Raw genomic sequence first — 54,658 nt, 5'->3', positions numbered from 1 at the left:
CGGAAGAAGGCCCGGCGCTCTTCGCGCTGAGCCTTCTCCCGCTCTGCGGAGCGGGTACTACCGGGTGCTGCCGGGTCCTGCCCGCCGGGTCCTAGCGGACGACGGCCGGGAGCTCCTCGTTCTGCGGCAGCGCGGCGGCCGGGGCCTCCGCGAGGGACTTCGCCGCGGCCGGGGCCGGCGGCACCGGGGTGGCGTGCGGGCCGCACTTGACGTCCTGGGCGTCGACCTTGCCGGTGAGCAGGTAGGCGTCCACGCGGGTGTTGATGCAGGGGTTCACCAGGCTGGTGACGCCGTGCGAGCCGGCGTTCTGCTCGGTGATCAGGCGCGAGCCCGCCAGGCGGCGGTGCAGCTCGACGGCGCCCGCGTACGGGGTGGCCGCGTCACGCTCGGACTGGACGATCAGGACCGGGGCGATGCCGCGCTTGGCGCCGACCTCGATCGGGGTGCTCTGCTTGGACTTCCAGGTCGCGCAGGGCAGGTTCATCCACGCGTTCGACCAGGTCAGGAACGGGTACTTCTTGTGCAGCTCGGTGTTGTCCCGGTCCCACTTGGCCCAGCTGGTGGGCCACTTGGCGTCGGCGCACTCCACCGCGGTGTAGACGGCGTTGCTGTTCTCCGAAGCGGCGTTGCCCTTGGTGTCGGACATGTCCGGGGCGATGGCCTCGATCAGCGGCTTCTCGTCACCGGCGGCCCAGGCGCTGAACGCCTGCGCGACCGGGACCCACGAGGAGTCGTAGTACGGGGCGCCCTGGAAGAAGCCGATCAGCTCGGCCGGACCGACGACCCCGCCGAGCGGGTTGGCCTTGGCCTTGGCGCGGAGCTCCTGGTACTTCGCCTCGACCTTGGCGCGGGTGTCGCCGAGGTGGAAGACCGCGTCGTTCTTGGCGACCCAGTCCTGCCAGTCGTTCCAGCGCATCTGGAAGGCGACGTCCTGCTCCAGGTTGGCCTGGTACCAGATGTTGTCCGTGGCCGGGTTGACCACGCTGTCGACGATCATGCGGCGCACGTGGGTCGGGAAGAGGGTCGCGTAGACCCCGCCCAGGTAGGTGCCGTAGGAGACGCCGAGGTAGTTCAGCTTCTGCTCGCCGAGGGCGGCCCGGATGACGTCCAGGTCGCGCGCGGTGTTCGGCGTGGTCATGTGCGGCAGCATCTCGCCGCTGCGCTCCTTGCAGCCGTCCGCGTACTCGGCGGCGAGCTTGCGCTGGGCGCGCTTGTCGGCCTCGCTGGAGGGGACCGGGTCGGCCTTGGGGGCCTTCACGAACTCCTGCGGGTCGATGCAGGAGATCGGCGCGGAGTGGCCGACGCCGCGGGGGTCGAAGCCCACGAAGTCGTACGCCTTGGAGGTGTTGACCCACAGCGGGCTCTTGGTGGTGACCCGGCGCGGGAAGCGCATGCCGGAACCGCCGGGACCGCCGGGGTTGTAGACGAGGGCGCCCTGGCGCTCCTCCTTGGTGCCCGTGCTGACGGCACGGTCGACGGCGAGCTCGATGGTCTTGCCGAAGGGCTTGGTGTAGTCGAGCGGGACCTTCACCCAGCCGCACTGGATCGGCTTCTCGAAGCCCCAGTCGGCAGGACAGTCCTTCCAGTCGATCCCGGCGCGGGCGGCGCGGGCGGCGGCGATCTGGACGCCGATCGCCTCGGCACCGCCGTTGTCCCGGCCGGCCGGAGCGGCCGAGGCCGACGGCGCGAGCAGCAGGCCCGCGGCCAGCGCACCGGTGATGAGAGTGGCGGCGCTCCCCAGCGTCGCGTTGCGTATCACGTGGTTGATCCCCCTGGTCATGTGCCGCCCGGAGCGGCGGGTTTGGGTCAGGGGGATCCTTTCGTCTGACCGGTACCCGGCAACAGAGCGCGGTCGAGTTCTTTGCCAACCCGATAACCGGAAACGGGTGTACCGCTGAGCGGTGTCCCATTGCCCCGCTTCTGTCCCCCCGTCACCAGCCGTACGTGTGCAGCGCCCCGTCGAGCAGCTCGCGCAGCCGCAGCGCGTCGGGGGCGAGCGCCGTGACGAGCACGGCGGGGCCGGCCAGCGGGGTGGCCGCCGCGAACTCCCCCAGTACGGCGGCCCGGGGCGGGTCCTGCTCGAAGCGCGGGTCGACCACCAGGAGCTGGCCGAGGGCGCGGTGGCCCGCCGTGACCGCCGGGCCGTCCCAGCCGCCCGGCGCGCCGGGGCCGCAGGACAGCTCCTGGTCCAGCAGGGGCCGGCCGTCCCGGGTGACCGTGAGCCGGCTGCGCAGCAGACCGGGGGCCTCCGCGCTGCGCCCCAGCACCTGCTCCTCGCGCAGCAGGAGGCGGGCGGTGGGGGCCAGTTCGGCGCGGGTGCCGGCGCGCAGGTCGCTGCCGCGCACGGAGACGAGGGGCTCCGGCAGCCAGCGCACCGCCGCCCCGTCGGCCACCGTGAGCCGTACGTCGTACCGCGCGGGCTCGCCGGTCCGGCCGGGCAGCGCCAGGGTGGCGGCCGCCGAGCGCACGGCGAGGCGGGCACCGGGTCCCGCCTCGGCCTCGACCGTGAGGTGGTCGCCGCCGAGGGGGGCGCTCATCGCGCCGACCAGCATCACCCCCGCCTCGGCGCCCTCGCCCCGGGTGCGGCGCAGGGCGAGCGGCCCCTCCCCGGCCAGCAGGGGCAGGGCGGTGCCGCCGCGCCCGTCGGCGGCGGCGCGGATGCGGGCGGTGGCGCGCAGGGCGGCCGGGTGCAGGGGCGCGGGGGGCGCGGGGGTCACCGTACGGCCCAGGCGGCGATCCGCTCGCGGACCCAGGCGGCCACCGGGGCGACTCCCTCGGTGCCGCGCAGGGACTGGAAGGCGACGGGCAGATCGCCGCGCTGTTCGGCGGCGTCGCGGGCCATGCGGTCCAGGTCGGAGCCGACGTGGGGGGCGAGGTCGGTCTTGTTGACGATGAGGAGGTCGGCGGTGGTGACGCCGGGGCCGCCCTTGCGGGGGATGTCGTCGCCGCCGGCCACGTCGATGACGAAGATCTGGGCGTCGACCAGGCCCCGGGAGAAGGTGGCGGTCAGGTTGTCGCCGCCGGACTCGACGAGGATCAGGTCGAGCGGGGCGCTGTCCCGGAAGGCCTCCTCCAGTTCCTCCACGGCTTCCAGGTTGGCGGAGATGTCGTCGCGGATGGCGGTGTGCGGGCAGGCCCCGGTCTCCACGGCGCTGATCCGCTCGGGGGGCAGGACGGCCTCGCGGAGCAGGAACTCGGCGTCCTCGCGGGTGTAGATGTCGTTGGTGACGACGGCCATGGACAGTTCGGCGCGCAGCGCCCGGCAGAGGGCGGCGACGGTGGCGGTCTTGCCGGAGCCGACGGGTCCGCCGAGGCCCACGCGCAGGGCGCGGCGGGTTCCGTCGGCGCGCAGCGGGGCGGCGGCGTGGGTGTGGCGGTGCGGGTAGGTCACGTCGTGGTCGAGGTGCACGGCAGGTCTCCTTGGGGGTGGCGGTCGGGACGGTCAGGAGGCGAAGAGGCGTACCGCCCAGTCGGCATGTGCCTCCGCCGCGATCTCCAGCAGGGGCGAGGAGGCCGCGGGCAGGGCCTCCGTCCCCTCGGTGCGGGCGAGCAGGGCCGCCTCGGCCGCCCGGGCGGCGACGGCGTCCAGGTCGGGGGTGAGGCGGGCGAGGACGGCGCTCGCCTCGAAGGGGTCGAGGCCCAGCAGCCGTACCGTCGCCGTGGCCGGCCCGCTGACGCTCTCGTACGCGGCCACGTGCGCGGCGTCCGGCGCCCCGAGCCCGGCGGCGCGGGCGACGAGGCCGAGCACCACGGGCTGGTGCGCCCCGCGCGGGAAGGCGGCGGCCAGCGCGTCCAGTTCGGTGGCGGGCCAGGTGGCGCGGGCGGCCCGCAGCAGCTGCCGGCCGAGCCGTCGCGCGGCGGCGCGCAGCGCGGGCGAGGGGGTGCGGGCGTCGGCGGCGGCGTCGAGCGCGGCCGGGTCGAGCCCGAGGGCGGCGGCCGCGGCGAGCCCGGCGGCGGTCAGCCCGGCGGTGTGGAGCCGGCCGCGGCAGAACCGTTCCAGGGTGGCGGCGTCGTGGATGCGGCCCGCCTTGCAGGCGGCCTCCGCCCCGCCGGAGTGGGCGTGCCCTCCGGCGGGGAAGCGGCCGTCCGCGAGCACGAGCAGCGCGGCGAGGCTCATCGGTGGGGCCCCATCAGAAGAGGAAGTATCTCTGCGCCATGGGGAGTTCGGCCGCGGGTGCCGGCTCCACCGCCTCGCCGTCGATGGTGACGGTGAAGGTGTCGGGGTCGACCTCCACCCTGGGCATGGCGTCGTTGTTGCGCATGTCGGACTTGCCCAGCTTGCGGGTGTTCTCGATGGCGGTGAACCGCTTGCCCAGGCCGAGGCGTTCGGGCAGGCCGTCGTCGAGGGCCGCCTGTGAGGTGAAGTTGAAGGAGTTGAGGGCGGGCGCGCGGCCGATGGCGCCGTACATGGGCCGGGGCAGGACCGGCTGCGGGGTGGGGATGGAGGCGTTGGCGTCGCCCATCTGCGCGTACGCGATCTGGCCGCCCTTGACGACGAGCTCGGGCTTGACGCCGAAGAAGGCGGGGGTCCACAACACGAGGTCGGCGAGCTTGCCCACCTCGACGGAGCCGATCTCCTTGGCGAGGCCCTGGGCCACGGCGGGGTTGATCGTGTACTTGGCCACGTAGCGGCGGGCCCGGTGGTTGTCGGCCGGACCGTCGCCGGGCAGGAAGCCGCGCCGCTGCTTCATCACGTGGGCGGTCTGCCAGGTGCGCAGCACGACCTCGCCGACCCGGCCCATGGCCTGGGAGTCGGAGGAGATGATGGAGATGGCCCCGAGGTCGTGCAGGACGTCCTCGGCGGCGATGGTGGAGGGGCGGATCCGGGACTCGGCGAAGGCCAGGTCCTCGGGGACGGCCGGGTTGAGGTGGTGGCAGACCATCAGCATGTCGAGGTGTTCCTCGACGGTGTTGAGGGTGTGCGGGCGGGTGGGGTTGGTGGAGCTGGGCAGGACGTTGGGCTCGGAGACCACGGTGATGATGTCGGGTGCGTGGCCGCCGCCCGCGCCCTCGGTGTGGTACGAGTGGATGGTCCGCCCGGCGATGGCCGCCAGGGTGTCGGCGACGAAGCCCGCCTCGTTGAGGGTGTCGGTGTGGATGGCGACCTGGGCGCCGGTCTCGTCGGCGACGCTCAGACAGGCGTCGATGGCCGCGGGGGTCGCGCCCCAGTCCTCGTGGATCTTGAACCCGAGTGCTCCGCCCCGCAGCTGGGAGAGCATGCCCTCGCGGGACATGGTGTTGCCCTTGCCGAGCAGGCCGATGTTGACGGGGTAGGCCTCCAGCGCGGCGAACATCCGGGCCAGGTGCCAGGGGCCGGGGGTGACGGTGGTGGCCTTGGAGCCCTCGGCGGGGCCGGTGCCGCCGCCGACGAGGGTGGTGATGCCGGAGGCGAGGGCCTCGTCGACCACCGTCGGGGAGATGAAGTGGACGTGGGCGTCGATGGCACCGGCCGTGACGATCTTCCCGTTGCCCGCGATGATCTCGGTTTCAGGGCCGATGACGAGTGCGGGGTCGACCCCGTCCATGGTGTCGGGGTTGCCGGCCTTGCCGATGCCGCAGATCCGGCCGCCCGCGATGCCGATGTCGGCCTTGACCACGCCCCAGTGGTCGAGGACGACCACGCCGGTGATCACCGTGTCGGGGGCGCCCTCGGCGCGGGTGGTGCGGGCCTGTCCCATGGACTCGCGGATGACCTTGCCGCCGCCGAAGACGGCCTCGTCGCCGGAGTTGCCGGGTCCGCCGCTGAGGTCCCGTTCGATCTCGACGAAGAGGGCGGTGTCGGCGAGCCGGATCCGGTCACCGGTGGTCGGCCCGAAAAGGTCGGTGTAGGCCTGGCGGGAGAGTTCAGCCATCGAGCGGCCCTCCGGTCTCGCCGCGGAGTCCGGGCACCGTGCGCAGTCCGCCGATCGGTACGAGTTCCACGGCGACGGGGATGCCGGGCTCGAAGCGGACGGCGGTGCCGGCGGCGATGTTCAGGCGTCGGCCGTGCGCGGCCCGCCGGTCGAAGTCGAGGCCGGGGTTGGCCTCGGCGAAGTGGTAGTGGGAGCCGACCTGGACGGGCCGGTCGGCTGCGTTGAGCACGGTGAGGCGGGTGACGGGGCGGCCTTCGTTGAGGCGCACCGGGCCGTCCCCGTGGACGATCTCTCCGGGGATCATGGTGCGGCCCCCTCAGACGATCGGGTCGTGGACGGTGACGAGCTTGGTCCCGTCGGGGAAGGTCGCCTCGACCTGGACGTCGTGGATCATCTCGGGGATGCCCTCCATGACCTCCGCCCGGGTCAGCACGGTGCGGCCGGAGGCCATCAGCTCGGCCACGGTGCGCCCGTCGCGGGCTCCTTCGAGGAGGTGCGAGGTGATCAGGGCGACGGCCTCGGGGTGGTTGAGGAGCACCCCGCGCGCCCTGCGCTTCTCGGCCACGTCGGCGGCCACATGGATCAGGAGTCTCTCTTGCTCATGTGGTGTCAATTGCACCTGTATCACCAAGCTTCCGGGACATGGTCGTCGTCGCGCCGGGGAGTGACCGTACCGGCCGTCAACACTTTGTTGACCTGCGCTTATCCGTGCCAAGCGAGTCTTGCCCAACACAGGACGAGGCTTTCCGTCCCGATCACCAGTGCTTTACCGGAGCGTGGGTGATCATTGGCGGAAGAGCGAGGACCATACCGTAGGGGCCGTACTTTTCCGCCGAGTTAACCCACGTTTCGGGAAGGCACTCGGTTCGATGCGGCCCGGTTCATCGGGAGCTGTTGCGGGTGCGGTTCGTATACGGCGCGGCAGCCGGCGGGTTCAACAGCCCCTGAGGGTGCGCGCGGCGGCGTCGGCGGGCCAGGGCAGGGCGATCCAGACGGTCTTGCCGCCGTCCTCGGTGGGGCTGACCGAGAGGCGGCCGCCGGCCTCGGCCGCGAGCCAGCGGATGATGACCATCCCGCGGCCGTTGTCCTGCTGGACGGCGGCGGGGAGCCGCTTGGGCCAGCGGGGGTGGCTGTCCGTCACTCCGACCCGCAGCCATTCCTCGCGTTCGAGGCGGACGTCGACGGTGAAGGTGGGCGACTGGCCGAAGGTGTGCTGCACGGAGTTGGTCGCGAGTTCCGAGACGACGAGCCGGACGGTGTCCGCGGTGCCCGCGTCGTCGGGGAGTCCCCAGTCGCTCAGCACCTGCGCCACGTAGCGGCGGGCGGCGGCCACCGACACCGGATCGCTCGGCAGAGTGACGGATGCTTCCAGGTGATCTGCCATGGCGACGTCCCTTTCCCACCGGGACGGAGCCGCCCCGGATCTACGCTGAGCGCCAGAGTGCCACCCATCGTGCCGCCGTTTCCGCCGTTCCCCCAAGATATGCATATATCTGTCGCTCAATGCGGTGAACTCTGCTACGGAAGAGCGTATTTGGACGGCAGACTGGTGCGAGGTGTGCCGGTGGAAGGAGAGCGGGTATGCAGCACGGTCCCGCCGTACGTCGGCGCAAACTCGGCGAGGAGCTGCGCGCGCTGCGCGACCGCTCCGGCCTCACCAGCGGCGAGGTGGCCCGCATCGTGGGCTGGCACCAGTCGAAGGTCAGCCGGATCGAGACGGGTCGCAGCGGTGTGAAGACCGAGGACATCCGGCTGCTGCTGGACGCCTACGGAGACGTGGTGAGCACCCAGCAGCGCGCCCTGCTGGAGGCCCTCGGGGCCTCGGCGGCGGGTCCCGCGGCGAGCGGGGACGCAGCGCGCGGGCGGCAGTGGTGGCACGACTACCGGGGCCTGCTCCCGCAGGAGTACCGGGACTTCATCAGCCTGGAGGCCGGGGCCCGGGCGGCGCGGACCGTCGAGCTGTCGGTGGTGCCGGGGCTGCTGCAGACCCCGGAGTACGCGCGGGCCGTGACCCGGGCCGCGCTGGGCGGGCTGCCGGAGCCGAAGGTGGACGCGCTGGTGGACGTACGGCTGGCCCGGCAGGCGGTGCTGCGGTCCGATCCGCCGCTGGAGCTGAGCGCCGTGCTCGACGAGGCGGTGCTGCGCCGGCAGATCGGCGGACGGGGGGTGATGGAGGAGCAGCTGAGGCACCTGGTGGAGGTGGCCAGGCTGCCCCAAGTGCGGCTCCAGGTACTGCCGTTCACCGTGGGGGGGCATCTCGGCCTCACCGGACCGTTCGTAATTTTCTCATTTCCGAACATCGCCGATCTGGATGTGGTGGTGCTCGACCATTTGACGAGTAGCCTCTATCTGGAGCGGAAGGAAGACCTAGAGGCGTACAGCGCCGCGTTCCGCACCATCCAGGCGCACGCCCTCCCGCCCCGTGACTCGTCGGATCTCATCAGCTCTATCGCTGACGACGCGTAAGGAGGCACCCCCGTGTCCGCAACCCCCTTATCCAGCAGCGGACTTCTGAACAGCGCGCGGTGGCGGCGGAGCAGCCGCAGCACCGGAATGAACAACTGCGTGGAAGCGGCCGCCCTCAGCGGCGGCCTGCTGGCCGTCCGCGATTCCAAGCGGGCGGACGGCCCGGCCGTGCTCTTCACCGGGCCGGCCTGGTACGGATTCCTGGCCTCTGTAAGGGCGGACGTGCGCGTGTGACGTGACGCCTAGCGGTCCGTGGCTCCGGCCGGAGCGGTCCGCAGGACCGTACCGACGGCCCGGCTGATCTCGTCCCCCGTGAGATCCGCCCGAGCCGTCAGCCGCAGCCGGGAGATGCCGTCCGGCACCGACGGCGGACGGAAGCACCCCACGGACAGACCTGCCTCGCGGCAGTCGGCGGCCCAGCGCAGTGCCGCCGAGGCCGACGGGGCCCGAACCGACACCACGGCCGCGTCCGGCCTGGCCGCGGTCAGGCCGGACGCGGTGAGCCGTCCGTACAGCTCGGCGGCCACCTCCCGGACCCGGGCCGCGCGCTCCGGTTCCCGGCCCAGCAGGCGCAGGCTCGCCAGCGCCGCCCCGGCGGCGGCCGGGGCCAGCCCCGTGTCGAAGATGAAGGCGCGGGCCGTGTTGACCAGGTGCCGGATGACCTTGGCCGGCCCCAGCACCGCGCCGCCCTGGCTGCCCAGCGACTTGGAGAGGGTCATCGTGGCGACCACCCCCGGCGCGCCCGCGAGCCCGGCGGCGTGCAGCGCGCCGCGGCCGCCCTCGCCCAGCACGCCCAGCCCGTGCGCGTCGTCCACGAGCAGCGCGGCACCCTCGGCCCGGCAGGCGGCGTGGTAGTCGGCGAGCGGGGCGGCGTCCCCGTCGACGGAGAACACCGAGTCGGTCACCAGCAGGGCACGGCCCTCGTGCCCGGCCAGGGTCTTGCGGGCCGTCTCCGGATCGCCGTGCGGGGTGACCGCGACCTCGGCGCGTGAGAGCCGGCAGCCGTCGACGATCGAGGCGTGGTTCCCGGCGTCGGAGACCACGAGCGAGCCCCGGCCGCTGAGCGCGGTCACGGCGGCCAGGTTCGCGGCATATCCGGACGAAAGCACCAGGGCGGCCTCGAAGCCCGCGAACGCGGCGAGCTCCCGCTCGAGTTCGGCATGGAGTTCGGTCGAGCCCGTGACCAGGCGCGACCCGGTGGCGCCGGCCCCCCAGCGCTCCGCCGCCTCACAGGCACCGCGCACGGTCTCGGGGTGCCGGGACAGGCCCAGGTAGTCGTTGCTCGCCAGGTCCAGCAGGGGCGAGGAGGCGGGCCGCGGACGCAGGGTCCGCACCAGTCCCGCCTGCTCGCGGACGCGCTCCGCGCCGTCGATCCAGGCGAAGACGTCCTCGGGGTGCGGGGTGTGCTGGGTCATCGGCGGTCCTCGCGTCGCGTCTCGCGATGTGTCTCGCGTTTTGTCGGCAGTCGACAGATCTGCTCGACCCTATCCGGCGGGACCCGAGGGACTGGTGTGGCGATCCACACACTCCCTTCCGGCCATGTTGTCCGATCTCTCCTTGGCCGGGAGTGGTCGCGTGGGACAGGATCGGGCGCATGGACCTGCTGAACACCCTGGTGGAAAAGGGACTGCGGCGCGAGCTGCCGACCCGCGAAGAGGCGCTCGCCGTACTGGCGACCTCCGACGACGAACTGCTCGACGTGGTGGCCGCTGCCGGCAAGGTGCGCCGCCAGTGGTTCGGGCGCCGCGTCAAGCTGAACTACCTGGTCAACCTGAAGTCGGGGCTCTGCCCCGAGGACTGCTCGTACTGCTCCCAGCGCCTGGGGTCGAAGGCCGAGATCCTCAAGTACACGTGGCTGAAGCCCGACGAGGCCTCCGCCGCGGCCGCGGCCGGCGTCGCCGGCGGCGCCAAGCGGGTCTGCCTGGTGGCCAGCGGACGCGGTCCCACCGACCGTGACGTGGCCCGCGTCGGCGAGACGATCGCCGCGATCAAGGAGCAGAACGAGGGCGTCGAGGTCTGCGCCTGTCTGGGCCTGCTCGCCGAGGGCCAGGCCGAGAAGCTCCGCGAGGCGGGTGCGGATGCCTACAACCACAACCTGAACACCTCCGAGGCCACGTACGGCCAGATCACCAAGACGCACACCTACGCGGACCGCGTCGACACGGTGCAGAAGGCGCACGCGGCGGGCCTGTCGGCCTGCTCCGGCCTGATCGCCGGCATGGGCGAGAGCGACGAGGACCTGATCGACGTCGTCTACTCGCTGCGCGAGCTGGACTCGGACTCCGTCCCGGTCAACTTCCTGATCCCCTTCGAGGGCACCCCGCTGGCCAAGGAGTGGAACCTCACCCCGCAGCGCTGCCTGCGGATCCTCGCGATGGTCCGCTTCGTCTGCCCCGACGTGGAGGTCCGGATCGCCGGCGGCCGCGAGGTCCACCTGCGCTCGATGCAGCCGCTCGCGCTGCACATCGCCAACTCCATCTTCCTCGGCGACTACCTCACCAGTGAGGGCCAGGCCGGCCAGGCCGACCTGGACATGATCGCGGACGCCGGTTTCGAGGTGGAGGGCGCCGGTACGACCACCCTCCCCGCGCACCGCGCCGACGTCGCGGCCGCCGCCCCCGCGGCCGGCATGTGCGGGTCCTCGGCCGGCTCCGGCGGCTGCGGACCGGCCTCCGGTGCCGAGGCCGAGGCCGAGGCCGCCGGATGCGGCTCGGCCTGCGGCGGCTGCTCCGGACACGCCGAGGCCGTACCGGCCCAGGCCCAGGCCCAGGCCCAGACCCCGGCGCCCGCCCAGGCGGAGGCCGGAGAGGTGCGTTCGGACCTGGTGGCGGTACGCCGCCGCGGCGCGGGGACGGACATCGCCCCCAATGCGTGACCGGTTCCCGCTGCACGACCCGCTGGACCCCTCGTCGGACACGGCCGGGCTGCTCGCCCTGGACCGGCAGCACGTCTGGCACCCGTACGGACCGATGCCCGGGCGGCAGGAGACCCTCGTGGTCTCCTCCGCCTCGGGGGTCCGGCTGCGGCTCGCCTCCCCCGCGCAGGGGCGGGACGAGCTGGTCGACGGCATGTCCTCCTGGTGGTCGGCGATCCACGGCTACAACCACCCGGTCCTGAACGAGGCCGCGGCCTCGCAGCTGGGCCGGATGTCGCACGTGATGTTCGGCGGGCTCACCCACGAGCCCGCCGTCCGGCTGGCGGCCCGGCTGGTGGAGATCACCCCCGCCGGCCTGGAGCACGTCTTCCTCGCCGACTCCGGGTCGGTGGCGGTCGAGGTCGCCGTCAAGATGTGCCTGCAGTACTGGCGTTCGCTGGGCCGCACCGGCAAGACCCGGCTGCTGACCTGGCGCGGCGGCTACCACGGCGACACCTGGCAGCCGATGGCCGTGTGCGACCCCGAGGGCGGCATGCACGAGCTGTGGCAGGGCCACCTGCCCCGGCAGGTCTTCGCCGACGCCCCGCCCGGGGACTTCGACTCCCCCGTGGACCCGGCGTACGCGGCCCACCTGCGCACGCTGGTCGCCGAGCACGCCGACGAGCTGGCCGCGGTGATCGTGGAGCCGGTCGTCCAGGGCGCGGGCGGCATGCGCTTCCACCACCCGGGCCACCTGCGGGTGCTGCGCGAGCTGTGCGACGAGTACGGGGTCCTGCTGATCCTGGACGAGATCGCGACGGGCTTCGGCCGCACGGGCGCGCTCTTCGCCGCCGACCACGCGGGCATCACCCCGGACGTCATGTGCCTGGGCAAGTCCCTGACCGGCGGCTACCTCACCCTCGCGGCCACCCTGTGCACCCAGCGGGTCGCCGACGGGATCTCGCAGGGCGAGGTGCCGGTACTGGCGCACGGGCCGACCTTCATGGGCAACCCGCTCGCCACGGCGGTGGCCCTGGCCTCCGTCGACCTGCTGCTCGGCCAGGACTGGGCGGGCGAGGTCAAGCGGATCGAGGCGGGCCTGCGCGAGGGCCTCGCCGCGGCCCGCGCCGTGCCCGGGGTCAAGGACGTCCGCGTGCTGGGCGCCATCGGCGTGGTCCAGCTCGACCACCCGGTCGACGTGTACGCGGCCACCCGGGCGGCGGTCCGGGAGGGCGTCTGGCTGCGCCCGTTCCGCGACCTGATCTACACCATGCCCCCGTTCGTCACCGGCGACGCCGACGTGGCCCGGATCTGCCGCGCGGCCGTCGCAGCGGCGCAGGAAGGCTGAGATGTCCGTACTCGTCGTGTCCGGTACCGGCACGGAGATCGGCAAGACGGTGGTCACCGCGGCCATCGCGACCGCCGCCCTGGCCGCCGGGCGTTCGGTCGCGGTGCTCAAGCCCGCCCAGACCGGCGTGGGCCCGGACGAGCCCGGGGACACCGCCGAGGTCGTACGGCTCGCCGGCCCGGCCGTGACCCCGCTGGAACTGGCCCGCTACCCCGAGCCCCTGGCCCCGGACACCGCCGCGCGGCGCTCCGGGCTGGCCACGCTGACCCCGGCCGGGATCGCGGAGGCGGCCGCACGGCTGGCCGCCGAGCACGACCTGGTGCTCGTGGAGGGCGCGGGCGGGCTGCTCGTGCGCTTCGACGAGGAGGGCCACACCCTGGCGGACGCGGCGCGGCTGATGGCGGCGCCGGTGCTGGTGGTGGCCCCCGCGGGGCTGGGCACGCTGAACAGCACCGACCTGACGGCCGAGGCCCTCGCCGCCCGGTCCGTCAGCGCGCTCGGGGTGGTGGTCGGCAGCTGGCCCGCCGCTCCCGACCTGGCCTCCCGGTGCAACCTCGCCGACCTCCCGAAGTCCGGGCTGCCGCTGCTGGGGGCCGTCCCGGAGGGGGCCGGGGCGCTGGAACCCGCCGCCTTCCGCGCGGCCGCGCCGGGGTGGCTGGGGGCCCCGCTGGACGGCACCTGGTCGGCGGAGGCCTTCCTCGCGGAGTGGCCAGCCTGATGTGACGCGGCGACGGGGAGCCGGTGGCGGCGAGTCGCCGACGGCCTCAGTGGCCTCCCACCGGCTCCTTGCAGCCGCCCTCCAGGTAGACGCCGTGCGCCTCGGCGCGGGCGGGGGCCGGGGAGGCGCCCGCGGTGGCGGGTGCCGCCGCCCGCCCCGACACGCAGGGGCCGGTGCCCGGGATCAGCAGCGCGAAGCCCGGTCCCTGGACGGCGTTCCCCTCGTACACGTCACCACTGCCGACGGGGTAACCCAGGCCGCGCAGCAGCGCGGTCAGTCCGGCGGGGTCCGTCACGGGCGCTGCGGCCAGCTTCGCCCTGATCCGGGCCGCGTGGGCCTCCCCGCGGCAGCGGGCGGCGGGGCTCAGCTCCGTCTGCTGCCGGTACGCGTGGTTCTCCGCGTACTTGCGCGACTCCGGATCCGCCGGCGCGGCACCGTCCCCGGAAGCGGAGGCGGAGGCTGACGGCGAAGCGGTGGCGGTGGCACAGCGCGCGGCCGCCTCCGCGAGGAACGCGGCGTTCGGGTCGGCTGTGGGCGCCTCGCCCCGGGGCTCCGGGGCCGGGGCGGAGTCGCAGCCGGCGAGCAGGAACACCGCGGCGGCGAACAGCGCGGCGGCCGTGCCCCGGAAGGGGGCCGTACGGGATGGCAAGGTTGCGAACCTCCTGTGCGCGGCCCCAAGTGCGGTGCCCGGAGGGTCGATTATGGCCTCCGCCGCCCGGGCGGAGCCGGTTTCGGGGCGGGCCGGGGTGGGGAACAGCCCCGAAGGGCACGCGCAGCCGTGTCGTCCGTCCGCCGCCCGCCCGCGCCCGGAGGTCCGCCATGCCCAGCCGCGTCCCCGATCCGGTCCACCACCCGTACTTCGCCCGGTTCTACGCCCGCGCTAGTACCGCCGCCGAGACCCGCGCCGGGATCGGAGCCCTGCGCCGGGAGCTCCTGGAGGGGGTGTCAGGGCGGGTCGTCGAGATCGGCGCGGGCAACGGCCTGAACTTCGCGTACTACCCGGCCGCCGTCTCCGAGGTCGTCGCCGTGGAACCGGAGCGCACCCTGCGCCGCCTCGCCGCCGCGGCCGCGCTGCGCGCCGAGGTGCCGGTGGACCTCGTACCGGGTGTCGCCGAGGCGCTCCCGGTCAAGAGCGAGGCCTTCGACGTCGCCGTCGCCTCGCTGGTGCTGTGCACCGTGCGGAACCTGCCGCGCTCCCTGGCCGAACTGCACCGGGTGCTCCGCCCGGGCGCCGAACTGCGGTTCCTGGAGCACGGGCTGGCTCCCGGGCCGGGGATGGCCGGCGTCCAGCGGGCGCTAGACCGGACGGTGTGGCCTCGCCTGTTCGGCGGCTGCCACACGGCGCGCGACCCGCTCGCCGCGATCGAGGCGGCCGGGTTCCGGATCGTCTCGCACCGCTCCTTCCGGCTGCCCGAGCGCGGCCCGGCGCTGCCCACCTCGTACTGCGTCATCGGCTCGGCCCGCCGCCTGGACGACTGAACCGCCGGGCCGTTCCCGTACCCGTTCCGGCGGAGTGCCTGCCGGGCGCGCCCGGCAGGCACCACAATCGAGCCGGAGCCGTGTCGGGAGCGGAACGGGCGGAGGGGAACGCGTGGCACACGAGGCGCGGGCGGGGCAGCTGGTCAACCACCGCTACCGGCTGGTCAGGGTCCTCGGGTCCGGTGGCATGGGGCGCGTCTGGAAGGCGTACGACGTCCAGCTCGACACCCATGTGGCCGTCAAGGAGCTGCTCCTGCCCTCCGGGACCGCCGCCCCGGACCGGGCGGACCGGCTGGAGCGCGCGCTGCGGGAGGCCCGGAGCGCGGCCAGGCTGCGCGACCACCCCAACGTGGTCACGGTCCACGACGTCACCCTCGTGGGCGGGGCGCCGTGGATCGTCATGGAGCTCGTCGGCGGCTCGACCCTGCAGGAGCGGCTGCGGCTGACGGGCCGGCTCCCGGTGGAGGACGTCGCGGAGGTGGCCTCGGCCCTGCTGAAGGCGCTCGCCGCGGCGCACGCGGAGGGCATCGTCCACCGCGACGTCAAGCCGGCCAACGTGATGCTGACCGACGACCAACGGATCCTGCTGGCCGACTTCGGGATCGCCCGGAACGAGGCGGACGACGGGCTGACCGGGACCGGTGTGGTCATCGGTTCGCTGCCGTACCTGTCGCCGGAGCGCGCCCGCGGCGAGAAGGGCGGTGCGCCGAGCGACCTGTTCTCCCTGGGGACGACCCTGTACGAGGCCGTCGAGGGCGTTTCGCCGTTCAAGCGGGAGACCGGGGTCGGCTCGCAGTACGCGGTCGCGCACGACGCCGCCCCGCGGCCGCGGCACGCGGGGCGGCTGGGGCCGCTGATCGAGGGGCTGATGGAGAAGGACCCGGCCGCGCGGCTGACGGTGGCCGGGGCCCTGGAGCTGCTCGCGCCGCGGCCGCCCGCGTCCCCGCCGGCCGTACCCGTGCCGCCGCGGCCGCGTTCCGCCCCCGCACCGGGGACCACCGCGCGGCCGGCGCCCGGCCGGGCCGGCGCCCGCCTCCGCGCCGGCGGCCGGGCGCGGCGGGTGCCGCTGCCGCCGCCACCGCGGCGGGCCTTGCGCGCCGTGGCCCTGTTCGGCATCGCGGTGGTCCTGGTGGCCGGGTGCTCGTACGGAGGTCTCCAGTGGATCCGGACGCAGTACTTCGTCGGGGTGAACGACGGCCACGTGGCGGTGTTCCGGGGCGTCAGCGAGACACTGGGCGGCACGCCGCTGTGGCGGCTGGAAACCGATCACCCCGAGATCGAGCTGCGCTACCTGCCCCTCTACCAGCAGAAGCAGGTCGAGGCGACGATCGCGGTGGACGGCCCGGACGAAGCGCGGGCCCGGGCGGCGCAGCTCGCCCTCCAGGCCTCGGCCTGCGCGAAGCACGCCGGGGAGAACGGGGAGGACTCCGTCCTCACCGAGGAGGAGCGCGCCCTGACGGCCTCGTGCGCGAAGTGAGCGGCCGGGCCGCACCGGGGACAGGGCCGCACCCGGGGCAGGGCGTTCACCCGTACGGCGGTCCGGGGGGCGCCGGATCAGCCCGCGAGCGGCTTGACCCAGCGGGTCCAGATGTCCTCGGGCCCGTAACCGGAAGCCCGCCACGCCCCGTGGGCCTGCTCGTTCCCGTCGAGCACCATCGCGTCGGCCCGCCTGCCGCCCAGCGCCGCGAACCTCTCCTCGGCGGCCGCCAGCAGCGCGGAGCCGATCCCCCGCCGGCGGTGGTCCGGGTGCACGGCGAGCCGGTAGAGGTGGCAGCGCCAGCCGTCGAAGCCCGCGATCACGGTGCCGACGAGCTCGCCGCCGCGGCGGGCGAGCAGCAGCGCCCCGGGGTCCCGCGCGTACAGCCGCTCGACCCCGGCCAGGTCGTCGCTGATGCTCGCGCCCTTGGCGGCGCCCTTCCAGAAGTCCAGCACGGCGGGCAGGTCCGCGGGGGTGGCGGGGGCGATGTGGAGATCGTTCATTCCGGGATCCCACCATCCGTGCGCGCTCGCCCGAAAGGCCGAGCAGCCGCCTTTGCCCTTCCTTTGCCCCGGGGCGGACGGTTTCCCGCGTCCACGGCGAAGGGTGCGGGCGTCCGCCCGTGCCCGGGCCCCCCGTCCCGGGCGTCCCGTGCGCGACACCGCGCGGACGCTCTGCTCCTGACCGATCATGGGACGGAGGTGACCGACCGATGACCGAGGTACTCCTGCTCGTCGTTGCGCTGCTGCTCTGCCTTGCCTGCGGGGCGTTCGTCGCGGCCGAGTTCTCGCTCACGACCGTCGAGCGCAGCGAGCTCGAACAGGCCGTGGAGCGGGGCGAGCGCGGGGCGGACAGCGCCCTGGCCGCGGTGCGCAGCCTCACCTTCCAGCTGTCCGGCGCCCAGCTCGGCATCACGGTGACCGGCCTGGTCATCGGCATGATCTCCAAGCCCTCGATCGCGGCCCTGCTCACGGGCCCGTTCCAGGACATGGGCCTGTCGGCCGGCGCCGCGTCCTCCACCGCCCTGGTCCTCGGCACCGCCCTGTCGACGGTGGTCCTGATGGTCGTCGGCGAGCTGGTCCCCAAGAACTGGGCGATCTCCTCGCCGCTGGCGGTCGCCAAGCGCGTGGCGACCCCGCAGCGGGTCTTCTCACGCGCGTTCAAGCCGCTGATCAGCCATCTCAACACCACCGCCAACCACATGGTCCGGCGCTTCGGCATGGAGCCCGCCGAGGAGCTGGCCTCCGCCCGCAGCCCGCAGGAGCTGGTGGCCCTGGCACGGCACTCCGCCAAGGCGGGCGCACTGGAAAAGGACACCGCCGAGCTGTTCGTGCGGACCCTGAACCTCGCCGACCTGAGCGCGGAGAACGTGATGACCCCGCGCGTCCAGGTCACGGCCCTCGACGTGCACACGACCGCCGAGGACGTGGCCAACGCGACCATGGCCACCGGGCTGTCCCGCTTCCCCGTCTACCGGGGCAGCCTCGACACCGTGGTCGGGATCGTCCACATCAAGGACGTCCTGGCCCTGCCCGCGGCCGAGCGGCACCGCCATCCGGTGTCACGGCTGCTGCGCGAGCCGCTCCTCGTACCGGAGTCGCTGACCGTGGACCGGCTGCTGGACCGGCTGTCCGGCAGGCAGACGATGGCCGTGGTGATCGACGAGTACGGCGGCACGGCCGGAGTGGCCACGCTGGAGGACATCGTCGAGGAGGTAGTCGGCGAGGTCCGCGACGAGCACGACCCGCACGAGACCCCCGACCTGGCCCCGGCCGGCACGGACGAGGCGGGCCGGAGCCTGTACTCGGCCGACGGCGCCGCCCGCACCGATCAGCTCCGGCGGATCGGGCTGCGGGTGCCCGAGGGCCCGTACGAGACCCTGGCCGGGCTGATAGCGACCGAGCTGGGCCGGATCCCGGCCGTCGGCGACCGCCTGGAGCTGGACGGCTGGCTGCTGGACGTGGTCGACGCCGGCGGGCGCCGGGCCGCCCGCGTGCTCCTGCACGAGCCGGCCGGACCCGTCGGCGACGGGCCCGCCGAGGGGCGGTCCCGGTGACCGCGATCCAGCTGCTGATCGGCCTGGCGACGCTGGTCGTCAACGCCTTCTTCGTCGGTGCGGAGTTCGCACTGATCTCGGTCCGGCGCAGCCAGATCGAGCCGTACGCGGAGCAGGGCGACCGCCGTGCCCGCGCCGTCCTGTGGGGCCTGGAGCACGTGTCGGCCCTGATGGCGGCGGCGCAGCTCGGCATCACCCTGTGCACCCTGGTGCTCGGCGTGGTGGCCGAGCCGGCCATCGCGCACCTGCTGAGCCCGCTGCTCGACGCGGTCGGGGTGCCGTCCGGGGTGACGCACGCGATCTCCTTCGTGGTCGCGCTGGCCCTGGCCACGTACCTGCACATGCTGTTCGGCGAGATGGTGCCGAAGAACGTGGCGCTGGCCGAGCCGGTGCGCACCGCGCTGGCGCTGGGGCCGCCGCTGGTCGCCCTGACCCGGGGGCTGAAGCCGGTGATCTTCACGGTGAACGCCTTCGCCAACACCCTGCTGCGGCTGCTGCGGGTGGAGGTGAAGGACGAGGTGGCGGCGACCTTCTCGGACGACGAGCTGGCCCGCATGGTGAAGGACTCCAGCGACGCGGGGCTCATCGACGACCGGGCGAGCGAGCGGCTGCACGACGCCCTCGAACTGGGCCGGCGGCCGGTCGCCGATGTGGTGCTGCCCGTCGACCGGGTCGTCACGGCCCGGGAGGGCATCACCGCGGCCGCCCTGGAGGACCTGTCCGCCGAGTCGGGGTACTCCCGCTTCCCGGTGGTCGACTCCCGCCGGCGGATCCTGGGGTACCTGCACGTCAAGGACGCCCTGGACGTGCTGGAGCGGGAGGAGCCGTTCCCCGGGTCGGCGCTGCGCCCGATCGCGCAGGTGCGGGCGGAGACCCCGCTGGACGACGTGCTGACCGCCATGCGGCACAACCGTACGCATCTGGCGGCGGTCCTCGGGGCGGACGGGGCGCTGGCGGGGCTGGTGACGATGGAGGACGTGCTGCGCGAGCTGTTCGGCCGGCCCGCCTCCGCGTAGGCCCTACCGCGCGGTAGCATCGCTCCGCCATGGAGATGAATGCGTCTTACACCAGTTTCGTCGCGGTCGGCGACTCCTTCACCGAGGGGATGTCCGACCTGCTGCCGGACGGCTCCTACCGGGGCTGGGCCGACCTGCTGGCCGCCCGGCTCGCCGCCCGCGAGCCGGACTTCCGCTACGCGAACCTGGCGGTGCGCGGCAAGCTGATCGGCCAGATCGCCGAGGACCAGGCCCCGGCCGCGGCCGCGATGGGCGCGGACGTGGTGACCCTGGTGGGCGGGCTCAACGACACCCTGCGCCCCAAGGTGGACATGGGGCGGGTCCGGGCGCACCTGGAAACCGCCGTGGAACTCCTCGCCCCTTCCTGCAAGCACCTGGTGCTGATGCGCTCGCCCGGCCGCAACGGCCCGGTGATGGAACGCTTCCGGCCGCGCATGGAGGAGCTCTTCGGCATCCTCGAGGAGCTCGCCGCGCGGCACGGGGCACTGCTGGTGGACCTGTACGGGGCGCCCGTGCTCGCGGACCCGCGGCTGTGGGACGTCGACCGGCTGCACCTGACTCCGGAGGGTCACCGCAGGGTGGCCGAGGCCGTCTGGCAGACTCTGGGGCTGCCCGCCGAGACCGACTGGCGGGCTCCGCTGCCGCCCTCGGCCCCGCCGGGCTGGCCCGCGCGACGGGCCGAGGACCTGCGTTTCGCCCGGCGGCACCTGCTCCCCTGGATCGGGCGGCGGCTGACGGGCCGCTCCTCGGGGGACGGCCGCCCCGCCAAGCGGCCGGAGCTGCTGCCGTACGGGACCCCTCCCCTCTCGTAGCAACCCACAATCCCGAGGGCTCCCCCCACCTGCGTAAACGCACAGCCGCGGCCCAAGTAGAATCCCTACACGTGACTGCCAAGCCCCGCATCCCCAATGTCCTGGCCGGCCGCTACGCCTCCGCGGAGCTCGCCGTCCTGTGGTCCCCCGAGTACAAGGTCACGCTGGAGCGGCGGCTGTGGCTCGCCGTGCTGCGTGCCCAGAAGGACCTCGGCATCGAGGTTCCCGACGCCGCCCTCGCCGACTACGAGCGCGTCCTGGAGACCGTCGACCTCGCCTCCATCGCCGAGCGCGAGAAGGTCACCCGGCACGACGTGAAGGCCCGCATCGAGGAGTTCAACGCCCTCGCCGGCCACGAGCACGTCCACAAGGGCATGACCTCCCGCGACCTCACCGAGAACGTCGAGCAGCTCCAGATCCGGCTCTCGCTGGAGCTGGTGCGCGACCGCACGGTCGCCGTCCTGGCCCGTCTCGGCAAGCTCGCCGGCGAGCACGCCGAGCTGGTCATGGCCGGCCGCTCCCACAACGTGGCCGCGCAGGCCACCACCCTGGGCAAGCGCTTCGCGACCGCCGCCGACGAGCTGCTCGTCGCCTACGACCGCCTGGAGGACCTCCTCCGGCGCTACCCGCTGCGCGGGATCAAGGGCCCGGTCGGCACCGCCCAGGACATGCTCGACCTGCTGGGCGGCGACGCCGCCAAGCTGGCCGACCTGGAGCAGCGGATCGCCGCCCACCTCGGCTTCGCCCAGGCCTTCACCTCCGTCGGCCAGGTCTACCCGCGCTCCCTGGACTACGACGTGGTCTCGGCCTTGGTCCAGCTGGCCGCGGCCCCCTCCTCGATCGCGAAGACGATCCGCCTGATGGCCGGCCACGAGCTGGTCACCGAGGGCTTCAAGCCCGGCCAGGTCGGCTCCTCCGCGATGCCGCACAAGATGAACACCCGCTCCTGCGAGCGCGTGAACGGCCTCATGGTCATCCTGCGCGGCTACGCCTCGATGACGGCCGAGCTGGCCGGCGACCAGTGGAACGAGGGCGACGTCTCCTGCTCCGTCGTCCGCCGGGTGGCCCTGCCCGACGCGTTCTTCGCCTTCGACGGCCTGCTGGAGACCTTCCTGACGGTCCTCGACGAGTTCGGCGCCTTCCCGGCCGTCGTCGCCCGCGAGCTGGACCGCTACCTGCCCTTCCTCGCCACCACCAAGGTGCTGATGGGCGCGGTGCGGGCCGGCGTGGGCCGCGAGGCCGCGCACGAGGTCATCAAGGAGCACGCCGTCGCTTCCGCCCTGGCCATGCGCGAGCAGGGCGCCGAGCGCAACGAGCTCCTCGACAAGCTCGCGGCCGACGACCGGATGCCTCTGGACCGCGCGCAGCTGGACGCCCTCATGGCCGACAAGCTCTCCTTCACGGGCGCCGCGGGTGACCAGGTCGCCGCCGTGGTCTCCCGGATCGAGGCCGTCGCCAAGGAGCACCCGGAGGCCGCCGGCTACGCCCCCGGGTCGATCCTCTGACCCCGGACGAGCTCGAAGCCGCCCGCGACCGCGTCCTCCCGGACGTGGTCGCGGGCGGTCTGCGCGTGCTCTTCTGCGGCATCAACCCGGGCCTCCTCTCCGCCGCGACGGGCCACCACTTCGCCCGCCCCGGCAACCGCTTCTGGCCGGTCCTGCACCTGTCGGGCTTCACCCCCCGCAGGCTCGCCCCCGAGGAGCAGCAGGAGCTGCTGTCCTACCGCCTGGGCATCACCAACGTCGTCGCCCGGGCCACGGCCCGCGCCGACGAGCTGAGCGCCGAGGAGTTCCGCGAGGGCGGCCGCGTCCTGACGGCCAAGGTGGAACGCCTGCGCCCCCAGTGGCTGGCCGTGGTCGGCGTCACCGCCTACCGCACCGCCTTCGGCGAACGCAAGGCCCGGATCGGCCCCCAGGAGCGCACCATCGGCACCACCCGCATCTGGGCCCTGCCCAACCCCAGCGGCCTGAACGCCCACTGGACCGCCACATCCATGGCCGAGGAATACGCCCGCCTCCGCCAGGCATCGGAGTCCGCCCTCTAGGCCGGGTCGGTCACCGTGACCCCTGCCGTCAGGAAGAAGGGGAACTCCCTGTCCCATTGGGTCACGCAGACCACCAGCCAGCGGTCCCCGATCCGCCACAGGTGGACATGGTCAGTGGTGTTGCACAGTTCGTTCCACGGTTCCGGTATCTCCTCCCCGTCGAAGCTCCGGTCCAGGAGCGATGCGAGGGCGAAGACCTGGGGTGGGCCCCACCGGTCGGTGACGGCCTGGGTGAGGGCCGCGTACTCGGCGCTGATCTGTTCCTCGGCCTCCTCCCAGCCGGAGCCGTCGTCGTCCCAGAAGTCCCGGGTCCGGCTGAGCCGGGCCAGGTGGTGACCCGGGCCCGCGCTCTGTTCGCCGGACGTGGTCGGCCCGGAGGGGAATGCGCGGGCCCGCAGCCGGTCGATCGTGTCGAGGTGGTCTGCCGTGGTCATGCCGTCAGTATCGGGCGGGCCACTGACAACTGGCACGGCCTCACGCGTCCCGCCGGCGGACCGCAAGCCAGCCCGCGGCCAGGGCCGCGAGGGACCACAGTCCGGCGACCGCGAGACCGCTCCAGGGCCCGAGCGAACCGTCCGCGTGCGCCCTCATCACCACCTGCCCCGCCCGGTCGGGCATGAACTGCATGGCTCCGCCCGCGACCTGGCCCACCACGAAGGGCAGGATGAGCAGGAAGGGTATGAGCAGGCTCATCACCAGGGTGCCGCTGCGCACGAGCGCGGTGAGACCGGCGGCCAGCAGGGCGATCAGCGTCAGGTAGACACCACTCCCGAAGACGGCGCGGACCGTGCCGGGGTCGCCCAGGGCGAGGGCCTCCTCCCCCCTGAAGGCCTGTCCGGCCAGGAAGGTCACGAGACCGGTGACCTGTCCCACCGCGAAGGCCAGTCCGGCGACGGCGGCGGCCTTGGACAGGTAGAGCCGGGTCCTGTTGGGGACGGCGGTGAGGGAGACCCTGAGGGCACCGCCCCGGAACTCGCCCGCGAAGGCGGTCGCTCCGAAGGCGATGGCCGCTATCTGGCCGAAGTTGATGCCGAAGAAGGCTCCGAGCAGGCGGTCCTCCCCCATGGCGCCGGGTTCGGAGGTGCCGATGGCGGCGGCGGTGAGGACGGTGATGCCCGCCGTGGCGGCGAAGACGGCCACCAGCGATCCGAGGACCGCGCGGGCCGAGCGTATCTTGATCCATTCCGCATGCAGGACGGGGACGGTGGGCAGGGCGGCTGCGGTCACGGCAGTGGCTCCCATCGGGTTCAGGCGGCGGTGGCGGAGAACGGAGTGCGGTCGGCGGTGAGTTCCAGGTAGGCCTGCTCCAGGGAGGCCCGCTCGTCGGAGAGTTCCAGTACGGCGATGCCCTCCCGGGCGGCGAGGGCCCCGATCCGCTCGGCCCGTATGCCGTCGACGGTCCAGCGCCCTTCCCCGGCAGCGGTCATGTGCAGGCCCTCGCCGGCCAGGGCGGCCGCCAGCCGGTCCGGGTCGGCGGTGCGCAGCCGCGCCCTCGGGGTGCTGCGGGCGTCGATGAACTCCTGCAACGGGCTGTCGGCGAGCAGCCGGCCCTGTCCGAGGACGACGAGCTGGTCGACGAAGGAGGCGGACTCGGCCATCAGGTGGCTGGAGACGAAGACCGTGCGGCCCTCGGCGGCGAGGCTCCGCATGAGCTCGCGGATCCAGATGATCCCCTCGGGGTCGAGGCCGTTGGTCGGCTCGTCCAGCATCAGGACGCCGGGGTCGCCCAGCAGGGCGGCGGCTATGCCCAGGCGCTGGCGCATCCCGAGCGAGAAGGTGCCGATCCGGCGCCGGGCGACCTGGGCGATGCCCGCCTGTTCGAGGACCGCGTCCACCCGGGCCGCCGGGATGCCGTTGCTGACGGCCAGTGCGAGGAGGTGGTCGCGGGCCCTCCGCCCGGGGTGGGGCGCCTGCGGGTCGAGGAGGGCGCCCACCTCGCGCAGCGGGTTCCTCAGGTCGGTGAACCTGCTTCCGGCGATGGTGGCGCGGCCGGCGGTGGGCCGGTCCAGGCCGAGGATCAGACGCATGGTGGTGGACTTGCCGGCGCCGTTGGGCCCGAGGAAGCCGGTGACCCGGCCGGGCAGGACGTCGAAGGTGAGGTGGTCCACGACCCGTCGGGTGCCGTGGTCCTTGGTCAGTTCGCGGATCTCGATGCGGTTCATGGCTCAAGATTCGCCGTCCGGCCCGCTCCTCTCCCTCCCCCGTGCGAGGGTGCCGTCTCCCCCACGTGGGGGAGACGGCACCGGCCCCCGCCCTGCCACGATGGGTGCATGATCCGACTTCTCCGCGCCCCGTTGCGGCCGGTGACGTACTCGCGCTGGCTGCACTTGTGCGTCCCGGTGCTGCTGTTGGCCATCTGGATGTTCATCAACCCGCGCTGGCCGTGGATGCCCCTGCTGATCGTCATACCGTTCGGGTTCGTGCCGTGGGTGCGGCTGGCCGAGGGGCTCCAGGCCAGGTTCCTGCTCACTCCGCAGGAACAGGAAGGGGACGGCGGGGGCAGGACCATCGGCATGGCCCCGTCGGCCCGTTGGGCGGACCGGTGGCGGACCGTGCTGTGGCTGGAGATACGCCTCGTCGTCGCCGGGGCGGCGATGTTCGCCACGGTGTGGCTGCCCGTCGAGGCCGTCGAGCTGGTCACGGTCGCGGTCGGGAACCCGCTGGGTGCCGATCTCTCCCTGCCGTTCACCCCGCCGCGCTGGGCCGCGGCCCTCCTCGCACCGGTGCCGCTGCTCCTGCTGGTCCTGATCGTGGTGCTGCTCGGCGAGCTGATCACCACCATCGCCCGGCGGCTGTTGGGGCCGTCCGCCGCCGAGCGGCTGACGGCGCTGGAGGCGCGTACGGAGCAGCTGCTGGAGCGGACCCGGATCGCGCGCGAGCTGCACGACTCCATCGGGCACGCCCTGACGGTGGCGGTGGTCCAGGCGGGTGCGGCGCGGGCCGCCGGGAATCCCGAGTTCACCGACCGGGCGCTGGGAGCGATCGAGGAGACGGGCCGGGCCGCGCTGGAGGATCTGGAGCGGGTCCTGCTGGTGCTGCGGGAGTCCGCGCAGCCGCCCTCGCAGCGGCCCACCCTGCTGGAGGCGGACCGGCTCCTGGAGTCGGCCCGCGCCTCGGGGGCGGAGGTCGACGCGCAGCTGACGGGTCCGCTGGAGAAGCTGCCCGGACCGGTCACCCGTGAGGGGTACCGGATCTTGCAGGAGGCGCTGACGAACGTGCTGCGCCACTGCGGGCCCGTTCCGGTGCGGGTGCGGGTGGCCATGGCGCCGGGTGGGCTGGAGCTGGAGGTGACGAACCCGCTGCCGGAGCGTCCTGCCGTGACCAGGGGTGGCGGGAGCGGGCTGCGGGGTATGAGGGAGCGGGCCGCGCTGCTCGGCGGCCAGGCCGAAACCGGCCTCCACGAGGGGGGTTGGCGGGTGCGCGCGCGGCTTCCACTGGAGCGAATACCCTGACCGGATGCCGGTTACCGTACTGCTCGTCGACGACGAGCCCCTGGTGCGCGCGGGTCTGCGCGCCGTCCTGGAGGCACAGCCCGACATCGAGGTGGTGGGTGAGGCCGCGGACGGGGCGTCCGTCATTCCCCTCGTGCGGCAGTTGCGGCCGGACGTGGTGGCGATGGACGTACGGATGCCGCTGCTCGACGGGATCGAGGCGACCAGGGCGGTCCTGCGGTCGGTGGACTCCCCGCCGAAGATCCTCGTGGTGACGACCTTCGAGAACGACGAGTACGTCTACCAGGCGCTGCGTGCCGGAGCCGACGGCTTCCTGCTGAAGCGGGCCCGCCCCTCGGAGATCGTGCACGCGGTGCGGCTCGTGGCCGAGGGCGAGACGCTGCTCTTCCCCGCGGCCGTGCGGGCCCTCGCCGCCGAGTACGGGAACCGGGAGGCCCGTGCGGTCCTGGAGCGGGCCGCGCTGACGGAGCGCGAGGAGGCGGTGCTGCGGCTCATGGCCCGGGGTCTGACCAACGTGGAGATCGCCCGCGAGCTGATCGTCGGCACGGAGACCGTGAAGTCTCATGTCAGCGCGGTCCTGGGCAAGCTCGGGGCGCGCGACCGGACCCAGGCGGTGATCACGGCGTACGAGTCGGGCTTCGTCGCTCCGGCCTGAAGCGAGGTCCGGTTTCGGCCGGTAGGGGGGCCGCTTCTCGCCGCCGAGGCGGGGGCGCAGTACGATCCGCCTGACAGGGTCGTTAGCTGGGAGGACACACGTTGGGGCAGCTGACCGGCGGGGATCCCTCTCTGCTCCGGCGCATCAATTCGGCCGTGGTGCTTCGTGCGCTGCGGGCGGCCGGATCGCCTACCCTCACCGACCTCACCCGGGTGACCGGGCTCTCCCGGCCGACCGTCGAGGGGGTCGTGGAGGGGCTGATCGGAACGGGCCTGGTGGTCGAGGCGGACGCCGAGGAAGGCGCACGCCGCCAGGGCCGGCCGGCGAGGAGGTTCCGCTTCCGCGCCGAGGCGGGGCACCTGCTCGGCATCGAGATCGGCTCCCACCGGGTCGCGGTCCTGCTGTCCGGGCTCGACGGCCGGGTCATCGGGGCCGGCACCAAGGACGTCTCGGAGACGGCCTCGGCCGATGAGCGCCTGGAACGCGTCAGGGCGGCCGTCGCCGATCTGCTGCGCCGGGCCGGGATCCCCCGCGACTCGCTGCGCGCGGTCGGCGTGGGCAGCCCCGGCATCGTCGAGGCCGACGGGACGGTCCGCCTCGGTACGGCCCTGCCGGGCTGGACGGGGCTGCCGCTCGGCGAGCGGCTGCAGCGTTCGTTCCGCTGCCCGGTCCAGGTGGAGAACGACGCGAACGCGGCGGCGCTCGCCGAACACTGGAAGGGCGCGGCGCGGGACACCGACGACATGGTGTTCGTGATGGCCGGGCTCAGCCCGGGCGCCGGCTCGCTGATCGGCGGCCGGCTGCACCGGGGCTACGGCGGGGCGGCGGGCGAGATCGGTGCCCTGCACCTCCTGGGCCGGGAGGCCACCCCGGAGCGGCTGCTGTCCACGACGGGCGAACCGCTCCACCCGTTGGACGAGCCGGCGGTCGCCGAGGTGTTCGCGATGGCCAGGCGGGGCGACGAGCGCGCAGTGGCCGCGGTGGACCGGTTCCTCCAGCGGCTGGTGCACGACGTGGCGGCGCTGGTGCTGGCGATGGATCCGGAGCTCGTGGTCGTGGGCGGCTGGGCGGCCGGACTGGACGGGGTCCTGGAGCCGCTGCGCCGGGAGCTGGAGCGGTACTGCCTACGCCCGCCGCGGGTGGCGCTGTCCATGCTCGGCGAGGCCGCCGTGGCGACGGGGGCCCTGCGCCTGGCCCTGGACCACGTGGAGGAAGAGCTCTTCGCGGTGGAGCGTACGGTCACCGCCCGCCGCTGACCGTCGGGCGGCGCCCCGGGATGCGGAAGACCCCGGGGCCCGTGGGGCTCCCGGGGTCCGCGTGGGCGGGGTCGGGGCTCAGGAGGCCGCGCGGGTCTCCGTGATCTCCACGCCGGAGTCGCCGAAGGTGAGGCGGCAGGTGTCGGCGCGGTAGGTGGCCACCGAGACGGCGGCGGTGCCCGCGGCGGTGAAGTAGCGGGTGGTCACCAGGAGCACGGGCGCGCCGGGCAGCCGGTCCAGCTCCTTGGCGTCGTCGGCGCGGGCGGAGCCCAGCTCGACCGAGCGGTCCTGCCCCTCCAGGGCGAGCCGCTGGAGTTCCCGCATGACGGCGCGGGCCCGGGCGGGGCCGACGGGGGCGTCGATGGCGGAGAGCCCGGGGACCGAGGCGGCCGGCACGTACAGCAGCTCGGCGGCGACGGCCTGGCCCTGCGTGACGCGGGTCCGGCGCACGGTGTGCACGGCCTCCCCGGCGGCGGTGCCGAGGAGCCCCAGTACGGCGGCGGCGGGGACGGTCTCGACCGCGTCGACGGCCTCCCAGCCGTCGGCGCCCTCGCCGGGCCAGCCCTGCTGGGCGCTGCCGACGGCGACGCCCACCCGCGGCGGGGCCACGGTGGTGCCGACGCCGCGGCGGCGCTGGAGGCGGCCTTCGAGTTCGAGCTGCTCCAGGGCCTGCCGCAGGGTGGCGCGCGCGACGCCGAAGCGCGCGGCGAGCTCACGTTCGTTCGGCAGGACCTCGCCGACCGCGAAGTCCTGGTCCAGCGCGTCGCTGAGCACGGTCTTCAGGTGCCAGTACTTCGGCTCCGGCACCGATTCGAGCTGCGTCGTCCCCACCCTGACTCCTCCTGCAATCGCCGCTGTCACCGTGTCCGGCATCGCCGTGTTCCAGCGGCGTTTTCGCGCCGCAGTTCCGCGCCCTTGTTTATTAAAGGTTCCTGCACTATCCGCGACGATAGGACGGCGCACCCCCTTGGTCAAGACCAATCCTGGCCGCTTTGCCGGGCAGATCGGGCATATGTAGCAACCCGTTCACAGGATGTTCTCGCTCGGCACCCGCTCGGCACCCGTTCGTCGCGCGGACTTCGCAAAGCCTTGTAGCCGGACGCTACTCGACGGTAATCATGGACGCAGTCATTACTGACGGCCTGTCTCATACGCGTCCACCCGACGAGGAGCAGCATGACCGCCACGGTCTCCTTCACGATCGATTCGCCGCTGGGCCCCCGCACCGCCACCGTCGCCTACGAGCGCAAGGGCGCCGGCGAACCGCTTCTCCTGCTGCACGGCATCGGCCACCACCTCCAGGCCTGGGATCCGGTGGCCCACGTCCTGGCCTCCGCCCACGACGTCATCGCGGTCGACCTGCCCGGCTTCGGCGCCTCCGGGCCGCTGCCCGCGGGCGTCCCCTACGACCTCGCCACCATCACCCCGGCCCTCGGCGCGCTCTGCGCGGCGCTCGGCGTCGAGCGCCCGCACGTCGCGGGCAACTCCCTGGGCGGGCTGCTCGCCCTGGACATGGGCCGCACCGGCCTCGCCCGCTCGGTCACCGCCCTCTCCCCCGCCGGGTTCTGGTCGGAGCCCGAGCGGCGCTACGCCTTCACCACGCTGCGCGCCATGCGCGCCGGGGCCCGGGCCCTGCCCCGGCCGGCCCTGGACCGGCTCTCCCGCAGCGGCGCCGGCCGCGCCGCCCTCACCGGCACCATCTACGCCCGCCCCGCCCACCGCACCCCGGAGGCGGTGGTGGCCGAAACCCTCGCGCTGCGGGAGGCCGCCGGCTTCGAGCAGACCCTGGCGGCGGGCGGCTCCGTACGCTTCACCCACGACGTCCCCGGGATCCCGGTCACCATCGCCTGGGGCACCCGCGACCGGCTGCTGCTGCGCCGCCAGGGCGTGCGGGCCAAGCACACCGTCCCCGGGGCGCGGCTGGTGCGGCTCCCGGGCTGCGGCCACGTGCCGATGAACGACGACCCGGCGCTCGTGGCCCGCGTCATCCTGGACACGGCCACCGCAGGGGACCGGGAGGGCGGCAGCGCCGGCGGCGGACCGCACATGAGCGGCTGACGGCTGTTCATCCGGGGTTCGCGTGGGCGACGCGGTCGGTCCCGTGTGCGAAGGCACACTGGTCCGGCCCGCTCCCGCCGGCCCCTGGAGACGCACCCCATGGCACCGATGCCGCACACCCGCCGGACCCTGCTCGGCGGTTCCCTCGCCGTCCCGCTGGGCCTGGCCCTGTCCACCGCGCTCGGCTCACCCGCCCTGGCCTCCCCCCGGCGGGCGCCCGCCTTCGTCCGCTCCGGACGCCCGGCGGCGCTCTGGGGGACCCAGTCGGGAGAGGTCACCTCCCACTCGGCCGCCGTCTGGACCCGTTCCGACCGCCCCGCCCGGATGTACGTGGAAACCTCCCCGAGCGAGTCGTTCCGCTACGGCGTCCGCCGGCACGGCGGGCCCTTCCTCGGCCCCGCCACCGACCACACCGGCACCACCACCCTGCGCGACCTGCCGCCCGGCCAGCGCATCCACTACCGGGTGGTGCTCACCGACCCGGACGACCCCCGCCGCTCCGGCGAGCCGGTGCGCGGCAGCTTCCGCACCACCCCCGTCTCCCGCCGCCACGACGTGCGCTTCCTGTGGTCCGGGGACCTGGCGGGCCAGGGCTGGGGGATCAACCCCGAGCTGGGCGGGTACCGGGTCTTCGACGAGATGCGGCTGCGCGACCCCGACTTCTTCCTCTTCAGCGGGGACACGATCTACGCGGACGGGCCGATCAAGGCCGCCGTGCCGCTGCCCGACGGCCGCGTCTGGCACAACGTCACCACCGAGGAGAAGTCCAAGGTCGCGGAGACCCTGGACGAGTTCCGCGGGAACTTCCGCTACAACCTGCTGGACCGCAACCTGCGCGACTTCTACGCCCAGGTCCCCGTGGTCGCCCAGTGGGACGACCACGAGGTGCGCAACAACTGGTATCCCGGCCAGCTGCTCGACGACCCGCGTTACACCGTCAAGGACGTCGACACCCTCGCCGCCCGCGCCCGCCAGGCCTTCGGCGAGTACTTCCCGGTCACGGACCTGCGCGGCGGGCGCGCCGAGGGGCGGATGTACCGGGTGGTGCGGCACGGCCCGCTGCTGGACGTGTTCGTGCTGGACATGCGCACCCACCGCGACGCCAACTCCCCCGGCCGCCAGACCGAGGACCCCGTCGGCATCCTCGGCACCGAGCAGCTGGCCTGGCTGAAGCGGGAGCTCTCGCGCTCCCGGGCCACGTGGAAGGTGATCGCCGCGGACATGCCGCTGGGCATCGTCGTCCCCGACGGGGCGGTGGACTTCGAGGCGGTGGCCCAGGGCGACCCCGGCGCCCCGCTGGGGCGCGAGCTCCAGATCGCCGACCTCCTGCGCCACATCAAGCACCGGCACATCACCGGCACCCTCTGGCTCACCGCCGACGTCCACTACACCGCCGCCAACCACTACGCGCCCGAGCGCGCGGCCTTCTCCGACTTCGCACCGTTCTGGGAGTTCGTGTCCGGTCCGATCGGCGCGGGCGGCTTCCCGGCGGGCCGGCTCGACGCGACCTTCGGGGCGAAGGCGGAGTTCGTCCAGTCGGCGCCGGTCGCCAACATGTCCCCGGCCGAGAACCCCCCGTACTACGGCGAGGTGGAGATCGACGGCGGCAGCGGGGAGCTCACCGTCCGGTTGCGCCGCCAGGGAGGCGGCGTACTCTTCACCAGGGTGCTCCAGCCGGGCCGCGTCGGACAGTCGTGACCACCGCCCGGCTCCCGGTCGGCGGTCCGCCGTCGACCGGCCGGCCGGTCGCCAGTGGAAATCCACTGGAAAACCAGGCGAAACCGACCAGATCGACGCTTAACCAGTCGGTCACAGACAGTTCGTGATCACGCAACACCCCTGAGCCAGAGTGGGGTGCATGACTGATCGCAACCCCCTCTCCGCCGCCCCGCGCCCCCACCGCCACCACTGGCGCCGGGACCTCGTCGAACTCGCCGCCCTCTTCTGCGCCGTCGCGGTCGCCGACGGCATCGCCAACCTCGTCGCGCACGGCCCGGACGGCCCCGTCCTGCTGGTCGCCTCGGCCGTCGCGCTCCTGGTCACGGCCGCCTTCCACACCTGGTGGGCGCGCCGGCACAGCCATGCCCCGCCCCCGGCGGCCAAGGCCCCCTCCGATCCGGCCGCCGCCACGGGGACGGCGGCGGAGCCGTCCGCCAACCCGGCGCTCTGGCGGATGCGGACGACCGTGCGCGACGAGCCCGGCAGTCTCGCCGCGCTGTGCACCGCGCTCGCCCGCGAGGGCGTCGACATCCTGACCCTGCAGACGCACCCCCTCCCCGAGGGCGGCACGGTCGACGAGTTCCTGCTGCGCTCCCCGCGCGAGCTGGCGGCCGCCGGCCTGACCCGCGCCGTCGCCCAGGCCGGAGGCCGCAGCACCTGGATCGAGCGCGCCGACGCCCACGACCTGGTGGACGCCCCCACCCGGGTGCTGGGCCTGGCCACCCGCACCGCCCTGGACGCCGCCGAACTCCCGCTCGCCCTGCGCCAGCTGCTCGGCCGCTGCACCATCCAGTCGATCCCCGCCACCACTCTCTCCGGCCGCCCCAACGCGGGCGCCGACGCCCCCGTCGAGGGCGTCCTGGAGTCCACGGTGATGCGGCTGCGCGACCCCTCGGGCGGCGCGATCACCGTGGAGCGGCCCTACCTGCCCTTCACCCCGACCGAGTTCGCCCGCGCCCGCGCCCTCGTCGAGCTCGACGCGCGCCTCGGGCACCGGATGCCCCGGAGCCAGGACGTGCTGACCCTGCCCGAGGGCAACGAGATCACCGTGCGCCGCGCCGACGCCTCCGACCTGGAGGCCGCCCGCGCCATGCACGAGCGGTGCAGCGAGCGCACCCTCGGCCTGCGCTACCACGGCCCGGTCGCCGACGCCGACCGCTACCTCGGCCACCTGCTGAGCCCCCGCTTCGGCCGCACGCTCGCCGCCACCACCGCCTCCGGCAGGCTCGTCGCCCTCGGCCACCTGCTGTGGGACGGCGACGAGACCGAGGTGGCCCTGCTCATCGAGGACGACTGGCAGCGCCGCGGCATCGGTTCGCAGCTGCTGCGCCGCCTCGTCGCGATGGCCGTCGAGGCCGGGTGCGACAGCGTGTACGCCGTCACGCAGGCCTCCAACACCGGGATGGTCGCGGCCATGCGCGGCCTCGGCCTGCCCCTCGACTACCAGATCGAGGAGGGCACCCTGGTGATCACCGCCCGCCTCGACGCGACTCCGGTCGTCACGCGCCTGCCCTACGAACTCCCGCGCGCGCAGGCCCCGTACGGGACCCGGAAGAACCCCGGGTGCTGAACGGGGGCCCGCGCCCCGGAAGTCGTAGGTCCCCGGCCGCCCAGCCCTCCGTCAGGAGGCTGAGCGGCCATGGTGATGACAGCAGGCCTCCCGCGTACGAAGATGTCCGCATGTCAGAGACCCTCCACACCGACCGCGCAGCGCGTCTGCCCCGTCAGGTCGCCGACGCCTACGTCGACGACCTCATCGCACTGGACCCGATCCAGGGCACCTACCTCGGCGTCGCCACCAGTTCGAGCCGGCTGCCCGACTACTCCCCCGCGGGCCGCTCCGCGCTCGCCGGACTGCTGCGCGCCACCCTCGCCCGGCTGGACGCCGCCGAGCTGCTGCCCGGCGCCGACACGGACGCCGAGCGCCGCTGCGCCCGGCTGCTGCGCGAGCGGCTGAACGCCGAACTCGCGGTGCACGAGGCCGACGAGGACCTGCGGGCGGTCAGCAACATCCACTCCCCCGCGCACGCCGTCCGCGAGGTGTTCACCCTCACCCCGGCCGACACCGAGGAGGACTGGGCCGCGATCGCCGAGCGGCTGCGCGCCGTCCCGGCCTGCCTCGCCGGGTACCGCGAGAGCCTCGCCCTCGGCCTGGAGCGCGGCCTGCACGGCAGCCCGCGCCCCGCCGCCACTTTCGTCGAGCAGCTCACCACCTGGGCCGGCCAGGACGGCGACGGCGCCCGGGACTTCTTCGGCGCGTTCGCCTCCGCCGGACCGGAGTCCCTGCGCGCGGAGCTGGACGGGGCGGCGGCCGGTGCGACGGCGGCCGTGGCCGGACTGCGCGACTGGATGCGCGACGTGTACGCGCCGGCCGTCGCGGACTCGCCGGACCCGGTGGGCCGCGAGCGCTACGCGCGCTGGTCGCGCTACTTCAACGGCACGGACCTGGACCTGGACGAGGCGTACGCCTACGGCTGGTCCGAGTACCACCGGCTGCTCGCCGAGATGAAGTCCGAGGCGGGCAAGATCCTGCCGGGCTGCGAGGACCCGTGGGACGCGCTGCGGCACCTGGACGAGCACGGCACCCACATCGAGGGCGTCGACGAGGTCCGCGACTGGCTGCAGGGCCTGATGGACGAGGCCATCGAGAACCTCGACGGCACCCACTTCGAACTCGCCGAGCGGGTCAAGCGGGTCGAATCGATGATCGCCCCGCCGGGCGGCGCCGCGGCCCCGTACTACACCAACCCCTCCGAGGACTTCTCCCGCCCGGGCCGCACCTGGCTGCCGACGATGGGCCAGACCCGCTTCCCGGTGTACGACCTGGTGTCGACCTGGTACCACGAGGGCGTTCCGGGCCACCACCTCCAGCTCGCGCAGTGGACCCACGTCGCAGACCGGCTCTCCCGGTACCAGGCGAGCGTCGGGCTGGTCAGCGCCAACGCCGAGGGCTGGGCGCTGTACGCGGAGCGGCTGATGGACGAGCTGGGCTACCTGAAGGACGCCGAGCAGCGGCTGGGCTACCTGGACTGCCAGATGATGCGCGCCGCGCGGGTGATCGTCGACATCGGCATGCACCTGGGGTTGGAGATCCCGGCGGACTCGCCGTTCCACCCGGGCGAGCGCTGGACGGTGGACCTGGCTCAGGAGTTCTTCGGTCTGCACAGCGGCCGGCCGGGGGACTTCGTCGAGAGCGAGCTGACCCGCTACCTGTCGATGCCGGGCCAGGCCATCGGGTACAAGCTGGGCGAGCGGGCCTGGCTGCTGGGGCGTGACAACGCCCGTGCCGCACACGGCGATTCCTTCGACCTGAAGAAGTGGCACATGGCGGCGCTGTCCCAGGGTTCGCTGGGGCTGGACGACCTGCTGGACGAGCTGTCCCGGCTCTGACCGGCCGGACGGACCGCCGGGCCGCCCGTTCCCCCGAGGGGGCGGGCGGCCCCGCGCCGTGCCGCGGGCGGTGCGGGTTCAGCAGCCGCAGTCGTCCGAGTCGGTGGGGGCGGTCAGCGGGTCGGCCTCCGCGCGCTGCCGGCTGCCCTCCCAGGTCTCGACCTCGAAGCCCTCGCGGATCCAGTACTCGATGCCGCCGAGCATCTCCTTGACCTGGAAGCCCAGTTCGGCGAGGGCGAGGGCGGAGCGGGTGCCCCCGTTGCAGCCCGGGCCCCAGCAGTAGGTCACCACGGGGACGTTCTTGTCGAGGAGCTTCTCGGCCTGCTCGGGGATGAGCGCGGTGGGCAGGTGGATCGCGCCCGGTACGTGGGCCTGGTCCCAGGAGGGCGTGGAGCGGGAGTCGACCAGCTGGAAGCCGAGGTCGGCGCCCTGCTCGCGGTGGGCCTTGAAGGCGGCGGCGACGTCCGACACGTCCGCGTGGAAGGCCAGGCTCGCGGCGAAGTAGGCGGCCGCGGCGGCCGGGGCCGCCGGGGGGACCCGGAGCACGGGGTTGACGGGGGCGGGGGCGGGGGTCTGGTTCTGCGTCGTCGTCATGGCTCAAAATCTACGAGCGGACGATCAAGGTGAGAAGTGGGTTTCCCCGGCCTTTCCCTTGTTCCCCCGGGGATTCCCCTGCTAGACCTCCACCATGACCGGTTATTCCCCCGACGCCACCGACTGGCGGATCCTCGCGGCGCTCCAGCAGGACGGCCGCGCCAGTTTCACCGAACTCGCCCGCACCGTGTCGATGTCCGCGAGCGCCGTCACCGAGCGGGTCCGCCGGCTGGAGGAGGCCGGGATCATCACCGGCTACACGGCGGTGGTCGACCACGAGAAGCTCGGCAAGGGCATCCTGGCGCTGGTGCGGCTGCGCTATCCGCACGGCAACTACAAGCCGTTCCACGACTTCCTGGAGGCGACCCCCGAGATCCTGGAGGCCCACCACGTGACCGGGGACGACTGCTTCGTCCTCAAGGTGGCCGCCCGCTCGATGGGCCACCTCGAGGAGGTCACCGGCCGGATCTCCGGGCTGGGCCCGGTGACCACCAGCGTCGTCTACTCGTCCCCGCTCGCCCGGCGTCCGCTCAGTCCGTGACGCCCGCCGTGCGGTGGCGCACCACGGAGCCGCCGCGCTGCTTGACGATCTCCAGCTGCGCCTGGACCCGGGTGCGCAGGTCACCGACGTGGCTGACGATGCCGACGCTGCGGTCGCGCTCGCGCAGCGAGTCCAGTACGTCGAGCACCTCGTCCAGCGCCTGCTCGTCGAGGCTGCCGAAGCCCTCGTCGATGAAGAGGGTGTCCAGGCGCATGCCGCCCGCCTCGTCGGTGACCACGTCGGCCAGGCCCAGGGCGAGGGCGAGGGAGGCGAAGAAGGTCTCGCCGCCCGAGAGGGTGGCGGTGTCCCGCTCGCTGCCGGTCCAGGCGTCCAGTACGTGCAGGCCCAGCCCGGAGCGCCCGCGCCCGCCGGACCTGGCGTCGGAGTGGACGAGGGTGTAGCGGCCGCCGGACATGCGCAGCAGCCGTACGGTCGCGGCGGCGGCGACCTGCTCCAGCCGTGCGGCCAGTACGTACGACTCCAGCCGCATCTTGCGCTCGTTGTCGGCGGAGGTGCCCGCGGTGAGCCCGGCCAGCCGGGCCACCCGCTCGTACGCCTCGCGCAGCGGGCCCAGGGCGCGCAGCTCCTGCTCCGCCTGGCGCGAGAGCCGGTCCAGCTCGGCGCACCGCACCCGGGCGGCGTCCACCGCCGAGGCGGCGGAGCGCAGCCGCGCGGCGGCCCGCTCCTCGGCGGCCGCGGCGGCGGCCGGCTCGGCGGGGGGCAGGGCTGCCGCGGCGGCGGTGTCCCGCTCGGCGTGCCGGTCGGCCAGCATCGCCTCCTCGGCCTGACAGGTGTCGAGGCGGTGCTGGAGGGCGGTGCGCTCGTACTCGGGGAGGACGGCGTCGGCGGCCTGCTCGGTGGTGTCGAACCCGGCCTTGAAGGCGGCGTCGGCGAGCTGCCCGTCGGCCTCCTTCAGCCGGGCGGCGGTGGTCTCGGCCCGGCGCAGCGCGGCGGCGGCCGTGGTCACCATCCGGATCCGGTCCTCGAGGGTGCGGGCGCGGGCGGCGACGCTGGGCGAGTCGGCGCGGACGAGGACCAGTTCGGCTTCGAGGGAGGCCTGCTCCTCGTCGAGGGCCTCGCGCCGGGAGGCCCGGGCGGCGGCCCGGCGTTCGGCTTCGAGCCGTTCGGAGCTGCGCGCCTGGTGCTCCCGCTCGGCGCGGGCGAGCCGCTCGCGGGCGGTGTGCAGCGCGGCGGCGTCCGCGTGGGCGGCGGCGTGGCGGGCGCTCAGGTCGGCGGTGAGGTCGAGGAGCTCGGCGGTGGTGGCGTCCCCGGCGGCGGACGCGGCCTCGGCCTCGGCCTCCCGGACGGCGGCGAGCCGCCGCTCGACGGCGGCCCTGCGCTCCTCGGCCTGCTCGAACCGGGCGTGGGCGGCGTCCTCGGCGGCACGGTCCACGTGCCCGGGAGCGGGGCGGGCCGGGTCGGGGTGCTCGGCGGACCCGCACACCGTGCAGGGCTCCCCGGAGGTGAGGGCGGCGGCCAGCTCGGCGGCGATGCCGCGCAGCCGGGCCTCCTTCAGCTCCAGCCAGGTCTCCCGGGCGGCGGACGCCTCCTCGCGCGCCCGCAGCAGTTCGCCCGCGGCGGCTGCGGCGTCGGCGGCGAGGGAGTCGCGGCGCCGGGCGGCCGTCAGCTGCATCCGGGCCGGCTCCAGCCGCCCTGCCAGCTGCTCGGCGAGGGTGAGGGCCTGCTGCGCGGAGTCGACCTTCTCCTGGAGGGCGGCCCGGGTGGCCTCCCAGCGGGCGAGCCACTCGGCGGACTCCTGGTACCGCTCGTCGGCGTCCCGGGACTCCCGCTCCAGCGTGGCGCGCTCCCGGCCGATCTCGGCGCTGCGCTGTTCCGCGCGCTGGGCGGCGCCGGCCGCGCCGAGGTCCTCGCGCAGGCGCTGCTCGACGGCGGCGAGCTGCTCGGTGCCGGCTCCGGCGAGCGGCGGGGGCAGTTCCGCGCGGGCCAGGGTTTCCGCGTGCGCGGCGGTGAGGTGGGCGGCGGCCGCGGCCCCGCGCAGTTCCAGGGCGGGGGCCACGAGGGCGCCCCGGCGGGCCCGGTCCAGCAGGGCCCGTACCCGCTCGCGCTCCGGCCCGGCCTGCGCCAGCCGGTCCGCCCGGCGGGCGGTTTCGGCGTGGCGGTGCTGGAGCCGGTCGAGTTCCCGCGCCTCCTCGGCGTCGCGCCGGGCGGCCGCGTGGCGTCCCTCGACGGCGGCGAGCGCGTACTCGGCGACGGTGAGCCGTTCCCGGGCGGAGCAGCGGGCGACGGCGGCCCAGGCACGGACGGCGTCGGCGAGGCCGGGGTCCCCGGGCTGGTGGCCGGGCAGCGGCCAGGCCCGCAGGTCGGCGCTGTGCCCGGCGGCCTGGTCGAGGCGCTGGGCGGCGGCGAGCACCTTCTCGTCGCCGGCCCGCACCTTCGCCTCGGCGGCGCGACGGCGGTCGGCGAGCAGGGTCTCGACGGCGGCGAAGCGGCGGGTGTCGAAGAGCCGGCCGAGGAGCCGGCCGCGGGCCTCGGCGCCGGCCCGCAGGAACTGGGCGAACTCCCCCTGGGGCAGCAGGACGACCTGGCAGAACTGCTCGCGGCTCATGCCGAGGAGCTGTTCGACCTCCTCGCCGATCTCCTGGTGGGAGCGGCTGAGGGCGGTCCAGCCGTCGGCGGTGTGCTCGCGGAGCCAGGACTGGGCCTTGTCCTTGGTGGTGCCGGTGCCGCGCTTCTTGGGGCGGTCCTGTTCGGGGCGCCGGGTGATCTCCAGGCGGCGTCCGCCCGCGGTGAGTTCGAGGGTGACCTCGGTGGGGGTGTCGGGGGCGGCGTGGTCGCTGCGCAGGGTGGTGCCGGGGGCCTGGCGGGAGCCGGGGACGGATCCGTAGAGGGCGTAGCAGACGGCGTCGAGGACGGAGGTCTTGCCGGCGCCGGTGGGGCCGTGGAGCAGGAAGATCCCGGCGCCGGAGAGGGAGTCGAAGTCGATGGTCTGGGGTTCGGCGAAGGGGCCGAAGGCGGTGATGCGGAGCCGGTGCAGCCTCATCGGCCGGCCTCCTGACGGCCGTCCTCGGCGCGGACGGCCTCGAAGGCGCCGCGCAGCACGGCGCGCTCGGCCTCGTCGGCGGTGCCGCCGCCGCGGACGTGGGCGACGAAGTCCTCGGCGATCTCCTGGTCGCTGCGGCCCTTGAGGCGCTGGGCGTAGGAGGCCGTGCCGTCCTCCTCGCGGCCCTCGGGGTCGAAGGCGAGGCTGAGGGCGTGCGGGAAGCGGGCGGCGAGCCGGGCCATCGGGTCCTCGGGGCGGGCGGGATCGGTGAGGGTGGCCTCGATCCAGGAGTCCTCGTACGCGGTGTGCGCGGGGTCGTCGAGGAGGTCCTCCAGGCGTCCGCGCAGCCGGGCGAGGGGGCGGGGCACGGGGGTGTCGATCCGCTCGGCGGTGATCTCCCCGGCCGGGCCGAGGTCGACGAGCCACATGGTCTTGCGGTGGGTGGCCTCGGAGAAGGAGTAGGCGAGCGGGGAACCGGAGTAGCGGACCCGTTCGTTGATCGTCTGGCAGCCGTGGAGGTGGCCGAGGGCGGCGTAGTCGACCCCGTCGAAGACGGAGGCGGGGACGGCCTCGACCCCGCCGACGGCGATGTCGCGTTCGCTGTCGCTGGCCTGCCCGCCGGTGACGAAGGCGTGGGCGAGGACCACGGAGCGGGTGCCGGCGGCCCGTCCGGCCAGGTCGGCCCGGATCCGGTCCATGGCCGCGCCCAGCACCGCCTCGTGGCCGGCCTTCTCGGCGCCGAAGGTGTCCTTGACCAGGACCGGTTCCAGGTAGGGCAGCCCGTAGAAGGCCACGTCACCGTGGTCGTCGGCCAGCAGCACCGGGTCGGCGCAGCCGGCGGGGTCGGTCCTGAGGTGGATCCCGGCCCGTCCGATCAGTCCGGCGCCGACCCCGAGGCGGCGGGCGGAGTCGTGGTTCCCGGAGATCATCACGGTCGGGACGCCGAGGTCGGCGAGCCGGTGCAGGGCCCGGTCGTAGAGCTCGACGGCGGGCAGCGGGGGCACGGCGCGGTCGTAGACGTCGCCGGCGACGAGGACGGCGTCGACCTCGTGCTCCCGGACGGCTTCGACGAGGTGGTCGACGAAGGCGGCCTGGGCCCCGAGCAGGTTCACGCGGTGGAAGGACCGGCCCAGGTGCCAGTCGGAGGTGTGCAGGAACTTCACTCGACCGCTCCGACCCGCACGCTTGCTCTCCTCTGGCTCCGCACCGACCATCCAGGCTAACCCGTACCCGGGCGCGACCCTGCCCGGGCGGGGAATCCGGCGGCCGCCCGGCCCCGGAACGGGCCGCGTGTTGCGGGAGCGTGGCGGCGGCGCGAAACCTCCGTGACCGAACTCCCCCGGCCGCTCGGGGCACTTGTAGCGTCCGGCGGCCCGCTGGTTGGCTTCGCGGCATGCCGCTTCCCGGACCTCCGCGCCTCCGTCCCGCGCTGATCGCCGCCGGCTCCGCCGCGCTGCTCGCGCTCACCGCCGCCGTGCCCTCGGCCGCTTCGCCGTCCGCCGCTCCGCCCGCCGCCGGGTCGGTGGTGCTCGACTGGTACGACGCCACCGCGCGGACCGTCGCCGCGGCGGCGGCCCCGACCCAGATCACCAACAGCCGCACCTGGGCGATCGGCTGGATCGCCGCCGCCCGCGCCGCGCGCGAGGCTCCCGGCGGGCCCGGCCGGAGCCGCTTCCAGGACGCGGCCGTCGCCTCCGCCGTGCACGACGCGCTGGTCGCGCTGGCCCCGTCCCGCCGGGCCGACCTCGACGCGGCCCTCACCGCCACGCTCGCCGGGATCCCGGACGGGCCCGCCGAGGACCGGGGCGTGGCCGCCGGGTCCCGGCAGGCCGCGGCGCTGCTCGCCGACCGCGCCGGTGACGGCCTCGACCCGGCCTCGTCCAACGCCCCCTTCGCCGTGCCGGGGGCCGCGCCCGGTGTGTGGCAGCCCACCCCGGACGGCTACGCGCCGGCGATCCAGTACGGCAACCGGCTGGGCCGGCCCTTCCTGCTGGAGCGCGCGGACCGGTTCCGGCCGGGGCCGCCGCCCCCGCTGGACTCCCGCCGCTACCGGGCCGACCTCGCGGAGGTGCGGGCGTACGGCGCGGCCGACAGCGCGGTGCGCACGCCGCGCCAGACGGAGACGGCCGCCTTCTGGTACGGGGGCTCGCTGACCCTGTTCACCGAGCCGCTGCGGGTGGCCGTGGCCCGCTCGCACGGCTCGTCCGCCGACCGGGCGTCGCTGGTCGCGCTCTTCCACGCGGCGTCGGTCGACACGCAGATCGCGACCTCCGACGGCAAGTACACGTACGTCCGCTGGCGGCCGGTGACGGCGATCCGGACCGGGGCGATCGACCCCGACCCGGCCTGGCGGCCCCTGCACCAGACCCCGGCCCACCCGGACTACCCCAGCGGCCACGCCACGTACGCCGGTGCGGCGCAGACGGTGCTGGACGCGCTCGCGGGGCCGGTGACGGGGCCCTTCGAGATCACCAGCCCGACCGCGCCGGGGGTGCGCCGGACGTACTCCGCGTGGAGCGGGCTCACCCGGGACAACGTGGACGCCCGGGTCTGGTCCGGGATCCACACCCGTACCGCCGACGAGGCGGGCGTGCGGCTCGGCGAGGCGGTGGCCCGCCACGCGCTGCGCAACGCGGACCGGCTGCTCGGCGGGCGTGGGGCTTAGGCCGCGCCTCCCGGCTAGCGCCGGGCCCGGTCCGGAAGACGCTGCCTAGCCGTCGCCGTAGGCCTCGCCGCCGAGTTCGAAGGCGGCCGTGCCGGCCGTGACGTCGGCGAGCCAGGCCCGGAAGGCGTCGACGTCCGCCTCGGGGAGGCCGATCTCGATGGAGACGGCTTCCCCGTAGCGCACGTCCAGCACGGTACGGCCGGTGGAGCGCAGGTCGTTCTGGGTCTTGCCGGCCCGCTGGTGGTCGACGGTGACGGTGGCCAGCCGGTACCGGTGTCGGGTGACGGTCCCGAGCGCGTCGAGCGCCTCGCCGACGACTCCCCCGTAGGCCCGGATGAGCCCGCCGGCGCCGAGCTTCACGCCGCCGTAGTACCGGGTGACGACGGCGACCGCGTACCGGACGTCGCGCCGGGTGAGCATCTGCAGCATGGGCACTCCGGCGGTCCCGCCGGGTTCGCCGTCGTCACTGGCCTTCTGGACGGAGGCGTCGGCGCCGATCACGTAGGCGTAGCAGTTGTGCGTGGCGGTGGGATGCTCCTTGCGGATGCGGGCGATGAACTCCTGCGCCTCCTGCTCGGTCGCGGCGGGCGCGAGCGAGCACAGGAACCGCGAGCGGTTGATCTCCGCCTCGTGCATCCCCTCGCGGGCCACGGTCACGTACTGGTCTGCCTTCACCGCTCCACCCTACGGGGAATCGGACGGGTGTCCGCGCCGTTGATCCTGCCGAACGGTCCGGCGGGAGGCTCCTGCCGGAGGACCCCGGCAGGAGGCGGCGCACGTGTACGGCGACCAGGCGACCATCCGCAAGATCCTCACCGAGCTCGGTGACACCTGGGCCGTGGTGGGCCTGTCCAACAACCGGGACCGGGCCGCCTACGGGGTGGCGCAGGTGCTCCAGCGGTACGGCAAGCGCGTGGTGCCGGTGCACCCGAAGGCGGAGACGGTGCACGGCGAGCAGGGGTACCCGTCGCTGGAGGCGATCCCGTTCAAGGTCGACGTGGTGGACGTCTTCGTGAACAGCGCGCTGGCCGGCCGGGTCGCCGACGAAGCGGTGGCCGTCGGCGCCGGGGCCGTCTGGTTCCAGCTCGACGTGGTCGACGAGGCCGCCTTGGCACGGACCCGCGGGGCGGGGCTGGAGATGGTGATGGACCGCTGCCCCGCCATCGAGATCCCCGCCCTGTAGCCGCTCAGGCCGGGCGGCCGCCGGCGCCCTGGACCGGGGGGATCGACACGGCCATGGTCATGACCATGGGGGCGGTCCCCTCGTTGCGGTAGGCGTGCGGGAGGTTCGCCTCGAAGGAGACGGCGCCGCCGGCCGGGACCACGTACCGGTCGTCGGCGAGGTCGAGGGTGAGTTCCCCGGCCGTCACGTGGAGCATCTCGAAGGTTCCGGCCGGGTGGGGGTCGGAGGCCGTGCCGTCTCCGGCCTCCAGGCGGTAGGTCCACATCTCCACCGGCCCCCGCCGGTCGTCGCCGAGCAGCATGCGGGCCTCGCTGCCCTCCGCGCTCGACCACATCCGCACGCCCTCCCCGGGCAGCACCACGCGGGCCTGCGGGCCGCGTTCGTGGTCCAGGAGGGTGGTGATGCTGACCCCGAGGGCGTCGGCCAGTTTGACCGTGGTGCCGACGCTGGGGTTCGTACGGGCCTGCTCGATCTGGATGATCATGCCGCGGCTGACCCCCGCGCGGGTGGCCAGCGCGTCCAGCGTGAAGCCGCGTTCGCCGCGCCACCGCTTGAGGTTGCGGGCCAGCGCCTGGGTGAGCTGTTCGAGGTCCGACACCATTCCGTCCAATATTCTGGATGACACAGTCCAACAGACTGAACTAACCTGCGGTGTATTCGATGCTGCACTCCACCGTTCACCGCACTGTACTGCGAGGCCCCCTGCCATGACCGCCCTCTTCGCCCTGGCCACAGCCGTCCTGTGGGGCCTCGCCGACTTCGGCGGGGGGCTGCTGACCCGGCGGATACCGGCGCTCACGGTGCTGGTGGTCTCACAGCTCACCGCCGTCGTGGTGCTCGGCGCGGTCGTCGTCGGCACCGGGGCGTGGAGCGAGGCGGGACCGCAGCTGTGGTTCGCGGTGGCCGCGGGCCTGGTCGGACCGGCCGCGATGCTCGCCTTCTACAAGGCCCTGGCCCTGGGACCGATGGGCGTGGTCTCCCCCCTCGGCTCCCTCGGTGTGGTCGTGCCGGTCGGCGTGGGCCTGGCCCTGGGCGAGCGGCCGGGGCTCGGCCAGTTCGCGGGCATCGCGGTGGCCGTCGCCGGCATCGTCCTGGCCGGCGGCCCCGAGCTGCGCGGCGCCCCCGTGCAGCGGCGGGCCGTGGTGCTGACCCTCGTCGCGGCCTTCGGCTTCGGCGCGGTCATGGCCCTGATCTCCGAGGCGTCCACCACCATGACCGGGCTCTTCCTCGCCCTGTTCGTCCAGCGGGTCACGAACGTCACCGTCGGCGGCGTCGCCCTGCTCGTGCAGACCCGGCGCGGGATCCCCGCGCTGCCGGAGGGCACCGGCCCGCGCGTGCTGTGGGGCATGCTGCCCGCCCTGGCCTTCGTGGGCCTCGCCGACGTCGCGGCCAACGGCACCTACTCCCTCGCCGCCCAGAACGGGCCCGTCACCGTGGCCGCCGTGCTCTCCTCGCTCTACCCGGTGGTGACCGCGTTCGCCGCCTTCGCCGTACTCAAGGAGCGGCTGCGCAGCATCCAGGCGGCCGGCGCGGGCCTGGCCCTGGCGGGCACCGTCCTGCTCGCCGCCGGCTGAGCCCGCCGGCACGGCGCCGGGCTCAGGACGGCTCGGCCTCCGCCAGCAGGGCCAGCCCGCGCAGCTGCTCGGGCGTCATCCCGTCGGGGATCGGCACCGGGGCGGGCGTCCGCAGCGGCGGCTGCCAGCCGGTCTCCGGCTGCCAGCGGCGCACGATCCTGGCCGGGGCCCCGGCCACCACGGAGTGGTCGGGCACCTCGCCCCGTACGACGGCCCCCGCGGCCACGACCACGTTGCGGCCCAGCTTCGCGCCCGGCAGGACCACCGCCCCCGTGCCCAGCCAGCAGCCCGGCCCGATCTCCACCGGGGCGTTGCGGGGCCACTGGCGCCCGACGGGCTCGTGCGGGTCGTCGTAGCTGTGGTTGGTGGAGGTGATGTACACCCCCGGCCCGCAGAAGGTGTCGTCGCCGATGGTGATCCGGGCGTCGGCGATGACGTGGCTGCCGCGGCCGAGGACCACCCCGTTGCCCAGCACCAGCACCGGGTCCGCGCCGAGGTCGAGGTCCGGCATCATCCCGGCCGTCAGGGTGACCTGCTCGGCGATGATGCAGTGTCCGCCGAGCCGGATCCAGCGCTCGCCGAAGACCGTGCCCTGGGGGAAGGCCAGCCGGGTGCCCTCTCCGATCGCACCGAAGCGCAGCCGGCCCGGGTGCTGCGCGGTGACCGCCCCGGCCCGCTGCATCCAGCGCCAGCCGGCGTGCACCGCGCGGCTGGCGATCCGGCCGCGCAGGGCCGCCAGGGATGAGAACGTGTTCTGGTTCTTCGGCACCCGGCCACGGTAGTGCGCACCGCGCCGGAGGTCGGGACCCGGCTCCTGTGATCTTCACCCCATCGCGGGGCGGCGGGGCCCCGTGCCCTACGGTGCAGTTGGCGCGGCATCCGGAATCAGAGGGAAGTGACCATGACCTATCAGCCGAACCAGGCGCACCAGGGGGCTCTCATCGCGGGCGTGGGCGACCGGAAGCCGTCGGTGGACCCGACGGCCTTCACCGCCCCGACCTCCGTCGTCGTCGGGGACGTCACGCTCGGCGCCGGCGCGAGCATCTGGTACTCGGCGGTGCTGCGCGGCGACTGCGGCCCGATCACCCTGGGCACGCACAGCAACGTGCAGGACAACTGCACGGTCCACGTGGACCCCGGCTTCCCGGTGTCCATCGGCGAGCGCGTCTCCATCGGGCACAACGCGGTCGTCCACGGCTGCACGGTGGAGGACGACTGCCTGATCGGGATGGGCGCGACCGTGCTGAACGGCGCCGTGATCGGCGCGGGTTCGCTGGTGGCCGCGCAGGCCCTGGTGCCGCAGGGCATGGTGGTCCCGCCCGGCTCGCTGGTCGCGGGCGTCCCGGCCAAGGTGCGGCGGGAGCTCACCGAGGAGGAGCGCGAGGGCATCCGGGTGAACGCCGCGATGTACACGGAGCTGGCGGAGCAGCACCGCGCCTCGGTGGCCCCCGGCGCCTGATCCGGGGCCCGGCCGGGGCCTCGGGTCAGTCCGAGGCGCCCGCCGGGGCGGTGGCCGGCTCCGGCGACGGCTCGGCCGCGCGGGCCTCGGCGGCCGCCTTCTTCATCCGGCTGCGCAGGACCAGGGTCACGGTGAGCCCGATCAGCAGGGCCACGACCAGGGCCAGCCAGGAGAACCGCTTCAGCCACGGCTCGGCGACGATGCCGACGGAGTAGATGACGGCGGTGGTGCCGCCCGCCCAGAGGATGCCGCCGAGGACGTTGGCGACGAGGAAGCGCCAGTACGGCATCTGCAGCACGCCGGCGAGCGGGCCGGCGAAGATGCGCAGGAGGGCGACGAAGCGCCCGAAGAAGACGGCCCACATGCCCCAGCGGTCGAACGACCGCTCGGCCATGGCCACCTGGTCGGGCCCGAAGTGCTTGGGGAACCGCCTGCCGAGTTTCTCCAGCAGCGGCTTGCCGCCGCGGCGGCCGATGGCGTACCCGATCGAGTCGCCGATGATCGCGCCCGCGATCGCGCACAGGCCGAGGACCACCGGGTCGATCTGCCCGTGCTGCGAGGCGAGCAGGGCCGAGCTGACGAGGATGATCTCGCCCGGCAGCGGGATGCCCAGGCTCTCCAGACCGATGACCAGTCCCACCAGGAGATAGACACTGATCGCCGGGATTTCCTCCAGCCATTCCTGGACGTGCACCGGTATGCCCTCCCTCGTCGTCACCGGCGCGCCCCCGAGACACGCCGAACGGGCAGCCTATCCGCTCCCCGCCACGGCCCCCGCCCACAGCGGGCGCTCTCGGGACGAACGACCGGCGAACACCTCGGGTTCCGGCGGCGGGGCGCACCGGCCCCGGACAGCACGGCGGGAGCGGCCCGCGCCGGACCGCTCCCGCCCCCACTGTGCCGCTCCCGCGTCCCGTTCGCGGCGTGACGCGCCGCGCGGGGAGTCCTACGCGTTCGGGCGCAGCGTCCAGACGACGGTCATCTCGCCGGTGACGGCCTCGTCCTCGCGCTGGATGGCGATGGTGACGGGGAACTCGGGGCGGCCGCCCGCGTCGAGCTCGGCCACCACGTCGGCGGCCGGGCGGCCGAGGGTGGCGGTGGCGGTGACGACGCCCTTGGCGAGCTTCTTGTAGCCGATCTCGGCCTTGACGGCCAGCGGCACGGCCCGCGAGAGCTGGTCGCCGAAGGCGGCCAGGACGATGGCCCCGCTCGCGGACTCGGCCAGGGTGAACATGGCTCCGGCGTGCGGGCCGCCGACGTGGTTGTGGAAGTCGGGCTGGTCCGGCAGGCGGACGACGGCGCGCTCCGGCGTGGTCTCCAGGAACTCCAGGTTCAGGGTGCGGGCCATCGGCACCGTCTGGGCGAGCAGTTCGCCCACGTTCATCTGTTCTGCGCTCATGGCACGCGATGTTACCCACGAGTAGGCGGCGTTGGCCAGAGCCGAAGCGGGGGCGGACGTGGCTCCTGTCGGCGGCTCCCACTATGGTTACCGGCCATGTGGCCAGGACAGCAGCAGCAGCCCGGGGGCGAACAGAACCCCCAGGACCCGCGTCAGAACCCGTACCAGCAGCAGCCGGGACAGCCGAACCCGTACCAGCAGCAGCCCCAGCCGGGATTCGGTGAGCAGCAGCCCGGCTACGGATACCCGCAGGCGGGCGGCTACCAGACCCCGCCGCCCGTCCAGCCGTGGGGCAACCCCACCCAGCAGCAGCCCCCGGTGCGCCAGTCCGGCGGCAGCCCCTTCTCCACCCGGACGGTGGCCATCGTCGCCGCCTCCGCGGTCGTGGTGACGGCCGCGGCCACCGCCGCCTTCGTGCTCACCCGGGACGACGAGGGCGCCGACCGGGCCGACGCCAAGCCGGCCGCCTCCTCCCCCGCGCCCGCCGCCCCGGTCGCGCCCGCCTCCCCGAGCGCCGCCAACCCGCGCGCGGGCGGCGACGTCAAGCCGGTCATCCCGGGCTGGAAGGTGGTCATCAACCCGAAGCACGGCACCGCCTTCGACGTCCCGCCGGAGTGGAACGTCCTGGGGTCCGGCGTCATCGCCGGCTTCGAGGACGCGGAGAAGAAGGACGGCTCCCCGCTCGTCACGTTCTCCGCACCGGCCTACTTCAAGGAGGACTGGTGCAAGGTGGACTCCAACAAGGACGGGCGCGAGGAGACGACCTCGCTGGCCGGCACCGGCACCAAGGGCGGCCAGGGCGCCAAGGACACCGCCGGGGCGGCCCACAGCGAGGCCGGGACCTGGGTGTTCGCCGGGTACTCGCAGAAGCTGCCCAAGGAGATGGTCAAGATCTCCGAGTCGAAGGAGTACACCACCCTCTCCGGCCTCAAGGGGCACGTGGCGACGGCGACCGTGAGCGGCGTCCCCAAGGAGAACAAGTGCTCCTCGGACGGCAAGAGCATCGCCTTCAGCTTCAAGAACTCCAAGGGTGACTTCGCCAGCTGGGTGCTCTACGGCGCCGCCGGCGTCCCCGGCGAGGTCGACCAGGCGACCTGGGAGAAGATCCTCAGCTCGGTCCGCCTGAGCGGCTGACGCGGGCCCCGCCGCTCCGGCGGGATCCCGCCGCTCCCCCACGATCCCCGGGCCGATCATCCCTTTTCCGTTAATTCGGTTGGATTCCCGGCCCGGGGCGGGGGATAGTCCCGTGGTGAGCCCCCGCACCGTCCTCCGGACCCCCCGCCGCCGGCCCGCCTGGGCGGGACGCAACTACAGCCTCCTGACGGGCGCCGCGGTCGTCACCAACCTGGGCAGTCACGGGGCGCTCATCGCCGCCTCCTTCGCCGTGCTCGAAGCGGGCGGCAGCGGCGCCGACGTCGGCCTCGTCGCCGCCGCCCGGACGCTGCCCCTCGTCCTCTTCCTGCTCGTCGGCGGGGCGCTCGCCGACCGGCTGCCGAGGCACCGCGTGATGGTCGCGGCCAACGCCCTCAACTGCGTCTCGCAGGCGGCCTTCGCCGCGCTCGTCCTGGCCGGGGACCCGAAGCTCTGGCAGATGATGCTGCTGACCGCGCTCTGCGGTACCGGCACCGCCTTCTTCAACCCCGCCGCCGAGGGCATGCTCCTGTCCAGCGTCTCGGGCGAGCACGCCAACCGGGCCTTCGCCCTCTTCCGCATGGCCATGAACGGCGCCGGCATCGGCGGCGCGGCCCTCGGCGGCGCGCTGATCGCCGCGATCGGCCCCGGCTGGGTGCTGGCCGTGGACGCGGCGGCCTTCGCCGTCGCAGGGGCCCTGCGCGCCTTCCTCGACGTCGGGCCCACCGCCGAACGGCCCCCCGGCGGTGGCCTGCTGGCCGACCTGCGCGAGGGCTGGGTGGAGTTCCGGACCCGGCCCTGGCTGTGGAGCATCGTGCTCCAGTTCTCCGTGGTCGTCGCCGTCGTGGGGGCGGCCGAGGCCGTGTACGGGCCCCTCGTCGCCCGCGAGCGGCTCGGCGGTCCCGCCCCGTGGGGCGTGGCGCTGGCCTTCTTCGGCGCGGGCACCATCGCCGGAGCGGTCCTGATGATGGTGTGGAAGCCGCGCCGGCTGCTGCTGGTCGGCACCCTGTGCGTGTTCCCGCTGGCGCTGCCGTCGGCGGGGCTGGCCGTCCCGCTGCCCGTCTGGGGGCTGTGCGCCGTGATGTTCGTCAGCGGCGCCGCGATCGAGGTGTTCGGCGTGAACTGGATGACCACGATGCACCAGGAGATCCCCGAGGAGAAGTTCTCCCGGGTCTCCGCGTACGACTGGTTCGGCTCGGTGTCCATGCTCCCGCTCGCCACCGCCCTGGCCGGACCGGCCGAGGCCGCCTTCGGCCGCACCCAGGCCCTGTGGGGCTGCGCGGGGCTGGTGGTCGCCGCCACCGCCCTGGTCCTGTTCGTCCCGGAGGTGCGCCGGATCACCCGCAGGCCCGCGCCCGTGAAGGGCTCGGCCCCCGCCCCGGCGGAGGCCGACGCGCACACCGCGGTCACCCCAGGCTGAAGGCCCCTTCCGGCGGGGCCGGCGAGGAGACCGCGTCCGCGTCCGCGACCGGACGCGCCCCGCGCATGAACCGGGCGAGCCCCTCCCCCGACTCCACCCGGGCGGGGAAGGCGTCGGCGGCGCACCGCCGGGCCAGCGCGGCCAGCGGCAGCGGGGCGTCGGAGGCCAGCAGCACCGCGTTGCCGAAGCGCCGCCCGCGCAGCACCCCCGGCTCGGCGACGAGCGCCAGCTCCGCGAACGCGGCGGCGAAGTTGGCCAGCTGGGTCTTGAGGAAGCCGAACGGTGCCCCGTCGGCCAGGTTCGCGGCGTACAGCCCGCCGGGCCGCAGCACCCGCGCCGCCTGCCGCGCGTACTCCACCGAGGTCAGCTGGGCCGGCACCCGCGAGCCCCCGAACACGTCGGCGACCAGTACGTCCGTGCTCGCCGCCGGGGCGGCCTCCAGCCAGGCCCGCGCGTCGGCCGCGTGCACCGTCACCCGGGCCCCTGCGGCCAGCGGCAGGTGCCGCTCCACCAGGTCCACGAGGGCCGCGTCGAACTCGACCACGTCCTGCCGGGACCCCGGACGGACCGCTTCGGCGTAGCGGGGCAGGGTGAGGGCGCCGCCGCCCAGGTGCAGCAGGTCCAGGGCGGCGCCGGGCTCGGCCGCGCAGTCCAGGACGTGCGCGAGGCGGCGTACGTACTCGAACTCCAGGTGCTCGGGCTCGTCGAGGTCGACGTAGGACTGGGGAGCCCCGTCCACGGTGAGCAGCCAGGCGCGCTCCCGGTCCACGTCCGGCATCAGCTTGGCGGTGCCCTGGCCCACTTCCCGGATCACCGGGATCTGTTCGTCGCTCACCCCACCATTGTCAGGCCGCCCAGACGGCCGCCGCGTCGGCCGCGTGCGCCGCGGCCTGCGCCAGCCCGGCGCGGGCGGCGGGGTCGCGCCGCGCCGGGTCCAGGACGTTGCGCCCGAAGGCCTTGCGGGCCTCCGGGGACGGGGTGATCAGCAGCACCCGGGCGCCGGCCGCCCGCAGCCGGGCCGCCTGGGAGGCGGGCGAGGGCAGCAGCGCGGAGCCCAGGGCGATCGGCGCGAGGATCACCACCCGCGCGTACCCGGCCGCGAGGTCGGCGTTGGTCGCCGAGCGGACCCCGCCGTCGATGAAGCGGCGCCCGCCGACCGTCACCGGCGGCCAGACGCCCGGTACGGCGCAGCTCGCGGCGACGGCGTCGACGAGTCCGGCGCCGCTCTCCCGGTCGAAGTCGGCCGGGGCCCCGCTGAGCGCGTCGACGGCGGTGACGACGAGCCGCCGCTCGGGCCACTCGTGCGCGACGAGCCGGGCCGCCAGCACCTCGCGCCGCGCCGCTTCCGCGCCGGTCTCCGCGGCCAGCGCGAAGGCCCCGACGCGGCGTCGGTAGGCGGCGGCGTCCCGGGAGCGCACCAGCGCGAGGGCGTGGCGGGCGAGGACCCCGGCACCGATCCGCGCCGCCCGCTCGCCGGCCGGGTCGCCGAGCTGGCGCTCGTACAGCTCGCGTGCGGTGAGGCCCGAGGTGAGCTGGGCGCCGACCACGGAGCCCGCCGAGGTGCCGACGACCAGGTCGGCGGTGGTGAGGTCCACGCCGGCCCGGGAGAGCCCGTACAGGATCCCGGACTCCCAGCCGACGCCGGTCAGGCCTCCGCCGCCGAGCACCAGTGCCGTTCCGCCGTCCATGCCGGCCCCCTCGCCTACCTCGTTGGTGACGGCAGTCTGGCGCAGCCGGACCGCCGCCACCACCTCGGGGTGCGGTACGGGGCTCAGCCGAGGACGGCGGTCACCGTCCCCGCGCCGACCGTGCGGCCGCCCTCGCGGATGGCGAAGCCGAGCCCCGCCTCCAGGGGCACGTCCCGGCCGAGCTCGACGGTCATGGCGACCGTCTCCCCGGGCCGGGCCACACCCGCGGCGCCCAGGTCCACGTCCCCGACCACGTCGGCGGTCCGGACGTAGAACTGCGGCCGGTAGCCGGTCGAGACGGGCGTGGTGCGCCCGCCCTCGCGCGCCGAGAGCACGTACACCCGGGCGGTGAAGCGCCGGCTCGGCACCACGCTGCCGGGCGCCGCGACCACGTGCCCGCGGCGCACCCCGTCGCGGTGCACCCCGCGCAGCAGCAGCGCGACGTTGTCGCCCGCCTCCGCCGCCTCCATCGGCTTGCCGAAGGTCTCCAGGCCGGTGACCACGGTCTCGACGGGCTCGCCGTCGCCCCCGAGGACGCTGACCCGGTCGCCGAGCCGGATGGTGCCGCGCTCGACGGCGCCGGTGACGACGGTGCCGCGGCCCGTGATGGTCAGCACGTTCTCGACCGGGAGCAGGAACGGCGCGTCGGTGTAGCGCACCGGCATCGGCACGTACGTGTCCACCGCGTCGAGCAGCGCCTCGATCGCCCCGGTCCATTGCGGGTCGCCCTCCAGCGCGCCGAGCCCGGAGACCCGTACGACCGGTGCGGCGTCCCCGCCGTAGCCGTGGGCGGAGAGCAGCTCGCGGACCTCCAGCTCGACCAGGTCGGTCAGCTCGGGGTCCCCGGCGTCGGCCTTGTTGAGGGCCACCACGATGTGGTCGACGCCGACCTGGCGGGCGAGCAGGACGTGCTCGGCGGTCTGGGGCATGACCCCGTCGAGGGCGGAGACGACGAGGATCGCCCCGTCGAGCTGGGCCGCGCCCGTGACCATGTTCTTGATGTAGTCGGCGTGGCCGGGCATGTCGACGTGGGCGTAGTGCCGGGTGTCGGTCTCGTACTCGACGTGCGTGAGGTTGATGGTGATGCCGCGGCGGGCCTCCTCGGGGGCCCGGTCGATGCGGTCGAACGGCACGAAGGAGGCGCCGCCGCGCTCGGCGAGGACCTTGGTGATGGCGGCGGTGAGGGTGGTCTTGCCGTGGTCGACGTGGCCCATGGTGCCGATGTTGAGGTGCGGCTTGGTGCGGGTGAAGGCCGTCTTGGCCATGATCTCTTCCCGTGGCTCGAAGCGTGATCGGGACCCCTGGATTCAGCCGACCCTCCCCCTGCGGGGTCCGCCGGACGATCCGGGAAGGGTCAGCTTCGTGCGCCGTCGAAGGCGGCGAGTGCCGCTGCGGCGAATGCCTCTGCGAGGGCGACGGCCGAGGAGGCGAGGACGGCAGCCTTCGGCGCGTCCGCGACTGCGGACGGCGCTGCGGGGAAGGCGTACCGGGACATGCACCAGATCCTGCCGGAGGGCCGGGGCGGCGTCGAACGATTTACCGGGGCGAGGTCCGGAAGAAGCCCGGATGAGGCCTGGATTACGGCGGGGCGCCATATGTGTCGGTTAGTCTCCCCGGATGTCCCTCCTCCTCGCGCCGATGGCCCGGCTGGCGCTGCTCGTCGTGCTGCTGCTCGCGGCCGGGGTCTGCGTCCTGCTCTTCGAGCCCCAGCGGCTGCTGTCCCAGGGCTGGCCGCCGGGGCTGCCGGTGGGGACGGGGGTGCTGCTGTTCGCGGCCGCGTACGGCGTGTGCACGGCCGCGTTCGTGCCCCGGCCGCTGCTCAACCTCGCCGCCGGGGCGGTCTTCGGATCGCAGTTCGGGCTGGTGGCGGCCGTCGGCGGCACCGTGGTCGGGGCGGGACTCGCCTTCGGGCTGGGCCGGGTCATGGGGCAGGAGGCGTTGCGTCCGTACCTGCGCGGGCGCTGGCTCCGGGCGGCCGACGGCCAGCTGAGCCGGCACGGCTTCCGTTCGATGCTGGCGGTCCGGATCTTCCCCGGGGTGCCCTTCGCCGCGGCCAACTACCTCGCCGCCGTCTCCCGCTGCGGCTGGCTCCCCTTCCTCCTCGCCACGGCGCTCGGGACGGTGCCCAACACCGCCGCGTACGTGATCGCCGGAGCCAGTGCCTCCTCCCCCGGATCGCCCGCGTTCCTGGCCTCGTTCGGCTTCATCGCGGTCTCCGGGGTGGTCGCGGCGGCGGTCGCCTGGCGCAAGCGGCACCGGCTGGCACCCGCCCCGGCGGCCGAGGCGGCCCCGGGGCACCCCCCAGTGGTCACCGCGGCTCCCCACGGGCCCTAGCATCGGACCCGAACTGCCCGACGATCACAAGGACGAGCGCACCCCGACATGAGCTGGTTCGAATCCCTAATCCTCGGTCTCGTCCAAGGGCTTACGGAGTTCCTCCCGATCTCCTCCAGCGCCCATCTGCGGCTGACCGCGGCTTTCGCCGGCTGGCACGATCCGGGTGCCGCCTTCACGGCCATCACCCAGATCGGCACCGAGGCCGCCGTGCTGATCTACTTCCGCAAGGACATCGGGCGGATCATCTCCACCTGGTTCCGCTCCCTGTACACCAAGGCGCTGCGCTCCGAGCAGGACGCCAAGATGGGCTGGCTGGTCATCGTCGGCTCGATCCCGATCGGTGTCCTCGGCGTCCTGTTCAAGGACCAGATCACCGGCCCGGCCCGTGACCTGCGGCTGACCGCGACCACGCTGATCGTGATGGGCCTGGTCCTCGGCTTCGCCGACTGGCTGGCCTCGCGCGACGAGGAGGGCGGCCGGCACCGCGTGGTCAAGCAGCGCAAGACGCTCGGGGAACTGGGCGTCAAGGACGGCCTGATCTTCGGCCTCTGCCAGGCGATGGCGCTGGTCCCGGGCGTCTCCCGGTCCGGTGCGACGATCTCCGGCGGTCTGCTGCTCGGCTTCACCCGCGAGGCGGCGGCGCGCTACTCCTTCCTCCTGGCCATCCCGGCGGTGCTGGCGTCCGGCGCGTTCGAGATCAAGGACGTGGCCGAGAACCCGGGGCACATCTTCTGGGGGCCGACCATCTTCGCCACGGTGCTCGCCTTCTTCGTCGGCTACGCGGTCATCGCATGGTTCATGAAATTCATTTCCACCAAGAGCTTCATGCCCTTCGTGATCTACCGGATCCTGCTCGGCATCGTGCTGTTCGTGCTCATCGGCACGGACGTGCTCAGCCCGCACGCCGGCGAGTCGGGGTCCTAGTCTTCCGAGTCAGGAATTCTGTTCAGATGTGTAGGCTTGCGGTATGGCACGTACGGGGCGGCCGAAGGCCGAGTTGACGTTGTCGGATGA

General features: G+C 74.3%; 56 protein-coding genes (1 of these 56 cut by a window edge). 29 read left to right on the top strand and 27 right to left on the bottom strand.

All coding sequences use genetic code 11. The features are described 5' to 3' along the window. On the top strand, positions 1-30 hold the 3' end of the coding sequence (locus tag ACIPW5_RS27120; RefSeq protein ID WP_401249973.1) for a lysophospholipid acyltransferase family protein. It extends 681 nt beyond the left edge of the window; 30 of the gene's 711 nt are visible here — the last part of the coding sequence; its start codon lies beyond the left edge, outside the window; it ends in the stop codon at positions 28-30. A 61-nt stretch (positions 31-91) separates the two neighbouring features. Here the strand turns inward: ACIPW5_RS27120 and ACIPW5_RS27115 are convergent, their stop codons facing one another. The 8 genes from ACIPW5_RS27115 to ACIPW5_RS27080 form a co-directional block, all read right to left on the bottom strand. Then, positions 92-1,759 carry an alpha/beta hydrolase gene (locus ACIPW5_RS27115; protein WP_401249970.1) on the bottom strand — a complete coding sequence of 556 codons (1,668 nt, stop codon included), beginning with the start codon at positions 1,757-1,759 and terminating at the stop codon, positions 92-94. Between the two features lie 172 nt (positions 1,760-1,931). Continuing rightward, complete coding sequence (locus ACIPW5_RS27110) at positions 1,932-2,717, bottom strand: urease accessory protein UreD (RefSeq protein ID WP_401249967.1); 786 nt, start codon at positions 2,715-2,717, stop codon at positions 1,932-1,934. After that, entirely contained in the window at positions 2,714-3,409 is a 696-nt protein-coding gene (gene ureG, locus ACIPW5_RS27105; RefSeq protein WP_401249965.1) for an urease accessory protein UreG, read from the bottom strand. The genes ACIPW5_RS27110 and ureG overlap by 4 nt, the downstream gene beginning before the upstream one ends. Positions 3,410-3,442: 33 nt before the next feature. Further along, complete coding sequence (locus tag ACIPW5_RS27100; RefSeq protein WP_401249963.1) at positions 3,443-4,117, bottom strand: urease accessory protein UreF; 675 nt, start codon at positions 4,115-4,117, stop codon at positions 3,443-3,445. Between the two features lie 13 nt (positions 4,118-4,130). Then, complete coding sequence (locus ACIPW5_RS27095; protein ID WP_401249960.1) at positions 4,131-5,852, bottom strand: urease subunit alpha; 1,722 nt, start codon at positions 5,850-5,852, stop codon at positions 4,131-4,133. Then, a complete protein-coding gene (locus ACIPW5_RS27090; protein ID WP_401249957.1) occupies positions 5,845-6,156 on the bottom strand; it encodes an urease subunit beta in 312 nt (103 codons plus the stop codon). Before ACIPW5_RS27090 ends, ACIPW5_RS27095 begins: the two co-directional genes overlap by 8 nt. Positions 6,157-6,168: 12 nt before the next feature. Further along, complete coding sequence (locus ACIPW5_RS27085; RefSeq protein WP_361610790.1) at positions 6,169-6,471, bottom strand: urease subunit gamma; 303 nt, start codon at positions 6,469-6,471, stop codon at positions 6,169-6,171. A gap of 315 nt (positions 6,472-6,786) precedes the next feature. Next, positions 6,787-7,236 (bottom strand): ATP-binding protein, encoded by a 450-nt coding sequence (locus ACIPW5_RS27080; RefSeq protein WP_401249954.1) that lies wholly within the window; start codon positions 7,234-7,236, stop codon positions 6,787-6,789. A 197-nt stretch (positions 7,237-7,433) separates the two neighbouring features. Here ACIPW5_RS27080 and ACIPW5_RS27075 point away from each other — a divergent pair, with 197 nt between their 5' ends. Together ACIPW5_RS27075 and ACIPW5_RS27070 are read left to right on the top strand one after the other, a co-directional pair. Beyond that, complete coding sequence (locus ACIPW5_RS27075; RefSeq protein ID WP_401249951.1) at positions 7,434-8,318, top strand: helix-turn-helix domain-containing protein; 885 nt, start codon at positions 7,434-7,436, stop codon at positions 8,316-8,318. A 12-nt stretch (positions 8,319-8,330) separates the two neighbouring features. Further along, complete coding sequence (locus ACIPW5_RS27070; RefSeq protein WP_401249948.1) at positions 8,331-8,552, top strand: DUF397 domain-containing protein; 222 nt, start codon at positions 8,331-8,333, stop codon at positions 8,550-8,552. Positions 8,553-8,560: 8 nt separating this feature from the next. Here ACIPW5_RS27070 and ACIPW5_RS27065 read toward each other — a convergent pair whose 3' ends face one another. Next, positions 8,561-9,733: an 8-amino-7-oxononanoate synthase gene (locus ACIPW5_RS27065; protein ID WP_401249946.1), complete on the bottom strand. Its 1,173-nt coding sequence runs from the start codon at positions 9,731-9,733 to the stop codon at positions 8,561-8,563. Between the two features lie 179 nt (positions 9,734-9,912). On the opposite strand from ACIPW5_RS27065, the gene bioB reads away from it, so the two are divergent. Genes bioB through bioD form a run of 3 tightly spaced genes read left to right on the top strand, consistent with a single transcriptional unit; the run spans position 9,913 to position 13,238 of the window. After that, the gene (gene bioB / locus ACIPW5_RS27060) at positions 9,913-11,193 is read left to right on the top strand and encodes a biotin synthase BioB (RefSeq protein WP_401249943.1); all 1,281 of its coding nucleotides are present in this window, start codon (positions 9,913-9,915) and stop codon (positions 11,191-11,193) included. Next, the gene (locus ACIPW5_RS27055; protein ID WP_401249941.1) at positions 11,186-12,520 is read left to right on the top strand and encodes an adenosylmethionine--8-amino-7-oxononanoate transaminase; all 1,335 of its coding nucleotides are present in this window, start codon (positions 11,186-11,188) and stop codon (positions 12,518-12,520) included. Before bioB ends, ACIPW5_RS27055 begins: the two co-directional genes overlap by 8 nt. 1 nt (position 12,521) lies before the next feature. Then, positions 12,522-13,238, top strand: a complete 717-nt coding sequence (gene bioD, locus ACIPW5_RS27050) for a dethiobiotin synthase (protein ID WP_401249938.1) — start codon at positions 12,522-12,524, stop codon at positions 13,236-13,238. A gap of 46 nt (positions 13,239-13,284) precedes the next feature. On the opposite strand, the gene ACIPW5_RS27045 is transcribed toward bioD, so the two are convergent. After that, the gene (locus tag ACIPW5_RS27045) at positions 13,285-13,887 is read right to left on the bottom strand and encodes a hypothetical protein (protein ID WP_401249935.1); all 603 of its coding nucleotides are present in this window, start codon (positions 13,885-13,887) and stop codon (positions 13,285-13,287) included. Between the two features lie 170 nt (positions 13,888-14,057). Between ACIPW5_RS27045 and ACIPW5_RS27040 the strand changes: the two genes are divergently transcribed. Beyond that, entirely contained in the window at positions 14,058-14,717 is a 660-nt protein-coding gene (locus ACIPW5_RS27040; protein ID WP_401249932.1) for a class I SAM-dependent methyltransferase, read from the top strand. Positions 14,718-14,829: 112 nt separating this feature from the next. After that, positions 14,830-16,194, top strand: coding sequence for a serine/threonine-protein kinase (locus ACIPW5_RS27035; RefSeq protein WP_401249929.1), 1,365 nt, complete (start codon positions 14,830-14,832; stop codon positions 16,192-16,194). Between the two features lie 77 nt (positions 16,195-16,271). Here ACIPW5_RS27035 and ACIPW5_RS27030 read toward each other — a convergent pair whose 3' ends face one another. After that, positions 16,272-16,697 carry a GNAT family N-acetyltransferase gene (locus ACIPW5_RS27030; RefSeq protein ID WP_401249926.1) on the bottom strand — a complete coding sequence of 142 codons (426 nt, stop codon included), beginning with the start codon at positions 16,695-16,697 and terminating at the stop codon, positions 16,272-16,274. A 209-nt stretch (positions 16,698-16,906) separates the two neighbouring features. Here ACIPW5_RS27030 and ACIPW5_RS27025 point away from each other — a divergent pair, with 209 nt between their 5' ends. The 5 genes from ACIPW5_RS27025 to mug all read left to right on the top strand — a co-directional run bounded on the left by ACIPW5_RS27025 (position 16,907) and on the right by mug (position 22,122). Next, complete coding sequence (locus tag ACIPW5_RS27025; protein WP_401249923.1) at positions 16,907-18,250, top strand: hemolysin family protein; 1,344 nt, start codon at positions 16,907-16,909, stop codon at positions 18,248-18,250. Continuing rightward, positions 18,247-19,266: a hemolysin family protein gene (locus ACIPW5_RS27020; protein ID WP_401249920.1), complete on the top strand. Its 1,020-nt coding sequence runs from the start codon at positions 18,247-18,249 to the stop codon at positions 19,264-19,266. The genes ACIPW5_RS27025 and ACIPW5_RS27020 overlap by 4 nt, the downstream gene beginning before the upstream one ends. A 29-nt stretch (positions 19,267-19,295) precedes the next feature. Further along, positions 19,296-20,078, top strand: coding sequence for an SGNH/GDSL hydrolase family protein (locus ACIPW5_RS27015; protein WP_401249917.1), 783 nt, complete (start codon positions 19,296-19,298; stop codon positions 20,076-20,078). A 71-nt stretch (positions 20,079-20,149) separates the two neighbouring features. Further along, entirely contained in the window at positions 20,150-21,583 is a 1,434-nt protein-coding gene (gene purB, locus ACIPW5_RS27010; protein WP_401249914.1) for an adenylosuccinate lyase, read from the top strand. After that, positions 21,580-22,122, top strand: coding sequence for a G/U mismatch-specific DNA glycosylase (gene mug / locus ACIPW5_RS27005; RefSeq protein ID WP_401250160.1), 543 nt, complete (start codon positions 21,580-21,582; stop codon positions 22,120-22,122). The genes purB and mug overlap by 4 nt, the downstream gene beginning before the upstream one ends. On the opposite strand, the gene ACIPW5_RS27000 is transcribed toward mug, so the two are convergent. The 3 genes from ACIPW5_RS27000 to ACIPW5_RS26990 are packed head-to-tail and all read right to left on the bottom strand — an operon-like array spanning position 22,119 to position 24,284. Beyond that, positions 22,119-22,556, bottom strand: a complete 438-nt coding sequence (locus ACIPW5_RS27000) for a hypothetical protein (protein WP_401249911.1) — start codon at positions 22,554-22,556, stop codon at positions 22,119-22,121. The two genes, mug and ACIPW5_RS27000, sit on opposite strands and share 4 nt — an antisense overlap. 40 nt (positions 22,557-22,596) lie before the next feature. Continuing rightward, entirely contained in the window at positions 22,597-23,349 is a 753-nt protein-coding gene (locus ACIPW5_RS26995; protein WP_401249908.1) for an ABC transporter permease, read from the bottom strand. 20 nt (positions 23,350-23,369) lie between these two features. Next, the gene (locus ACIPW5_RS26990; RefSeq protein ID WP_401249905.1) at positions 23,370-24,284 is read right to left on the bottom strand and encodes an ATP-binding cassette domain-containing protein; all 915 of its coding nucleotides are present in this window, start codon (positions 24,282-24,284) and stop codon (positions 23,370-23,372) included. Positions 24,285-24,392: 108 nt separating this feature from the next. Here ACIPW5_RS26990 and ACIPW5_RS26985 point away from each other — a divergent pair, with 108 nt between their 5' ends. The 3 genes from ACIPW5_RS26985 (at position 24,393) to ACIPW5_RS26975 (ending at position 27,485) form a co-directional block, all read left to right on the top strand. After that, a complete protein-coding gene (locus ACIPW5_RS26985) occupies positions 24,393-25,574 on the top strand; it encodes a sensor histidine kinase (RefSeq protein WP_401249902.1) in 1,182 nt (393 codons plus the stop codon). 4 nt (positions 25,575-25,578) lie between these two features. Further along, positions 25,579-26,229 carry a response regulator gene (locus ACIPW5_RS26980; protein ID WP_401249899.1) on the top strand — a complete coding sequence of 217 codons (651 nt, stop codon included), beginning with the start codon at positions 25,579-25,581 and terminating at the stop codon, positions 26,227-26,229. Between the two features lie 101 nt (positions 26,230-26,330). Next, complete coding sequence (locus tag ACIPW5_RS26975; protein ID WP_401249896.1) at positions 26,331-27,485, top strand: ROK family transcriptional regulator; 1,155 nt, start codon at positions 26,331-26,333, stop codon at positions 27,483-27,485. A gap of 78 nt (positions 27,486-27,563) precedes the next feature. On the opposite strand, the gene ACIPW5_RS26970 is transcribed toward ACIPW5_RS26975, so the two are convergent. Then, positions 27,564-28,316, bottom strand: a complete 753-nt coding sequence (locus ACIPW5_RS26970; protein ID WP_401249893.1) for a GntR family transcriptional regulator — start codon at positions 28,314-28,316, stop codon at positions 27,564-27,566. 345 nt (positions 28,317-28,661) lie between these two features. On the opposite strand from ACIPW5_RS26970, the gene ACIPW5_RS26965 reads away from it, so the two are divergent. The 4 genes from ACIPW5_RS26965 to ACIPW5_RS26950 all read left to right on the top strand — a co-directional run bounded on the left by ACIPW5_RS26965 (position 28,662) and on the right by ACIPW5_RS26950 (position 34,652). After that, positions 28,662-29,543, top strand: coding sequence for an alpha/beta fold hydrolase (locus tag ACIPW5_RS26965; RefSeq protein ID WP_401249891.1), 882 nt, complete (start codon positions 28,662-28,664; stop codon positions 29,541-29,543). A 108-nt stretch (positions 29,544-29,651) separates the two neighbouring features. Then, positions 29,652-31,241 carry an alkaline phosphatase D family protein gene (locus ACIPW5_RS26960; RefSeq protein ID WP_401250158.1) on the top strand — a complete coding sequence of 530 codons (1,590 nt, stop codon included), beginning with the start codon at positions 29,652-29,654 and terminating at the stop codon, positions 31,239-31,241. A gap of 160 nt (positions 31,242-31,401) precedes the next feature. Then, entirely contained in the window at positions 31,402-32,832 is a 1,431-nt protein-coding gene (locus ACIPW5_RS26955) for a GNAT family N-acetyltransferase (RefSeq protein WP_401249889.1), read from the top strand. Positions 32,833-32,942: 110 nt separating this feature from the next. Continuing rightward, positions 32,943-34,652, top strand: coding sequence for a DUF885 domain-containing protein (locus ACIPW5_RS26950; protein ID WP_401249887.1), 1,710 nt, complete (start codon positions 32,943-32,945; stop codon positions 34,650-34,652). Positions 34,653-34,730: 78 nt separating this feature from the next. On the opposite strand, the gene ACIPW5_RS26945 is transcribed toward ACIPW5_RS26950, so the two are convergent. Further along, positions 34,731-35,246 carry a rhodanese-like domain-containing protein gene (locus ACIPW5_RS26945; RefSeq protein WP_401249884.1) on the bottom strand — a complete coding sequence of 172 codons (516 nt, stop codon included), beginning with the start codon at positions 35,244-35,246 and terminating at the stop codon, positions 34,731-34,733. A 94-nt stretch (positions 35,247-35,340) separates the two neighbouring features. Here ACIPW5_RS26945 and ACIPW5_RS26940 point away from each other — a divergent pair, with 94 nt between their 5' ends. Next, positions 35,341-35,787: an Lrp/AsnC family transcriptional regulator gene (locus ACIPW5_RS26940; RefSeq protein ID WP_401249881.1), complete on the top strand. Its 447-nt coding sequence runs from the start codon at positions 35,341-35,343 to the stop codon at positions 35,785-35,787. On the opposite strand, the gene ACIPW5_RS26935 is transcribed toward ACIPW5_RS26940, so the two are convergent. Beyond that, positions 35,777-38,788 (bottom strand): AAA family ATPase, encoded by a 3,012-nt coding sequence (locus ACIPW5_RS26935; RefSeq protein ID WP_401249879.1) that lies wholly within the window; start codon positions 38,786-38,788, stop codon positions 35,777-35,779. The genes ACIPW5_RS26940 and ACIPW5_RS26935 overlap by 11 nt on opposite strands. Next, positions 38,785-39,951: an exonuclease SbcCD subunit D gene (locus tag ACIPW5_RS26930; protein ID WP_401249876.1), complete on the bottom strand. Its 1,167-nt coding sequence runs from the start codon at positions 39,949-39,951 to the stop codon at positions 38,785-38,787. The genes ACIPW5_RS26935 and ACIPW5_RS26930 overlap by 4 nt, the downstream gene beginning before the upstream one ends. Positions 39,952-40,181: 230 nt before the next feature. Between ACIPW5_RS26930 and ACIPW5_RS26925 the strand changes: the two genes are divergently transcribed. Next, a complete protein-coding gene (locus ACIPW5_RS26925; RefSeq protein ID WP_401249874.1) occupies positions 40,182-41,453 on the top strand; it encodes a vanadium-dependent haloperoxidase in 1,272 nt (423 codons plus the stop codon). A gap of 45 nt (positions 41,454-41,498) precedes the next feature. Here the strand turns inward: ACIPW5_RS26925 and ACIPW5_RS26920 are convergent, their stop codons facing one another. Continuing rightward, entirely contained in the window at positions 41,499-42,128 is a 630-nt protein-coding gene (locus ACIPW5_RS26920) for a YigZ family protein (RefSeq protein ID WP_401249871.1), read from the bottom strand. Positions 42,129-42,231: 103 nt separating this feature from the next. On the opposite strand from ACIPW5_RS26920, the gene ACIPW5_RS26915 reads away from it, so the two are divergent. Continuing rightward, entirely contained in the window at positions 42,232-42,636 is a 405-nt protein-coding gene (locus ACIPW5_RS26915; protein WP_401249869.1) for a CoA-binding protein, read from the top strand. Positions 42,637-42,640: 4 nt separating this feature from the next. On the opposite strand, the gene ACIPW5_RS26910 is transcribed toward ACIPW5_RS26915, so the two are convergent. Next, a complete protein-coding gene (locus tag ACIPW5_RS26910; RefSeq protein WP_401250155.1) occupies positions 42,641-43,234 on the bottom strand; it encodes a helix-turn-helix domain-containing protein in 594 nt (197 codons plus the stop codon). 109 nt (positions 43,235-43,343) lie between these two features. Between ACIPW5_RS26910 and ACIPW5_RS26905 the strand changes: the two genes are divergently transcribed. Beyond that, positions 43,344-44,210 (top strand): EamA family transporter, encoded by an 867-nt coding sequence (locus ACIPW5_RS26905; RefSeq protein ID WP_401249867.1) that lies wholly within the window; start codon positions 43,344-43,346, stop codon positions 44,208-44,210. A 22-nt stretch (positions 44,211-44,232) separates the two neighbouring features. Here the strand turns inward: ACIPW5_RS26905 and ACIPW5_RS26900 are convergent, their stop codons facing one another. Then, the gene (locus tag ACIPW5_RS26900) at positions 44,233-44,979 is read right to left on the bottom strand and encodes an acyltransferase (RefSeq protein ID WP_401249864.1); all 747 of its coding nucleotides are present in this window, start codon (positions 44,977-44,979) and stop codon (positions 44,233-44,235) included. A 132-nt stretch (positions 44,980-45,111) separates the two neighbouring features. Here ACIPW5_RS26900 and ACIPW5_RS26895 point away from each other — a divergent pair, with 132 nt between their 5' ends. Continuing rightward, entirely contained in the window at positions 45,112-45,669 is a 558-nt protein-coding gene (locus tag ACIPW5_RS26895) for a gamma carbonic anhydrase family protein (RefSeq protein WP_401249862.1), read from the top strand. A gap of 25 nt (positions 45,670-45,694) precedes the next feature. Here ACIPW5_RS26895 and ACIPW5_RS26890 read toward each other — a convergent pair whose 3' ends face one another. Beyond that, positions 45,695-46,363: a DedA family protein gene (locus ACIPW5_RS26890; RefSeq protein WP_401250152.1), complete on the bottom strand. Its 669-nt coding sequence runs from the start codon at positions 46,361-46,363 to the stop codon at positions 45,695-45,697. 252 nt (positions 46,364-46,615) lie between these two features. Beyond that, positions 46,616-47,053, bottom strand: a complete 438-nt coding sequence (locus tag ACIPW5_RS26885) for a DUF4442 domain-containing protein (RefSeq protein WP_042800586.1) — start codon at positions 47,051-47,053, stop codon at positions 46,616-46,618. Positions 47,054-47,164: 111 nt separating this feature from the next. Here ACIPW5_RS26885 and ACIPW5_RS26880 point away from each other — a divergent pair, with 111 nt between their 5' ends. After that, positions 47,165-48,202: a hypothetical protein gene (locus ACIPW5_RS26880; protein WP_401249859.1), complete on the top strand. Its 1,038-nt coding sequence runs from the start codon at positions 47,165-47,167 to the stop codon at positions 48,200-48,202. A 115-nt stretch (positions 48,203-48,317) separates the two neighbouring features. Beyond that, complete coding sequence (locus ACIPW5_RS26875; RefSeq protein WP_401249856.1) at positions 48,318-49,619, top strand: MFS transporter; 1,302 nt, start codon at positions 48,318-48,320, stop codon at positions 49,617-49,619. Here the strand turns inward: ACIPW5_RS26875 and ACIPW5_RS26870 are convergent. The 4 genes from ACIPW5_RS26870 to ACIPW5_RS26855 all read right to left on the bottom strand — a co-directional run bounded on the left by ACIPW5_RS26870 (position 49,606) and on the right by ACIPW5_RS26855 (position 52,802). Further along, positions 49,606-50,397 carry a spermidine synthase gene (locus ACIPW5_RS26870; RefSeq protein WP_401250149.1) on the bottom strand — a complete coding sequence of 264 codons (792 nt, stop codon included), beginning with the start codon at positions 50,395-50,397 and terminating at the stop codon, positions 49,606-49,608. The genes ACIPW5_RS26875 and ACIPW5_RS26870 overlap by 14 nt on opposite strands. Positions 50,398-50,464: 67 nt before the next feature. Continuing rightward, a complete protein-coding gene (locus ACIPW5_RS26865; protein ID WP_401249853.1) occupies positions 50,465-51,307 on the bottom strand; it encodes a patatin-like phospholipase family protein in 843 nt (280 codons plus the stop codon). Positions 51,308-51,390: 83 nt separating this feature from the next. Beyond that, positions 51,391-52,572 carry an elongation factor Tu gene (tuf, locus tag ACIPW5_RS26860; RefSeq protein ID WP_401249851.1) on the bottom strand — a complete coding sequence of 394 codons (1,182 nt, stop codon included), beginning with the start codon at positions 52,570-52,572 and terminating at the stop codon, positions 51,391-51,393. Between the two features lie 89 nt (positions 52,573-52,661). Beyond that, positions 52,662-52,802 (bottom strand): hypothetical protein, encoded by a 141-nt coding sequence (locus tag ACIPW5_RS26855; RefSeq protein WP_401249848.1) that lies wholly within the window; start codon positions 52,800-52,802, stop codon positions 52,662-52,664. Between the two features lie 122 nt (positions 52,803-52,924). On the opposite strand from ACIPW5_RS26855, the gene ACIPW5_RS26850 reads away from it, so the two are divergent. Continuing rightward, complete coding sequence (locus ACIPW5_RS26850) at positions 52,925-53,641, top strand: TVP38/TMEM64 family protein (protein ID WP_401249846.1); 717 nt, start codon at positions 52,925-52,927, stop codon at positions 53,639-53,641. A 48-nt stretch (positions 53,642-53,689) separates the two neighbouring features. Continuing rightward, positions 53,690-54,568 carry an undecaprenyl-diphosphate phosphatase gene (locus ACIPW5_RS26845; protein WP_401249843.1) on the top strand — a complete coding sequence of 293 codons (879 nt, stop codon included), beginning with the start codon at positions 53,690-53,692 and terminating at the stop codon, positions 54,566-54,568. Positions 54,569-54,658 lie beyond the last annotated feature (90 nt).

Source organism: Streptomyces sp. NPDC090077, assembly GCF_044747545.1.
Classification (GTDB): domain Bacteria; phylum Actinomycetota; class Actinomycetes; order Streptomycetales; family Streptomycetaceae; genus Streptomyces.
The sequence above is the reverse complement of the archived record's forward strand: the minus strand, read 5'-3'. Positions and strand labels throughout refer to the sequence as shown.

Excerpts from the sequence above, each read along its gene's own strand:
- ACIPW5_RS27100 (WP_401249963.1), bottom strand. The coding sequence starts at position 4,117 with ATGAGCCTCGCCGCGCTGCTCGTGCTCGCGGACGGCCGCTTCCCCGCC.
- ACIPW5_RS27095 (WP_401249960.1), bottom strand. The coding sequence starts at position 5,852 with ATGGCTGAACTCTCCCGCCAGGCCTACACCGACCTTTTCGGGCCGACC.
- ACIPW5_RS27090 (WP_401249957.1), bottom strand. The coding sequence starts at position 6,156 with ATGATCCCCGGAGAGATCGTCCACGGGGACGGCCCGGTGCGCCTCAAC.
- ACIPW5_RS27080 (WP_401249954.1), bottom strand. The coding sequence starts at position 7,236 with ATGGCAGATCACCTGGAAGCATCCGTCACTCTGCCGAGCGATCCGGTG.
- ACIPW5_RS27075 (WP_401249951.1), top strand. The coding sequence starts at position 7,434 with ATGCAGCACGGTCCCGCCGTACGTCGGCGCAAACTCGGCGAGGAGCTG.
- ACIPW5_RS27065 (WP_401249946.1), bottom strand. The coding sequence starts at position 9,733 with ATGACCCAGCACACCCCGCACCCCGAGGACGTCTTCGCCTGGATCGAC.
- bioB (WP_401249943.1), top strand. The coding sequence starts at position 9,913 with ATGGACCTGCTGAACACCCTGGTGGAAAAGGGACTGCGGCGCGAGCTG.
- ACIPW5_RS27055 (WP_401249941.1), top strand. The coding sequence starts at position 11,186 with ATGCGTGACCGGTTCCCGCTGCACGACCCGCTGGACCCCTCGTCGGAC.
- bioD (WP_401249938.1), top strand. The coding sequence starts at position 12,522 with ATGTCCGTACTCGTCGTGTCCGGTACCGGCACGGAGATCGGCAAGACG.
- ACIPW5_RS27040 (WP_401249932.1), top strand. The coding sequence starts at position 14,058 with ATGCCCAGCCGCGTCCCCGATCCGGTCCACCACCCGTACTTCGCCCGG.
- ACIPW5_RS27030 (WP_401249926.1), bottom strand. The coding sequence starts at position 16,697 with ATGAACGATCTCCACATCGCCCCCGCCACCCCCGCGGACCTGCCCGCC.
- ACIPW5_RS27025 (WP_401249923.1), top strand. The coding sequence starts at position 16,907 with ATGACCGAGGTACTCCTGCTCGTCGTTGCGCTGCTGCTCTGCCTTGCC.
- ACIPW5_RS27015 (WP_401249917.1), top strand. The coding sequence starts at position 19,296 with ATGGAGATGAATGCGTCTTACACCAGTTTCGTCGCGGTCGGCGACTCC.
- ACIPW5_RS27000 (WP_401249911.1), bottom strand. The coding sequence starts at position 22,556 with ATGACCACGGCAGACCACCTCGACACGATCGACCGGCTGCGGGCCCGC.
- ACIPW5_RS26990 (WP_401249905.1), bottom strand. The coding sequence starts at position 24,284 with ATGAACCGCATCGAGATCCGCGAACTGACCAAGGACCACGGCACCCGA.
- ACIPW5_RS26985 (WP_401249902.1), top strand. The coding sequence starts at position 24,393 with ATGATCCGACTTCTCCGCGCCCCGTTGCGGCCGGTGACGTACTCGCGC.
- ACIPW5_RS26980 (WP_401249899.1), top strand. The coding sequence starts at position 25,579 with ATGCCGGTTACCGTACTGCTCGTCGACGACGAGCCCCTGGTGCGCGCG.
- ACIPW5_RS26965 (WP_401249891.1), top strand. The coding sequence starts at position 28,662 with ATGACCGCCACGGTCTCCTTCACGATCGATTCGCCGCTGGGCCCCCGC.
- ACIPW5_RS26960 (WP_401250158.1), top strand. The coding sequence starts at position 29,652 with ATGCCGCACACCCGCCGGACCCTGCTCGGCGGTTCCCTCGCCGTCCCG.
- ACIPW5_RS26955 (WP_401249889.1), top strand. The coding sequence starts at position 31,402 with ATGACTGATCGCAACCCCCTCTCCGCCGCCCCGCGCCCCCACCGCCAC.
- ACIPW5_RS26950 (WP_401249887.1), top strand. The coding sequence starts at position 32,943 with ATGTCAGAGACCCTCCACACCGACCGCGCAGCGCGTCTGCCCCGTCAG.
- ACIPW5_RS26945 (WP_401249884.1), bottom strand. The coding sequence starts at position 35,246 with ATGACGACGACGCAGAACCAGACCCCCGCCCCCGCCCCCGTCAACCCC.
- ACIPW5_RS26940 (WP_401249881.1), top strand. The coding sequence starts at position 35,341 with ATGACCGGTTATTCCCCCGACGCCACCGACTGGCGGATCCTCGCGGCG.
- ACIPW5_RS26935 (WP_401249879.1), bottom strand. The coding sequence starts at position 38,788 with ATGAGGCTGCACCGGCTCCGCATCACCGCCTTCGGCCCCTTCGCCGAA.
- ACIPW5_RS26925 (WP_401249874.1), top strand. The coding sequence starts at position 40,182 with ATGCCGCTTCCCGGACCTCCGCGCCTCCGTCCCGCGCTGATCGCCGCC.
- ACIPW5_RS26905 (WP_401249867.1), top strand. The coding sequence starts at position 43,344 with ATGACCGCCCTCTTCGCCCTGGCCACAGCCGTCCTGTGGGGCCTCGCC.
- ACIPW5_RS26895 (WP_401249862.1), top strand. The coding sequence starts at position 45,112 with ATGACCTATCAGCCGAACCAGGCGCACCAGGGGGCTCTCATCGCGGGC.
- ACIPW5_RS26885 (WP_042800586.1), bottom strand. The coding sequence starts at position 47,053 with ATGAACGTGGGCGAACTGCTCGCCCAGACGGTGCCGATGGCCCGCACC.
- ACIPW5_RS26880 (WP_401249859.1), top strand. The coding sequence starts at position 47,165 with ATGTGGCCAGGACAGCAGCAGCAGCCCGGGGGCGAACAGAACCCCCAG.
- ACIPW5_RS26870 (WP_401250149.1), bottom strand. The coding sequence starts at position 50,397 with ATGCCGGACGTGGACCGGGAGCGCGCCTGGCTGCTCACCGTGGACGGG.
- ACIPW5_RS26865 (WP_401249853.1), bottom strand. The coding sequence starts at position 51,307 with ATGGACGGCGGAACGGCACTGGTGCTCGGCGGCGGAGGCCTGACCGGC.
- tuf (WP_401249851.1), bottom strand. The coding sequence starts at position 52,572 with ATGGCCAAGACGGCCTTCACCCGCACCAAGCCGCACCTCAACATCGGC.
- ACIPW5_RS26855 (WP_401249848.1), bottom strand. The coding sequence starts at position 52,802 with ATGTCCCGGTACGCCTTCCCCGCAGCGCCGTCCGCAGTCGCGGACGCG.
- ACIPW5_RS26850 (WP_401249846.1), top strand. The coding sequence starts at position 52,925 with ATGTCCCTCCTCCTCGCGCCGATGGCCCGGCTGGCGCTGCTCGTCGTG.
- ACIPW5_RS26845 (WP_401249843.1), top strand. The coding sequence starts at position 53,690 with ATGAGCTGGTTCGAATCCCTAATCCTCGGTCTCGTCCAAGGGCTTACG.